Consider the following 56,559-nt stretch of genomic DNA (forward strand, 5'->3'; position numbering starts at 1 on the left):
CTGCGCGGCGAAGAACTTCTCCACCTGCGCGCGGCGCAGCTGGCGCTGCACCACCACCTTCCCGGCAGCATCCACACCGTGCACCTGAAACACATTCTTGGCCAAATCGATAAATCTGATAGCTTGCATGACGGACGGTCTCCTCCGCTGGGGTTCAACAACACGACCAGCTTGGCACATTCGATGCCGCAAGGGGCCGTCCACCCATCATTCTAGAGCGGAGCAAGAAGCGAAGCGACGCGCGCAGACCATAGAATCCATTCCGTTACCTCAACGCGTAGCAATGGTTCAGAATTCCGCGCCGCTGCACCCTACGATCAACGTAACGGCACGGATCCTCGGGTCTGCGCGCCGCGTCGCGTCGCTCCGCCCGTGGATGACGACCTCATGTAGGCCTCGGCCAATCGCCAAGCGCTCAGATCGCCTCGCCTTTCAGCAGCCGCGGCGTGCCGGCGGATAGCCCCGATGCCTGGCGGATGAAAAACTCCTTCAGGCGCGGCATGCGTTCGACGAGGCCGAGGCCGATGTCGCGGACGGTGCGCAGCGGAGTGATGTCGTTGGAAAACAGCCGGTTCAGCACATCCGTCGTGACGCCCATCTGGACCGTGTCGAAGCGGCGCCATTGCTGGTAGCGCTCGAGCACGTCGAGCGCGCCGATGTCCTGGCCGAGCCGGTCGGCCTCGACGATCACTTCGGCAAGTGCGGCTACATCCTTGAAGCCGAGATTGAGGCCCTGGCCGGCGATCGGATGGATGCCGTGCGCGGCGTCGCCGGCAAGCGCCACGCGCGGGGCGACGAAGGCGCGCGCGATGGTGAGGCCGAGCGGCCAGGCGCGGGGCTTGTCGGCAACGCGGATTTCGCCGAGCTTCAGGCCGAAACGCTGTTCGAGTTCATGCTCGAAGACGAGATCGTCGCCTTCCACCAGCGCCTTGGCGTCTTGCGCGCGTTCGACCCAGACGATCGACGAGCGGTTGGTGCCGTCCTCGTCGGGTTTCAGCGGCAGTGTGGCGAAAGGGCCGGCCGGCAAAAAGTGTTCTTCGGCGCGGCCATTGTGCGGGCGTTCATGCGCCACGGTGCAGACGATGCCGGACTGGCCATAGTCCCACTTCACCGTCTTGATGCCGGCCATGTCGCGCAGCTTCGAATTGACGCCGTCGGCGGCGACCAGCAACCGTGCCGTCAGCGCGGCGCCGTCGGCCAGATGCACGGTGATGCCGGCGCCATCGGTCTCGAAACCTTGCACGGCGACGCCTTCGATGATGTCGATGGCGAGCTTTTCGGCTCTGGCGCGCAAGGCGCCGTTGAGCGACTTGTTGGCGACCATATGGGCGAAGGGCTCGCCCGGCGCGACTTCGCCGCCAAAGGTCAGGAACACCGGGCGCACCGGATCGGCGCTGCGCGAATCGGTGATGATCATCTCGGTGATCGCCTGCGCCTGCGGCGCGATCTCGGCCCAGACGCCGAGCTGCTCGAGCATGCGGCAGGCGGCAGCGGCGATGGCCGAGGCGCGGCCGTCGCGTTGCCAGGCGCCGGCGGGCGCGGCATCGACCAGCGCCACGGCCAGATGGGGCCGCGCCTGCTTCAGCGAGACGGCGGTGGCTAGGCCGACATAGCCGGCGCCGGCGACGAGAACATCGAGCCCGGATTTGGTCTTGGCGTCCGCCTTGCGTTCCATTGTCTTGGCTCCTTGCGCGCCGGCCCGGCCTCGCGCCCTTGACGGTTCGTTCTTCCTGTCGGAAACCGCCATAGCAATTTTGCGACGAGGTCACAAAACATGACGGTGGCGATCGACGAACTCCTGAGCATTCTCGACCTCGAGAGGCTGGAACACAATCTGTATCGTGGTCGCAGCCCCCAGGTAGAGTGGCAGCGCGTGTTCGGCGGCCAGACCATCGCCCAGGCGCTGGTGGCGGCGCAGCGGACGGTGGAACCGGACCGCTTCGTGCATTCGCTGCACGGCTATTTCATGCGGCCGGGCGACATCAGGGTGCCGATCGTCTACGAGGTCGACCGCATCCGCGACGGCGGCTCCTTCACCACCCGACGCGTGCTGGCGATCCAGCACGGACAGGCGATCTTTTCGCTGGAAGCCTCGTTCCAGGTCGACGAGAAGGGGCTGGAACACCAGTTCGCGCTGCCCGACGACGTGCCGCCGCCGGAAGGGCTGCCGACGCAGCGCCAGCTGCTCGAAAGAGCCGAACGTGTGCCGGAGGCGGTGCGCCGCTTCTGGGCGCGCGAGCGGCCGCTGGAGCTCAGGCCGGTCAATCTCCAGCACTATGAAAGCCGCGACAAGCTGCCGCCCCGGCAGAATGTCTGGATCCGCCTTGCCGGCCCGGTTCCCGATGACCGCGCGCTGCAATCGGTGCTGCTCGCCTATCTCTCCGACATGACGCTGCTGGACACCTCGACCTTCGCGCATGGGCGCGGCCTGTTCGATCCCGACATCCAGGCGGCGAGCCTCGACCATTCGATGTGGTTCCACCGGCCGCATTCGCTCGACGGCTGGCTGCTCTATGCGCAGGACAGCCCGTCAAGCTCGGGATCGCGCGGCTTCAGCCGCGGCACGCTCTATGCGCGCGACGGCACGCTGATCGCCTCGATGGCCCAGGAAGGGTTGATCCGGCTCAAGCGTTGAGCACTGCGAGTCTTGTTTGAGCAGGATCACTGACAAGCGAAAACCGTTTGTCCGGGAAAACCCGGCTCGGCTTTTCGGGATCGTGCTCAAAGCCGGCAAATTAGGCAAATTCGAAAAATTGCATAATTTTTGAGCACATGGCATGCCGCAGGCATCGGCACGTGCTGCCTCCAATCGCCTCATTCCCTTTATTTACAACAGGTTAATGGGCTGCTTCGGCACTTGGCACGGAGCTTGAATCCTTGTCGGCACTCTCCGGCTCTTTGGGATCGGTGAAGTCGTGCAAACGCGGGGGACCGCAACAGCAAAGGGTGAAACCTTATGAAAATCGTGATGGCAATCATCAAGCCGTTCAAGCTGGACGAGGTGCGCGAAGCGCTTACCGCCGTCGGCATCCAGGGCCTGACCGTCACCGAAGTCAAAGGCTACGGGCGTCAGAAGGGACATACGGAAATCTATCGCGGAGCGGAATACGCGGTCAGTTTCCTGCCGAAGATCAAGATCGAGGTCGCTGTCAGTGCCGATACGGTCGACAAGGCCGTCGAAGCCATCACCGCCGCGGCCAAGACCGGCCAGATCGGCGACGGCAAGATCTTCGTTTTCGGCATCGATCAGGCGGTGCGCATCCGCACCGGCGAAACAGACACCGACGCCCTCTGAGCGGCGAACACGTATTCCAATGGAGAGTTCAATGAATATTTCTTCCACCTTGAAGACGACGGGACGGGCGGCCCTTTTGGGCTCGCTCGCTCTGGCAGCATTGGGCAGCGTCGCCGCCTTTGCGCAGGAAGCCGCTCCGGCCGCTGCCGCGGCCGCCCCGGCTGCCGCTCCCACCCCGGTGCTCGACACCGGCAACACCGCCTGGATGCTGACCTCGACGGCCCTGGTGCTGATGATGACCATTCCGGGCCTGGCGCTGTTCTATGGCGGCATGGTGCGCAAGAAGAACGTGCTCGCCACCATAATGCAGAGCTTCGCCATCACCTGCCTGGTGACGGTGCTGTGGTTCATGTTCGGCTATTCGCTGGCCTTCTCCGACGGCGGCGGCATGAATGCCTATCTCGGCGGCTTCTCGAAATTCTTCCATCACGGCATCACGGTCTCGACGCTCTGGCTGCCGGGGGTCTCGAACATTCCTGAATTCGTCTTCTCGATGTTCCAGATGACCTTCGCCATCATCACGCCCGCACTCATCGCCGGCGCCTTCGCCGAGCGCATGAAGTTCTCGGCGCTGCTGCTGTTCATGGCGCTGTGGTTGATCGTGGTTTATTGCCCGATCGCACATTGGGTCTGGGGTGGCGGCTTCCTCGGCACGGCTGGCGTGCTCGACTTCGCCGGCGGTACGGTCGTCCACATCAACGCCGGTGTCGCGGGCCTGGTCTGCGCGCTGGTTCTGGGCAAGCGCGAAGGCTATGGCACCACCAACATGGCGCCGCACAACCTGGTCTATTCGGTCATCGGCGCCTCGCTGCTGTGGGTCGGCTGGTTCGGCTTCAACGCCGGTTCGGAACTGGCGGCCGACGGTCTTGCCGGCGCTGCGATGATGAACACGCAGGTCGCCACCGCTGCCGCCGCCCTCGCCTGGATGTTCGCTGAATGGATCGTCGCCAAGAAGCCCTCGGTGCTCGGCATCATCTCGGGTGCCGTCGCCGGCCTCGTCGCGGTGACGCCGGCTTCCGGCTTCGTCAACCCGACCGGCGCTTTCATCATCGGCATCGTTGCCGGCGTGCTCTGCTACATCTCGGCGGTCAAGGTGAAGCACATGTTCGGCTATGACGACTCGCTTGATGCCTTCGGCGTGCACGGCGTCGGCGGCATCATCGGTGCGCTGCTCACCGGCGCGCTCGCCGATCCGGCGATCAACGCGCTCGGCAAGGGCGGCTCTGTGGTCACCCAGCTCTACGGCATCGTCTTCACCATCCTGTGGACGGCGATCGCCACCTTCGTGATCCTCTACATCGTCAAGGCGCTGGTCGGCCTGCGTCCGACGACCCAGGAAGAGGTCGAAGGCCTCGACATCTCCCAGCATGGCGAAGTGGTGCCGTAAGGCCAGCTCGCCAATGGGGCCGGCGGATCCTCCTCCCGCCGGCCCCATGAATCCCAGCGCAATTCCAGGGAGAGCCGCAATCCGGCCTTTCTGGAACGGCTCCAGAGATCCCGTCGTGACGCTCTCGCAAGGAGCTCACGCCTTGAGGCCCGGATTGTCTCCGGGCCTCTTTTTTGGTAAAATGTTCTACTATACCCTTGGTTCGCGCAATCACGTTCGCGTGATGGACCTTTGGGAAGAAACATTGACCGCTTTGGTTCCGAACTGTGGGGGGCGATCGTCGTTCTGACGCTCGTGCAAAAAAAACAGGGAAGGAACTTTCTCATGAACCTCAAGAGTATCTGCCTTGGAGCGCTCGCTCTTTCCATGGTCGGTGGCATGGCATTTGCCGGTGCTCTGGATGAACCGGCCGACATGGCGCCGTTCTTCACCGATTCCAGCATGAAAACCATGAAGCCGGAGGCGGACTTCAAGGCAGCCTGGGCCTCGACGGCCAAGGACAAGCAGGACAAGATGATGAAGGAGTGCCAGGACGCGGCGATGAGCAAGCCTCACGCCGAATTCTGCGCCAACCTGATGATGTATGCCGGTCACAAATGATTGCGCGAGATCGGGTCCGGAAGGGCTCGACCCTTTGTAGCCGAACGATGGCGGGTCTACGTGCCCGCCATCCCTTCGCCTGCAAGTGAATTTTGGCGGAGACCGCAGGCGTTCCCGATGCCGTCCGCTGACGGGCTCTATCCGCCGATCCCATCGTCCATCATGGTGTTTGTCAGCGCCTCATAGGCACTGCTGCAGGTCTGGGAATGGGGGCAATTGCGGACAATCAACGTCGGCGCCACCGTCAGTATGGCCGCAACCAGAATTTGCAGGCCAAGATCCGGCACCCCAAATGCCTTGCCGAAGAGAGCCCTGCACAGAAAATACAGGCCCTGTATCAGGCAGGCGGAGGCGAGCAGGTGCAGGAGTGAGCCGGTCGCCCTGGCAAAGGGCGTCACGTAACCATCCGGAAAGCCCACCATCCCGAGTTCGACAAACCAGTGCGCAGCGAGCAGGAGACTAAGCCCTGCCCAGGCCAGAGCCGCCACGCGAAGGAAGATAGACCGCATGCCTCTATCCACGTTGGGGGTTGCGCGGCGACGTTGCACATCCTGCCCGCTTCCGCTTCAACCTGAAGTGACGGGTTTGATGATCTCAACCGCTTATAGTTAATGCCCCCTTAACCTTCCCACCGATAGTCTGGCATTCGAATCTGCCGGAGTGCGTCATGTGCTCCGGCCAGGCAATCACTGACGGGGAAGAGCATGCGTTCAGGGGCTTCAGCACCGCTCGCGATGACCGACACGGGGCACGGCATCCAGGCTTTCGCTCGGCGCCAGGTCGGCCGGCTGGTCGGCGCCGGCATGTTTCTGGCTGTAGCCTTCGGGGTTGCCAGCCTCGCCACCTGGAACGTTGCCGATCCAAGCTTCTCGCACGCCACCAACAACACCGTCACCAACGCCATGGGCTATGCCGGCGCGGTTTTCTCCGATCTCGCCATGCAGTTCTTCGGTCTTGCCGCCGTTGCGGCGCTGGTTCCGGCTGTCATCTGGGGGTATCTCTTGTTTTCGGCGCGCGGTGTCGACAGGCTGCCCAAGCGCGGGCTGTTCTGGTTCGGTTTCGCGCTGCTCGCCGCCGCGATCGCCGGCTGCATCGTTCCGCCCAAGACCTGGCCGCTGCCCACCGGCCTCGGCGGCGTGTTCGGCGACATGGTGCTCAAGATTCCCGGCGTCCTGATCGGCGGCTATCCGACCGGGCTGATCGCCAGCGTGCTCGCCGTGCTGCTGGCCGGGCCGACGCTCTGGCTGTTCGCCTTTGGCTCGGCGCTGATTGGGCGCAAGAACGGCTTCGCCGTGATGGAAGAGCCAGCTGCCGCGGACCCGCGCGAGGACGATCTTCTGTTCGACAATGAAGAGGACGAGGGCGACGAGGGCATATTGGCGCTCGGCGCCATCACCCATTGGTGGCTGTCGCTGCGCGCTTGGATGCATCGCCGCGCGGTGCGCCGCAGGCAGGAACGCGACGAATACGAGCCGGAGGTGGAGCCGCGCGCCAGCGCCTGGCGGCGTGCGGCCGAGCGTGTGGAATCGGCCGAATTCGCCGAGCAACGGATGAGCCCCGGTGGCCGCGCCCGCGTCGAGCCGGAATTCTTCGCCGCCATGGTCAATGACCGCAGCGTATCCGTTGATCCGGACGATGACGATATCTTCGACCGCGACGACGAGGACATGGATTTCGACGACGAGCCTGTTGCCCAGCGCCGTACGGCGCCAACGGCCAGGGTGCAGCAGTTCCGTTCAGATGCCGCCACCCGCGTCGAGGCGCCGGCGCCGCGCCCGGCGCCTGGCGCGCGCGTCCAGCGCGAGGCGCAGACCTCGCTGATCGGCTCGGACAAGTTCGAGATGCCGTCGCTGCATTTCCTGTCCGAACCGAAGAATGTCGCGCGCGACCCCAGCCTTTCGAAGGATGCGCTGGAACAGAATGCGCGTCTGCTTGAGGGCGTGCTGGAGGATTTCGGCGTCAAGGGCGAGATCATCGCCGTGCGCCCGGGTCCCGTCGTCACCCTCTATGAGCTCGAACCCGCGCCCGGCATCAAATCGTCGCGCGTCATCGGCCTTTCCGATGACATCGCCCGCTCGATGAGCGCGATCGCCTGCCGCGTCGCCGTGGTGCCCGGCCGTAACGCCATCGGCATCGAATTGCCGAACGCCAAGCGCGAAACGGTGTATCTGCGCGAGATCATGGCCAGCCGCGATTTCGAGACGACCAAGGCAAAGCTGGCGCTGGCGCTGGGCAAGACGATCAATGGCGAGGCCGTCATCGTCGACATCGCCAAAATGCCGCACGTGCTGGTCGCCGGCACCACCGGCTCCGGCAAGTCGGTCGCCATCAACACGATGATCCTGTCGCTGCTCTACCGGCTGACACCGCAGGAATGCCGGCTGATCATGATCGATCCGAAGATGCTGGAACTCTCGGTCTATGACGGGATCCCGCATCTGCTCACGCCGGTCGTCACCGATCCGAAGAAGGCGGTGGTGGCGCTGAAATGGACCGTGCGCGAGATGGAGGACCGCTACCGCAAGATGTCCAAGGTCGGCGTGCGCAACATCGACGGCTTCAACGCCCGCGTTCAGCTGGCCGAAAAGAAGGGCGAAAAGATCTCGCGCACCGTGCAGACCGGCTTCGACCGCCAGACCGGCGAGGCGATCTACGAGACCGAGGACCTCGATCTCGAGCCGATGCCCTATATCGTCGTCATCATCGACGAAATGGCCGACCTGATGATGGTCGCCGGCAAGGACATCGAGGGCGCGGTGCAGCGCCTGGCGCAGATGGCGCGCGCCGCCGGCATCCATGTCATCATGGCGACGCAGCGTCCGTCGGTCGACGTCATCACCGGCACCATCAAGGCCAACTTCCCGACCCGCATCTCCTTCCAGGTGACGTCGAAGATCGACAGCCGCACCATTCTCGGCGAGCAAGGCGCCGAGCAGCTGCTCGGCATGGGCGACATGCTCTACATGGCCGGCGGCGGCCGCATCCAGCGCGTGCACGGTCCCTTCGTCTCAGACGATGAGGTCGAAAAGATCGTCGGGCACCTGAAGCTGCAGGGCGTGCCCGAATATCTCGACGCCATCACCGAGGATGACGACGAGGACGACGATGAACCGTCCGGCAAGGGCGGTGGCTCCGGCGGCGGTGGCGGCGGCAATTTCGAGGATTCCGACGATCCCTACGACCAGGCGGTGGCGGTAGTGCTGCGCGACGGCAAGGCGTCGACCAGCTACATCCAGCGCAGGCTCGGCATCGGTTACAACCGCGCCGCCTCGATCATCGAGAAGATGGAAAAGGAAGGCATTGTCGGCCCCGCCAACCATGCGGGAAAACGCGAAATCCTGGTGCCGACCGAAGACGACAAATTCTGATGGCGGGGGCACGGCAACTTTGAACCCTCTGGCGCGTTCAAGCAATCAGACAGCGTTCGCCCGCCAAACTTCAGCCCAACTGGGGGTTCAGGACAGCGCTAGGTAGAGGAATCACCACGAGAGTGACCGACATGAAAAACGATCTTTCCAAGCTCAGCGATTTTGCTCCGACCCGCCGCCAGCTCCTCGGCCTCGGCCTTGTCGCAGCGGGTGCGGCCGCCTTCAACGTGGTGCCCGGGTTCGAGCTGCTGGCCTCGGCGCAGGCGGCCGTGCCCGCCGCCGCGCAGAAGATCGCCGACCATTTTTCCTCGGTCAAATCGATGAGCGGCGAATTTGTCCAGTTCGGCCCCAAGGGCGAGCAGACCGGCGGCAAATTCTTCCTCGAGCGCCCGGGCAAGATCCGCTTCAACTATGACGGAGCGTCGAATTTCAAGGTGATTTCCGACGGCAAGTCGGTGGTCATCCTCAACAAGAAAATGAACACATCGGACCTTTATCCGTTGTCGAAGACGCCGCTGAAGCTGCTGCTCGATGACCGGATCGATCTCTCCGGCGATCGCGTCAAGAGCGTCAAGGAAGAAGACGACCTCACCACCATCCAGCTTTCCGACAAGTCGGTGTTCGGCAATGCGCACATCACCATGATGTTCGATCCGAAAACCTATGATCTGCGCCAGTGGACGATCACCGACGCGCAGGGCAAGGACACGACGGTGATGATCTTCAACACCAAGGAAGGCGTCAGCTTCGCGCCCGACACCTTTGCCATCGACTATACGGCGAACCGCGAGCTGAACACCAAGACACGATAGCTTCCGTCGCCACGGCAAGTTTCCGGCGGCGGCGCTGAAAGCATGCCCGGCAGGGCAATGAGGGGCTGCGGCAGATCAATAACTGGCGCCCGGCTTGTCTTTGCGGCGCCCGGCTGGCAGTTTCCGGAGCGACTCCCTCAAAAGGCGTCTTCTGCGTCAGGGTCCATCGGTCCTGGCTGGGAAGACGCTGTCCCGGATTGCCAATGCCGTTTTCCATCGCCACCTGGAACATCAATTCGGTTCGCCTGCGCATGCCGATCGTGGAGCGACTGCTCGACGAGTACGCCCCCGATGTGCTGTGCCTGCAGGAAACCAAGGTTCCCGACGAGCTGTTCCCGGAAAAGGCATTCCGCAGGCTCGGCTACCAGCACATCGCCTTCCATGGCCAGAAAGGCTATCACGGCGTTGCCACGGTGGCGCGGCGGCCGATCGAGGTGGTCGAAAAGCGCCGCTTCTGCGAGATCGAGGACAGCCGGCATCTGTCGGTGACGGTGCGCGCCGGCGGCAAGACGATCCTGCTGCACAATTTCTACGTTCCGGCGGGCGGCGACGAGCCCGACCCCGAAATCAACAAGAAATTCAGGCACAAGCTCGACTTTGTCGCCGAGATGAACGCCATCCGCGCCGAGCATACAGAGGTGTCGGCGTCGGTGCTGGTCGGCGACCTCAACATCGCGCCGCTCGAGCACGACGTCTGGTCACACAAGCAATTGCTCAACGTGGTCAGCCACACTCCGGTCGAGACCGAAAACTTCGAGGCGATGCGGCTCGCCGGCAATTGGGTCGACCTGATGCGGCACAACGTGCCATTGGACCAGAAGCTCTACACCTGGTGGAGTTATCGCGCACAAGATTGGGAGCTGTCCAATCGCGGCCGGCGGCTCGACCATGTCTGGTCGTCGCCCAACCTGGTGCCTGATTTCGCCGGCTACGAAATCCTGCGCGCGGCGCGCGGCTGGGAGCGGCCGTCGGACCATGTGCCGGTCATCGCCCGGTTCAACCTGGATTAAGCGTGCCGAAGCTCCGCCAATTCGTCATCCTGGGGGCTCCGCGACAGAGCTTCGCCCTAGGATGCTATGGGTGGAGGGCGGCTGCAGCCAATGTCGAAGGAAAAGCTCCTGCCTGCAACCGACAATCGCTCTCATTTGCCCGAAAACCGGGGCGCCAGTTCCTCGATGCGGCGGATCATGTCCTGGAATTCCTCGGAGATGCGCTGGTGCAGCTTCACCGCCACTTCCGGATATTCCTCCAGGATACGGCGGAACATCTTGCGGCTGAGCCGGATCACTTCCGAGTCGATCTCGGCCGACGCGCTGGTCAGCCGGTTGGTGTCGGCGATCAATGCCAGTTCGCTCAGCATGGTGCCGGGGCCGGCGGTGCCGATCGGGATACGTTCGCCACTCAGCTCGCGATAGAGCACGATGCTTCCGCTGACCACGACATAGGCTGAATCGGCCTCGTCGTCCTCGCGGTAAAGCTTATGGTTGGCAAGCAGCACGGTGTTCTCGGCGCCGAAGGCGAGCAGGCGCAACTGCTCCTGCGTGAAACCCTGGAAGAGCCTCACGGCGGACAGAATGCGGATGTCGTCATCCAACGCCATCTCTAGCTGCGTCCCCGAACGGTCAGTCCAATCCCTCCTTCACGAGTCGATCCTTAATCCCCTCCACAGGATCGCACCCGAAAGCGGCCCCGCCCAGACCGCTCTATCCATTTAGTTTTACGCAATTCCGGACGGGAAACCGCCCACACTTTTCCTGGAATTGCTCATTGGATAGTGAAATGTTTAAGGAACCAGCTTGTAGCCACCGCTTTCTGTCACAAGAATTTCCGCATTGGAAGGATCGCGCTCGATCTTCTGGCGCAGCCGGTAGACATGGGTTTCCAGCGTGTGCGTGGTGACGCCAGAATTGTAGCCCCAGACTTCCTCCAGCAGCACGTCGCGCGTCACCACCTTCTGGTCGGCGCGGTAGAGATATTTGATGATCGAGGCTTCCTTTTCCGTCAGCCGCACCTTGCCGCCGCGCGGGTCGATGAGCAGCTTCTGGCTGGGTTTGAAGGTGTAGGGGCCGACCGAGAAGGTGGCGTCCTCGCTCTGTTCGTGCTGGCGCAGCTGGGCGCGGATGCGCGCCAGCAGCACCGCGAAGCGGAACGGCTTCGTCACATAGTCGTTGGCACCGGCTTCGAGACCCAAAATCGTGTCCGAATCGGTGTCGTGGCCGGTCAGCATGATGATGGGCGCCTTGTAGCCCCCCTTGCGCAGGATCTTGACGGCCTCGCGGCCGTCCATGTCTGGCAGGCCGACATCCATGATGAGCAGGTCGATGAGGCCGCCGCGTGCCGCGGTGACGCCTTTTGCCGCAGTCGCTTCCTGCAGCACGTCGAATTCCTCATAGAGGGCGAGTTGCTCGACCAGCGTGCCGCGCAGGTCGTCGTCGTCGTCGACGATTAGGATGGTGCGTGAAGTCATGGATCAATCCGTTGTTTTGAAAATGAAATTCAGTTGACCGCTGCGTATTTATGCGGAAGCTGGCCGACACAATAGCCGATCACAGTGATTTGTTCCGTGGCACGATCATACAAGAAAAAATGCGATCGCAATGCAGCCGGCGCAATTTTGCCAAAACGGCTGCGTGTGCTGACCGTGCGGGCAAGGCCCGGCCGCCCCAGCCAGGGCCTGCTGCAGGCCGGAAAAACGGTGTTTGCCTGCGCACTGGGGCGTGGCGGCATCTCGGCCGACAAGCGCGAGGGCGATGGCGCCACGCCGCTCGGCTCGATGCGGATCCGGTCGGGTTATTTTCGGGGAGATCAGTTTGCCGGTGGCCGCCGGACGCGCCTGGCGATGACGCCGATCGGGCCCGATCTCGGCTGGTGCGAGGTATCAGACGACCGCAACTACAACCGGCCGGTCAAGATCCCTTATGGCGCCAGCCATGAGCGCATGCGGCGCGACGACCGGCTCTACGACGCCTGTCTGGTGCTCGACTGGAACATCGCGCCGCGCCGCCGCGGGCGCGGCAGCGCCATCTTCTTCCATCTGGCGCGACCGGATTTCACGCCGACGCAAGGTTGCGTGGCGGTGACCGCGCGCACGATGGCCCGGCTGCTGCCCTTGCTGTCGGACAAGACGGTGGTGAGGGTGGTGCGGTAGGGAATGGGCAGTAGGCAGTAGTAGGCTCTCTTTCCCTACTGCCTACTGCCCATTCCCTACTTTCATCGCTTCTGCCAACCCGTGCCTAGCAGTCCGATTTCGCGGAGTTCCCGGTCCATCACCTGCGCGACATCCCGGCGCTCGGCGCCGATGTCGCGCAACTGGCTGTCGGAAAGGCCCTCAACGGACTCCAGCGGAAGCCGGATGGCGACCCGTGCCTGGCGCAGCCAATCGATCGCGGCGCGCAGCCAGGATGCGATGCCGGCATGGGATTTCAGGGCGGTGTGGGACTTCAGAGCGATGTCGGTCATGGCTTTATCCGGTTTCTCCGGATATCAAATCCGGTTTGAAGGTATCTCGATGTCGGGATTATGCCGGATTGAAAAACAAACGGGAAACGAGTAGTTCTTTTCAGATCATCAAGTTTTATTTGGAGATCAGATGTCTCGCCTCCTGCCCGGAACGCGCGCGCTGAGGACCTTCGAGGCGGCGGCGCGTCATCTCAATTTCACCCGCGCCGCCGACGAGCTTGGGCTGACCCCGGCCGCGGTCAGCCACCAGGTCAAGGAAATCGAGGATCAGCTCGACCTGGTGCTGTTCACCCGCACCAGCCGCGCCATGCGGCTGACGGAAGCGGGAAACGTGCTTCACGAGGCGTCGATCGACGCGCTCGACCTGCTCAACCGGGCGGTGTCCCGCGCCCGCAAGATGACGCGCGGCACGGCGCTCCTGAAAGTGACGCTCGACGCGCAGTTCGCGACGAAATGGCTGATGCGGCGCATCGACGATTTCCGCCGGCAAAGGCCGGGCATCGAGTTGCGCTTCGACATCACTTACGATGTCAGGGACTTCGAGCGGGACGACGTCGATATCGGCATCCGGTTCGGCACCGGCAGATATGCCGGGCTTTGCGCGCATCGGCTGTTCGACAACATCATCATCCCGGTGTGCAGCCCGGCGCTGCTCGCTTCTGGGCCGCCACTAAACGAACCGCGCGACCTCTTCCAGCATACGCTCGCGCATATCGAATGGTCGCGGCAAGGCGTCACCTGGCCGAACTGGAGCATGTGGATGCAGGCGGCCGGCGTCGACGATTTCGACGACAGCCGCACCCTCGTCTTCGGCTCCTCGACCGATGCCACGCAGGCGGCGCTCGACGGCAATGCCGTGGCGCTGGCCGACTTCGCCATGGTCGCCAACGATTTGTCGCAAGGGCGTCTCGTCCGCCCCTTCCAGCTCGGCATCAAGGTCGCGCCGGAGTTCGCCTATTTCCTGGTTTATCCGGAAACCGCCAAGGACGACGCCCGCATCGCAACGTTTCGTGAGTGGCTTCTCGAGGAAGCGGCAAAGACGCACGGCACGGACGCGTGAGCCCGCCGCGCCGTGCCCGGTCGCGTGGAAATCCGGACTCGTCGGCCATCGTCAATGCTGTTGCTCGTTCAGCTTGCCGCCGCGCCGAACCAGCCGATTACCGCGCCGATGATCAACAGGGCACCCAGCCAGTGGCCGCCGTCGATGAGGGTCAGGTCCCAGCCGAAATTCTCGTAGCGATGGTTGACCGACAGCGTGGTGGCGACGAAACCCAGCCAGAGCACGAAACCGAAGACAAGTCCGGCGAGCAATGTCGGTTCACCGCCGGTCATCGCACCGACCACCAGCGCCATGATGTAGGCCATGACCAGTTCGGCGATGAAGCTGATGATGAAAGGCAGCGGCGATTTCTTCATCGTCGCCGGATCGAGCTTGGCGGCCTTCAGCCACGGCTTGCTCAATGCCATGTACCAGGCGGCGCCGAACAGCCAGGCCAAGACTGCCGCGGCAATGACCGCCAGCCAGTTCACTGCTGAAAAATCCATGAGCTTCCCCCTCCAGATGCAGGTCGCGTGACATGCTCTGTCTTTTTTGTCACGACGCAATCCCGGACGGAAAACCGCTACGCACTTTTCCTGGAATTGCTCCAGACTTTGTATCAGGCGCTTCGGCGATGGCGTCAAGCAAAGCGCCAGACGGTGGTGCGCTTGACCAGGGAATCCTCCAATGCCCGCGTGACTTCCACCTCATAGGCCGCAAGCGGCTCCAGCCCCGATTTCGGCAGATACGACCGGCCGGGATCGCCGACGAAAATCTTGGCACCGCGCGCCGTGAGTGTCGCAAACCATGGCATCAGGCGGTCGGCGAAGGATTTGTCGTAGAAAACGTCACCGGCCAGCAGTACGTCCCAGCCCGCATCGGTACCGATGCAATCCGTGCCGAGGAAGTCGATCCCGACGCCGTTGGCCTCGCTGTTGAGGCGGATCGCGGTGGCGCAGAACGGGTCGATGTCGGCGGCGACTATCTCGGCAGCGCCCGCCTTGGCGGCGGCGATGGCGACAAGGCCGGAACCCGAGGCGAAGTCGAGCACGCGCTTGCCCCGCACCGTGTCGGGATTGTCCAGGACATAGCGGGCGAGGCCTTGGCCGCCGGCCCAGGCAAAGGCCCAGAAGGGCGGCGGCAGGCCGATCTCGACCAGTTCGTCCTCGGTCCGCTGCCACAGATCATGCGCTTCATCGGCAAGGCGCAGCAGAATCTCGGGCACATGCGGCGGCGCCATCAGCGCCGTGTTGTCGAGGATGAATTGCTTCGCGCCGTGCGGGGTGAGCGCCGTCATGGAGCAGGCGTCAGGCCGCCCATGCGGCAGACTTCCTTCCATTCGGCCGGGGTCACCGGCTGCACGGAAAGCCGGCCGAGCCGCACCAGCGCCATTTCGGCAAGCTTCGGATTGGCTTTTACCTGTTCCAGCGTCGGCGGGTTCGGCACATCGCGAACCGCGCGGATGTCCACGCATTCCCAGCGCGGGTCATCCGAAGTGGTGTCGGGGTGGGCCAGCGCGCAGACTTCGGCGATGCCGACGATGTTGAGCCCTTCATTGGAATGGTAGAAGAAGCCGAGATCGCCGATCTGCATGGCCTTCATGTTGTTGCGGGCAGCGTAGTTGCGCACGCCGTCCCATTGCGTGCCGGCCTTGCCCTTGGCCTTCAGCGCGTCGAAGGAGAAAACCGAGGGTTCGGATTTGAACAGCCAGTAATTCATGTTTCTCCTCCGTGCGATCCGGGTGCGGCAACCGGAATTAACTAGCCGCCGGCTTGTTGAACGTCCAGTTCCACTGGCGAATTTCGACGCTTTCGAACAGGCCCGCCTTGGCATAGGGGTCGGCGGCCGACAAGGCCTGCGCGGCGGCCAGATCGGGCGCCTCGACGACCACGAGGCTGCCATCGGGCTTGCCATCGGCATCGAGGAACGGACCGGCGAAGGCCAGTTTCTTGTCCGCATTCAGCCCTTCGAGAAAGGCGACATGCTCGGGCCGCGTGTCGAGGCGCACCTGCAGGCTTCCGGGCTTGTCCTTGCAAACAAAAGCAAACAGCATCGTCTTTCTCCTGGTCTTTGGATTGAAGTTGGGGGATTGAATTGAAGTTGGGGATCAGGGTTGGGGATCAATCGTTGGCCTCGGTCTTCAGCGGCCGGGTCATCAAGGCGGTCACGGCCTGGCGGATGGTAATAGTGCCGTCCAGTATGGCCGCCACGGCGGCGATGATCGGCGCGTCGATGCCGCGTTCGGCGGCGATGCGGGCGGCGATTACCGCCGTCGGCACGCCCTCGGCCAGCGGCAGGCCGGCAAGCGCCTTGCCTTGCCCGAGCGCCAGCCCATAGGCGAAGTTGCGCGATTGCGCCGACGAGCAGGTCAGCAGCAGGTCGCCAAGGCCGGAAAGACCCATCAGGGTCTCGGGCCTGGCGCCGAAGGCGGCACCGATGCGGCGCAGTTCGACGAAGCCGCGCGTCACCATGGCGGCCTGGGCGCTGGCGCCAAGCCCGGCGCCGGTGACGGCGCCCGCGGCAATGGCAAAGACATTCTTCAAGGCGCCGCCGATCTCGACGCCGATCAGGTCGTCGCTTGAATAACAGCGCAGGTTTTCGGCGGAAAAGCGGGCCGCAAGGTCAGCCGCGAGCGCCTCGTCGCGGGCGGCGACAACGACCGCCGTCGGCAGGCCGCGAGCGACATCGGTGGCGAAGCTCGGGCCCGACAGTGCGGCAACCGGATTTCGCGGCAGGATTTCCTCGACAATTGCCGACAGCAAGGCGCCGGTGTCGCGCTCGATGCCCTTGGCGCAGAGGACAAGCGGGATGGCGTCCGGCATATGATCCTTCGCCACCGCCAGCGTCGCCCGCAGCGATTGCGCCGGCGTCACCGCCAGCACGCAATCGGCGCCGGAGAGCGCCGCCGCAATGTCCGATGTCGCCTCGATGCCGGGCGCAATGGCGATGCCGGGCAGATAGCGCGGATTCTGGCCTTGGCCAATCGCGGCGACGGTTTGGGGATCGCGCGCGAACAGCCGCACCTCATGGCCGGCGCGCAGCATCGCCAGCGCCAGCGCCGTGCCCCAGGCGCCGCCGCCCAGCACGGCGACGCGCCAGCCGCCTTTACCGGGACGGGCCATGCCTTGGCTGTTCATGCCTGGACCGGTCATGCCTTGGCTCCGCGCCGGCCGGAACCGACCATCGGCGCCGAGATGCTGTCCAGCGGCCAGCGCGAGCGCGGCGCGAAATCAAAACCGTTCTCCCGCGCCATGCCTTCCCGCAGCCGTTCGATGCCGGCCCAGGCGATCATCGCCGCATTGTCGGTGCAAAGCTTCAGCGGCGGCGCGACGAAGGCGAAGCCGGCCTGGGCGCAGAGCCGTTCCAGCGTCGCCTTGATGGTGCGGTTGGCGGCGACGCCGCCGGCAACCACCAGCGCAGGGTTTTTCGTGTCGGGAAATGTCTGGCTGAATCGCGCCAGCGCGCGCGAAACGCGGTCGGCCAGCGCATCGGCGACCGCCGCCTGGAACGAGGCGCAGATGTCGGCGACGTCCTGGTCGCTCAAGGGCTCGATCGCCGTCGCTGCCTGACGCACGGCGGTCTTCAGGCCGGAGAAGGAGAAGTCGGGCTGCGCCGAACCCTTCATCGGACGGGGGAAGGCAAAGCGCGAGGCATTGCCTGTCTGTGCCGCCTTCTCGACATTCGGTCCGCCGGGATAGGGCAGGCCGAGCATCTTTGCGGTCTTGTCGAAGGCTTCGCCGAGCGCGTCGTCGATGGTGGTTGCCCAGCGCTGATAGTCGCCGACACCGCGGACTGCCAGGATCTGCGTGTGGCCGCCGGAGACCAGCAGCAGCAAATAGGGAAATTCGAGCCCGTCGGTCAGCCGCGCCGTCAAGGCATGGCCTTCGAGGTGGTTGACCGCGATCAGCGGCTTGCCTGCCGCGGCGGCGATCGCCTTGGCCGTCATCAGCCCGACGATCAGGCCGCCGACCAGGCCGGGGCCGGCGGTGGCGGCGATCGCATCGATATCGGCAAGGGTTGTGCCCGAGTCGGCAAGCGCGGCCTCGACGATGCCGTCCAGCGCCTCGACATGGGCGCGCGCAGCGATCTCGGGCACGACACCGCCGAAGGCGGCATGTTCCTCGATCTGCGAAAGCACGATGTTGGACAGGATTTTCGGCGCGGCATCGCCCTCCAACGCCACGACGCTGGCGGCGGTCTCGTCGCAACTCGTCTCAATGCCCAGAACGCGGATCAATTCGTCGCTATCCCAAGAGATTGTGCAGCCGGGCGTTCCCCTTTAGGAGAGTGCCCGGAAAAGGCCTCGGTTTATCTTAGCCGCATTTCTGCTACGCCACTTGGCTGCAAAATGCTCCGGCCGGGGGTTATCACGGACCGCGCGCCATGCAAACAACCTTGAAAATCGGAACACGCGGCAGCCCGCTGGCCTTGGCCCAGGCGCATGAAACGCAGGCGCGGCTGATGGCCGCGCATGGCTTGCCGGCGGAAGCCTTCGAGGTCGTCGTCATCTCGACCAGCGGCGACCGTATCCAGGACAGGCCGCTGTCGGAAGCCGGCGGCAAGGGCCTGTTCACCAAGGAGATCGAGGAAGCGCTGCTCGCCGGCGCGATCGACATCGCCGTGCATTCATCGAAGGACATGCCGACGCAATTGCCCGATGGCTTGGAGCTTTCCGCCTTCCTGCCGCGCGAGGACGCGCGCGACGCCTTTGTCGGCAAGGCGGTGAAGACGATCGCCGAGCTGCCGCGCGGGGCCAAGGTGGGCTCGTCGTCGCTCAGGCGGCAGGCGCTGATCCGCCGCATGCGGCCGGATCTCGACGTGGTGATGTTCCGCGGCAATGTGCAGACGCGGCTGTGCAAGCTCGACGAAGGGGTCGCCGCCGGCACCATCCTCGCCTATGCCGGGCTGAAGCGGCTCGGTCTTGAGCATGTCGCCACCGATTTGATGCCGCTCGACATTTTTCCGCCCGCACCCGGCCAAGGGGCGATCGGCATCGAGACGCGCATCGGTGACCGCGCTGTCGAAAAGATGCTGGTCGCCATCCACGATGTGCCGACGGGGCAGGCGCTGGCCTGCGAGCGCGCCTTCCTTGCGGCGCTCGACGGCTCCTGCCGCACGCCGATCGCCGGCCATGCGACGATCGAGACCGGAAATCTTGCTTTCGCCGGCCTGATCATCTCACACGACGGCACGCAGTCGCACGCGGTCGAATTGCGGGGACCGGCACAGGATGCCGCCCGTATCGGCGATGAGGCCGCACGGACGGCGCGGGCCAGGGCCGGGGAAAAATTCTTCGAAGGCTGGATCTGAAGATGCTTCGCGTCCTGGTGACCAGACCGGAGCCGGGCGCGTCGCGCACGGCGCGGCGGCTTCAGGAGACGGGCTTTCAACCGATCGTCATGCCCTTGACCGAAACGGTGGCTTTGCCTGCCGATGCGGGGTTCGTCACCGGCGATGCCGTCGCGGTTGCGGTTACCAGCGCCAATGCCGTGCGCCATGCCTCAAACGAGGTTATCGCGGCGCTTGCTGCCCTGCCTTGCCATGCCGTGGGCGCCAGGACCGCCGAAGCGGCGCGCAAGATGAGGTTTTCTTCCGTCATTGAAGGCCAAGGCGACGCCGAGGCGCTGGCCGACGCAATCGCGGTGGCTTTTCCCGGCAAGACAATCACCTATCTATGCGGACGCGTGCGGTTTGCGATGTTCGAACAACGGCTGGAAGCGGCTGGCGTCCGGGTCCACGCCGTGGAGACGTATGACACGCTCCCGGTGCCGTATTCCGACGGGACCATCCTTGCGCTGCTGTCCGGCCAGCCGGTCGATGCGGTGCTGCTCTACTCGGCCAAGGCAGCCGCCGCGATGCAGGCCTTGACCAAACGGCCTGCCCTACAAGAGGCCTTTGAAAAGACACGGGTTTTCGCTCTTTCCGCACGCATAGCCGCCGCCTTCGGCGACGGCGCCGGCAAAGCAATCCGCATCGCCGCGCGACCCGACGAGGAGGCGCTGCTGGCGCTTTTGCGGGTGCTGCCCTGAGCCGCGTCATCACACCGCCCCTTTTCACCGCTTGGTGATGTGCTAGACCCTTTCTGAACCATCACGCGCCGGCAGGCGTTGAGACGAAGCGAATTTTGCGGAGCCCAGGCATGGTCAAGACGCCGAAGATGCGACACTCGAAAAGCCGCCGTGAGCCGGTGACCATCGATCTCGAGCCCGGTGCCGTTTCCCGCATCGTCGACGAGGATGCCGCCAAGGCCGCAGCCAAGACCGACGAGGCCAAGGCTGAGGAAGCCGCTGATGCCTCGCAGCCGGAGGCTCCCGAAGAGCCGGTGCATGCCGACCAGACCGATCTCGAACCCTGGGAGCATGCCGATGGCGTGGGGCAGGCCGGGGCCGAGCCGTCCGCTGAGGCCAAGGCCGTTGAGCCGGAGATGCCTTATCCCGGCTCGGATGCGCCGGCCGATCGCACTGCCGCCTCGGACTATAATTTCGAGGATGCCTCGGCCAAGCGCGGCGACGACAGCAAGGCAAAAACCCAGACGCGGGACGAAAAGATGGCGCCGGCCGCGGCAAAGCGTGGCGGCCTTAACGGCCTCGCCGCCGCCGTTGTCGGCGGTGTCATCGCGCTCGCCGGCGCCGGCGGCCTGCAATTTGCCGGCCTGCTCGGCGCGCCGGGTTCCGGCGCCGGTGTTTCGCTTGACGGCGTCAATGGCGAGATCGCCTCGCTGAAGAGCGAGATCGCCGGCCTGAAGGAGGGCGGCAACAACGACGCGGCGGCCAAGATGGTCGGGCTTTCCTCGGGGCTGGAGCAGGTCAAGAGCGATGTTGCGGCGCTGAAATCGGCGGCCGAACAGGGCGGCGCTGGCGACAATGCCGGGCTTGCAGCGCTCGGCGACAAGGTCAAGCAGATCGAAACCGCGGTCGCCGCCCTCGGCAAGGCCGGTAGCGCCGCGCCGGTCGATCTCGGCCCGCTCTACGAAAAACTGGCCAGCCTCGACGCGCTGGTGAAATCGACGGGCGAAGCTGCGAAGGCCCAAGACAGCCGCCTCGCCGCGCTGGAACAGTCGGTGTCGCAGCTTTCCGGCAAGGTCGAGGCGGCGGCGGGGCAGCCGAAGATCGCGCTCGCCATTGCCGCTTCGGCGTTGAAGTCGGCGCTCGAACGCGGTGCGCCGTTCTCGGCGGAACTCGATACGCTGGCGGCGATTTCGCCCAACGCGCCTGAGCTCGCGACCTTGCGGCCCTATGCCGAAAGGGGCGTGCCGACCCGCACCGAGATCGCCGCGCAAATGGATGCCGCCGCCAATGCCATGGTCGCCGCCGCCACGCCGGTCGACCAGAACGCCGGCTTCCTGCAGAACCTGATGTCGAGCGCCCAATCGCTGGTCAAGGTCCGGCCGATCGGTGCCGTCGAGGGGCCCGGCGCGCCGGAAACCGTGGCGCGCATGGAAGTGGCGGTCAGCCAGGGCGACTATGCCAAGGCGCTCAGCGAATACAATTCGCTGCCTGAGGCCGTGAAGGCCGCCGGTGCCGACTTTGCCGGCAAACTGAAGGCGCGCATCGAGGTCGAAACCCAGGTCGACGCGCTGATCTCCGGCGCGATGAAGGCGTGAGGACAAAACGATGATCCGCCTGCTCGCCTTCCTCATCGTCGTCTTCGCGCTGGGCCTGGGCTTTGCCTGGCTGGCCGACCGGCCCGGCGACATGGTCGTCACCTTCAGCGGCTATCAGTATCAGGTCAGCCTGATGGTGGCGGCGGTGGCCGTCGTCGCCGTCGTCGCCGCGGTGATGATCGCGTGGTGGCTGATCAGGTCGCTGTGGAACAGCCCCTACACCATCTCGCGCTATTTCCGCGTGCGCCGCCGCGACCGCGGCTACCAGGCACTGTCGACCGGCATGATCGCCGCCGGCGCCGGCGACGGCGCGCTGGCCCGCAAGAAGACCAAGGAAGCGGCCAAGCTGATCCGCTCCGATCAGGAACCGCTGATCCATCTGCTCGAGGCGCAGGCCTCGCTGCTCGAAGGCGACCATGAAGGCGCGCGCCAAAAGTTCGAGAGCATGCTCGACGATCCCGAAATGCGGCTGCTCGGCCTGCGCGGGCTCTATCTCGAAGCCGAACGGCTGGGCGACCGCAATGCCGCCCGCCACTATGCCGGCCGAGCCGCCGCCGTTGCGCCGCAGCTGGCCTGGGCGGCCGAATCGACGCTGGAGGAGCTGACCGCGCGCGGCGACTGGGACGGCGCCTTGAAGCTGGTCGATGCGCAGAAATCGACCCGGCAGATCGAGCGCGACGCCGCCAACCGCCGCCGCGCCGTGCTGTTGACCGCCAAGGCGCAGTCGCTTGCCGACAGCGATCCCAATGCGGCAAGAACCGCGGCGCTGGAGGCCAACAAGCTGCAGCCGGATTTCGCCCCAGCCGCCGTTGCCGCCGCCGCGGCCCTGTTCAAGCAGAACGATGTCCGCAAGGGCTCCAAGATCCTGGAGACAGCCTGGAGGGCCGAGCCGCATCCGGAGATTGCCGAGCTCTACACCCATGCCCGTCCGGGTGACGCCGTGCTCGACCGGCTCAACCGGGCGAAGAAGCTGCAGGAGATGAAGAAGAACCACGCCGAATCGTCGATGACGGTGGCGCGGGCCGCGCTCGACGCGCAGGATTTTCCGACTGCCCGCCGCGAGGCCGAGGCCGCCATCCGGATGGACCGCCGCGAGGGCGCCTATCTGCTGCTGGCCGACATCGAGGAGGCCGAGACGGGCGACCAGGGCAAGGTGCGGCAGTTGCTCTCCAAGGCGGTGCGGGCGCCGCGCGATCCGGCCTGGGTCGCCGATGGCGTCGTGTCGGAACGCTGGGCGCCCGTATCGCCGGTCACCGGGCGGCTCGACGCCTTCGAATGGCGCGCGCCAATGGAGCGGCTTGGCCAGTTGATCGACAGCCGTGACGATGCGCCTGAGACCACGGTGCCGGTCATAGAGGCGCTGGCGAAGCCGGCCAGCGAGAAGCCGATCGACGCGATCGAGCCTGCCGCGGCGGGCAGCGAGACAATGGGCAAGGGAACCGATAGAAGCGAAGACCAAGTCACGCCGGTCACGGCGGCCGCTTTCGCGGCGGTGCCGGCCGATGCCGAGGCCGTCGAGCCGGCGGAAGAATTGGCGCGCTTGCCGGACGATCCGGGCGTCGATCCGGACGAGGAAGCGGAAAAATCGCCGCGCCGGTTCCGGCTGTTTTGATTTTGGCCTTCGGATGATTGACGTGGCCCTTGGGCCGTTTGGGAATGGATTGATGTTCGAACGCGTTCTGTCGTTTCTCAGGGATTTGCCGGCTGGCGCCGGCGCGCAAACCAGCACGGACGATCCGCGCGTCGCGGCTTCCGCGCTGCTCTACCATGTGATGAACGCCGACGGCGTGCGCCAGGACGTCGAATGGGAGCGGTTCAAGGCTGTGCTCTCCGAGAGCTATTCGATCAGCGGCGCCGAACTCGAAGCGCTCGCCGCCGCCGGCGAGCGGGCCGACAATGAGGCGATCGATCTCTATGCCTTCACCAGCGTGCTCAAGCGCCATCTCGACGCGGACGGGCGCAAGGCCTTCATCGGCCTGATGTGGGAGATCGTCTATGCCGATGGCGAGCTGCACGAGCTCGAGGACAATACGGTGTGGCGCGTCGCCGAACTGATCGGCGTCGAGCGTCACGACCGGGTCGAGGCGCGCCGCAAGGCGGCGGCGCACGCACCGGGTGCGCGCGGAACATCCAGCGACGAATAGACGGGGATTTCGCCTGACGATGCCGCGCGGATCGAAGCCAAAAATCCTGATCGTGCTGCATCAGGAGAATTCGAGCCCCGGACGCGTCAGCCACATGCTCATCGAAGAAGGTTTCGAGCTCGACATCCGCCGCCCGCCGCTGGGCGACGCCTTGCCGGAAACGCTGGATGGCCATGCCGGCACGGTGGTGTTCGGCGGGCCGATGAGCGCCAATGACGAGGACGAGTTCGTCCGCCGCGAGACCAACTGGCTGGAAATTCCGCTCAGGGAAAACCGGCCATGCCTCGGCATCTGCCTTGGCGCGCAGATGCTGGTCAACCATCTCGGCGGCAAGGTCGAGGGGCATGGCGAAGGGCTGGTCGAGATCGGGTGGTATCCGCTCAAGGCGACCGAAGCCGGCAAGAAATTGATGCACTGGCCCGAAATGGTCTACCAGTTCCACCGCGAGGGCTTTTCCCTGCCGAGGGACGCAACGCTGCTGGCGACGGCCGAGGCCTATCCCAACCAGGCTTTTCGCTACGGCGACAATGCCTGGGGCATACAGTTCCATGGCGAACTGACCCGGGTGATGATGCAGCGCTGGGTGGTGCGCGGCGCCCATCGCTTCGAATTGCCCGGCGCGCAGCCCGGCCGCGATCACCTCGGCGGCCGACTGATCTGGGACATGCATCTGAAGCGCTGGCTGGACGAATTTTTGCGCATGGTGTTCGGGAGGGTGGGCGGTGGCCAATTGCTCTGAACGGGAGCTTGATCCAAAGCGATCACGCCTGCCTGCCTGGACGACCGCTTTGCGCCTCATGGCGGCCGTAGAGGCCAGCTTCGACGGTGCCTGAAAGCTGACATCGCTGGGGACCATAATAGAGGTCGCAGTAGATGCGAACCTGCGTTCGCGCGGTTCGTGAGACGGTTCTTCGCGGGAAACAGACTTTCGCGAGCCGCCGCTCGATTGGCACGGCTTGGACCACGCGTTCGCCTCGCACACAATGACGAAGCTATTTCAATCTAGGGACGGCTATTTGCAGCCGTGCTCGGCGATGGTCGCCTTCCAGTCCGCCGCTATTCCGTCGAGGGTCTCCTTTGCCGAGCCGCCATCCTTGAGCATGTAGGGTCCGAGACGTGCGTTCATCTGGTCGACGAGCTTGGCGTAATAGGGCTCCGCCCAGAAATCTTTGACGACAAAGAGACTCTGGTAGAAAGCGTCATTATAGGGAGTAGCGTTGCGGAATCTCGGCGATGCCAAAATACGCGCGTCGGCAGTATAGCCGCCGACATCGGCCCATTTCTGCTGAGTGTCATCCCGAGATAGCCACTCCAGGAACTTCCTGGCTTCCTTCTGCTTGTGCGAATAGGACACGATCGAGATGCCCTGGCCGCCGAGCGCCGTGAAGCGGTCGCCACCCGGGCCGGCGGGGCTGGCGAAGAAGCCGGTGACGGAAGCGTTCGGGTTGATCGACGGATTTACCAGCGCTGGGAAGAAGGCAAAGAAGTTCATGCTCATTGCCGCGAGATTTCCAGTGATGGCCAGGTCTTCCTCTCGATTGGTGGTATTGGCCCAGTCCGGCGGCGTGAAGGAATAGAGTTCCTTGTAAGCCTTCAATGCCCGAACAGCCTGCGGCGAGTTTACGATGCCGTCAACCGCGCAGGTGGCATAGTCGCCGAGTTCACCCCCGTAACTGAACAACTCGGACATGAAGCCCATGATCAGCCCGTCACCGTGCTGCTCCGTATAGATTGCGACGCCGTAACGCGGCGGATTGGCGTGTGGTCGGTAGAAGAACTCGGCGATGTCGCGCAGTTGCATCCAGGTCTTCGGCGGAGCGAGGTTATAACCATATTTCTGTCTGAAGGCCTTCCTCTCGGAGGGATCCTCGAACCAGTCTTTGCGATAGGCCCAGCCGACCGCGTCGGCTTCGAGCGGGACGGCCCAGTAACGGCCGCTGCCCTTCGGGTATTCCGAGTAGTAGGTCATTGAGGCGGGCGTCATGACCTTGGTGAGGTCCAGTTGCTGCACGAGATCGGTCAGCTCTGAATAGTGGCCCTCCGTCGCGCCGGCTCCCAGCCACTGCGAATCGCCGACGACCATGTCGTAGGAGTCGCCATGGGCGTTGAATTCCATGAATGCCTTGTCTTGGAAGCTCGGCCAGTTCACGGTCTCGACCGTGACTTTGACTCCGGTCTCCTTCTCGTACTCGTTGGCGAGTTCTTGCAGATAGTTTGCCGGATCCCATTCGGCCCACAGGATGGTGAGCTCGGTCGCTGCTGCCGGCCGACTCGCCGCCAGCAGCGCTAGGGGCGCGAGCAGGCCGATCAACATTTGCTTGAACATGGCGCTCCTCCCGAAAGCACCTTGGCTACGGCGCTGCCGCTACATGCGACAGCCATTGCAGCAGGCCTCTTGCCTCCGCCAGGTCAGGCGTGTCTAAACCCTCGTTAAATGCCGCGTAGGCGGGTGCGAGCAGGTCTCGCGCCTCGCTCCCGCGCCCGCGAACGGACCAAAGTCGGGCGAGGCGAAGCGCGGACCTCAGTTCGGCCAGTTTCGCACCTTGTTCGCGGGCGGCGGCCAGAGATTGGCGAAATGAGCCTTCAACGGCATCGTCCCGCGAGTCCACCCGCGATAGCAGCTCTCCTTTGGCGCTCAACAATTCCGGCAGCTGATATTTGGAGTCGGACTTGGCGAGCGCGTCGAACGCCTGCTCCAGAAGTGCAAGCCCCTCGCTTGCCTCGCCGCGTTCGCCGCAGGCGCGAGCGAGCGCGCAAAGATAGTAGGCCATCCCCATGTCGGCGCCAGTCACGGCGATCGCCGCGATCCCCTCGCGCATCTGGCGAATGCCATCGTCCAGCTGACCCAGAGCGGCAAGCGCCCAGCCGAAGAAGACGCGAGCCTGCCCGAGCAGCAGCGGAATGGCAAACTCAGTGCACACTGCCATGGCCTTCTCCGCCCACCGTCGCCCCTCGTCGGGCTCGCGCCGCATCAAATGGACGACGCTGAGGGCCATCTGCGCCTGGGCTAGGCTCATCGGGTGCGAGACGCGCTCGGCCAAGGAGACGGCTTCCTGTGACTGTCGGATCGCCATGTCCTGCTTGCCGCGTATGCAGAGCATCTGTGCGCAGAACGACCTGCAACAGACCCCGGGATCGTGCCCGGTATAGCCCCACGCGAGGTGGCGATGCTGCTCGTAGTCGTAAGTGGCGAGGCCATAGCTGGCGAAGGTTTCCGCGAGCTCGTAGTCGCCGAGATAGAAGTTGACCCCCCAGAGCTGATGGTGCGCTTCCAGTAGGTAGGCAGAGTCACCGGATGCCTGTGCGAGCTCCATGCCGAGCGTCTTGCATTGGACGGCGAGCGATTCGGCGACGCGCAAGTGGCCAGAAATAGTACGGAAGGCGCTCTCACCGCGGACGGCGGCGAACAGCTGGGCTTTGTCGCCGAGCCGCTCGGCGAGTTCGCGCGCGGTCGCAAATGCCTGTAGAACCTCCGGATCGGCCCAGCCTTTCACGGAGATCAGGGCCGACCCCATTGCCATCCACAGGGAGAGCTCCTGCCTAAGACGGGTCTCGGAAGCGGGCAAGGTCACAACAAGCTCCAGCCCTTTGCCGAAGTGCGTCGCGGCTTCGCGGTTGGCAGACTTTGTCATCGCCCGCTTTCCTGCTGTCAGCCACCACGACGCGGCCTCAGCCGTCAGACCGGCAAGCGTGTAGTGCTGCGCGACGGTCTCGGGCTCGGCCTCGGCGATCTCGCCGAACAAGGCTTCCAGCGCCGCGGCGACATTCGCATGGATCTGTTGGCGCCGGCTCTTCAGCAGGCTCTGGTAGGCCGTGTCGCGCACCAGCGCGTGCTTGAACGTATAGGTCGCCTCCGGAGCGGTGCCTCGGCGGAAAACCAGCTCGGCGTGTTCCAGCTGGTTGAGCGCATCGTCGAGCCGGTCCTGGCCGACACCGCTCACTGCGGCGAGCAGCCGGTATCCGAAAACGCGGCCGATGCAGGCGCCGATCTGCGCCGTCTCTTTCGCGGGCGACAACCGGTCGAGTCTCGCCATCAGCGAATCCTGCAGCGTCGAAGGGATCGCGATCGCCGGCAGCGGCCCGATCGCCAGATATCGATCGCCCGCCTCGACCAGTAGGCCGGAATCGAGCACGGTCCGCGTCAGCTCCTCGACGAACAGCGGCACCCCTTCGGTGTTGGCGAGGATGCGGTCCGCGATGTCGCGCGGCAGCTTCTTGCCGCCCGCCACCCGCTCCATGATCGCCGTGCCATCGCTCGGTTCGAGCCGCCCCAGCCGCAGTACGCCGACATGCGACCGCGCCTTCCAGCGGGGCTCGAATTCGGACCGCGCGGTGACCACCAGCAAGGCAGGCAGACTGGCGAACCGTTCCACCAGTGTCTCCAGCCATTCGGCCGAAGTGGGGTCGATCCAATGGGCGTCCTCGACGAGCGCGAGCACTGGCGCTTTCGTCGCGGACGCTTCGACCAGCCATGTCAAAGCAGCCAGCGTGCGCGCCCTGAGCGTCGGTGCTGGCAACTTCGGAAGCTGGTACCGCTCGCCTACATCGATCGAAAGCAGCGTCGCCAGCAGCGGCAGCACCTCTCCCGTCTCTACGCCGGTCGTGCCAAGCAGTGCGACAACTTTACCGAGTCGCGTGTCGGCGTTGTCGTCGCCCATGAACCCCGCCGCTCGCTCCAAATGCGCGATGAGCGGATGGAGTGCGCTGTTGGTGTGGTAGGCCGAGCAAAAATAGCGCAGTTCGCAATGCGGCCCGGCCGCGATCTGGGCCGCCAGCGCCGCGAGCAGGCGCGACTTGCCGATGCCGGCCTCGCCGCTGAGCAGCACAACCTGGCCCTGGCCCGATGTCGCGCAATGCCACCGTTCGAGCAAGAAGGCTAACTCCTCCTGCCGGCCGACCAGCGGGGGCAGCACAGTGTGCCGCGCTTCGAACCGGCTCTCTGCGCCCGTCTCGCCAACGATGCGCCAGCACCGCACTGGGACGTTGAAGCCTTTGAGCTTGTGCTCGCCAAGATCGGTCGCCGTGAACAGACCCGCGACGAGCCTTTGCGTAACCTCGGCGATAACCACAGAGTCCGGCTCGGCCAGCGCCTGTAGCCGAGCTGCAAGGTTGGGCGTGCCGCCAACGACCGCCTCCTCTTGCGCCGCACCTTCTCCGATCATGTCTCCGACGACGACCAGTCCCGTGGCGATGCCGACACGCGCGGCCAGCGGCGTTCCGCCGGGGCTGGCCAGCCTGGCGGTCGCGGACGCAGCGGCGAGACCCGCGCGCACAGCACGCTCGGGATCATCCTCGTGCGCTTGCGGCCAGCCGAAATAAGCGAGCACCCCATCGCCCATCAGCTTGGCCACCCGCCCGTCGTAGCGGGCGATCTCGCGCGATACCGCCTGCTGGTAGGCGAGGATGACTTCGCGCGTGTCCTCCGGGTCGAGCCGCTGCGACAGCTCGGTCGAGCCGGCGAGGTCCACGAACATGACCGTAAGTTGCCGACGCTCTGCGCGGGAATCGGAGGCGGCTGGCAGTGGCGCAGCCGTCGTGAGCAGGGTTGTACTCTCAACGAGGGCCGCAATGCCGCTGAGCAACTTGCGCCGATGGCCGATCGACGTGACCCCGAGCGCGGTCAGATCCTCGGCCGTCAGCTTGGAAAGAACCTCGATGTCGACGTCGTTGTCGCGGAAGACCGGTGCATACTTACCCAGGCCGAGGTCTTCCAGCCATGCCTCGATATCCACGTTGCCTTCTCCCAGGCGGCAGAGGCTTTGCCGTAAACTATATCGCAAATGGGAAGCAGGGTCGTCCCCTTTTTGTAGCCGCGTCGACTAGAACCGTCCGAACGCCAGACTAGGATGCAGCTCGCGCAGAACGGCAGCTTTGTAGATCTCGCTGCCAGGAGCTGGCGGTCCGCTTCCGGCCCCATATCAGACATTCACACTAGACGTTGGTATTTGGCCGGACCAGTCCTATCTCAGCTATCTTCGGCGCAGCCTGATAGCCCCGAGCGTCGGCCCCGGCCAGACCCCCACTCAATTCCGTCCGTTCAGATGCCGCACCTTGCGCAATTGCGGGAACAGCACCATCCACAGCCCCGCGACTGCGATCGCGCCGACGCCGCCGATCACCACGGCCGGAACCGTGCCGATCAGCGCCGCCATCGTGCCGGCGCGGAATTCGCCGACCTCGTTGGAGGCGCCGACGAAAACCTGGTTCACGGCATTGACGCGGCCACGCACCTCGTCCGGCGTCCATAGCTGGATCAGCGTTTCCCTGATGTAGACGCTGAACATGTCGGTGGCGCCGAGGAAGACAAGTGCGGCGATCGACAGCCAGGTGATGGTCGACAGGCCGAACAGCACGGTAAACGCGCCGAACGACGCGGCGGCGGCCAGCATGATCATGCCGGCATGGTTGCGCAGCGGATGGCCGGCAAGCCAGATGGCGACGCAAATGGCGCCGATGCTTGGAGCCGAGCGCAGCAGGCCGAGGCCCCAGGGACCGAGTTGCAGGATGTCGCGCGCATAGACCGGCAGCAGCGCCGAGGCGCCGGACAGAAGCACGGCGAACAGATCGAGCGAGATGGCGCCGAGCACGATCTTCTCGCTCCAGATGTAGCTGAATCCACCAAACAGGTTCTGCAGCGTCGGCTTCTCGGTCTCGGTGCGTTGCGCAGGCTTCGGGATGGTGAAGATCAGCAGCCCGGAGGCAAGCATCAGCACGGCGGCGGTGCCATAGGCCACCTCAGCCGAGACGCCGTAGAGCAGGCCGCCGGCGACCGGTCCGACAATGGTCGCCGTCTGCCAGGCCGACGAGTTCCAGGCGATGGCGTTGGCGAAATCCTCAGGCGGTACCAGATTGGCGAACAGCGAGGCCGATGCCGGGCCGAAGAAGGCGCGCGCCACGCCGAACATGGCCAGCACGCAGAAGATCGGCAGGGGTCCGCCGATGCCACGTAGTGTCAGGGAGAGCAAGGTCAAGGCGCAGATCGCCTCCACCACCACGGCCAGCGCCATTATCAGGCGGCGGCCGAAGCGGTCGGCTACCGCGCCGGTGACCAGCACCAAAAGCAGCGACGGCAGGAACTGGACGATGCCGACAATGCCAAGGTCGAACGGATCGCGGGTCAGGTCGTACATCTGCCAGCCGACCGCGACCGACACGATCATGGTGGCGAATGTGGTGAGGAAGCGCGCCGCCCAATAGCTCAGAAAGGATCGGTGGCGGAACGCGGCATAGCGCTGGTCCGGCGAAATTTGTGCTGATGTCACTGATCAAGGCCCCATTGTGATGACATTGGCCGGCGGGGCACCTCCCAAGGATGGGCGCTGGTCCGACCAATGGAACGTCTAGCAAAGTTCGATGCGGGATGTGTGTTAAAATCAGCGCTGGATCAAGGGATTTTCAGCCTGCTGTATCCATCGCACAAGGAAGTTACTGCCGAAGTGCTGCCGAAATGGCGTCGAGCCCGCCTCGCAACTCGGCCTCCGTCGGCCAGCCGAAGCCGACGCGGAAGAAGCGTTTTCCCATCTCGAACCAATGGCCGGGCCCGACATAGGTGCCATGGTTCTCCAGCAGGTTGATATAGAACCGGTCGAGGTCGAAGCCAGGTTCGACATTGAGGCGCGGGAAGCCGACCACACCGCCTTCGGGCCGCACCCAGTCGACCAGCGGCTCGCGGTCGATCCAGGCCTGGACGATGTCGCGACGTCTGGCCATTTCGGGCAGCAGGGCTCCGAGGAAAGCGCCCCGGCGCTCCAGCATGCCGCGCGCAATGCCTTCGTCGATGACGCTGCCGCAAATGCCGATCTGTTCCTTGGCGGCAAGGAACGTCTCCTGAAGCGCTGGATCCCTGGTGATCAGCCAGCCGATGCGGATGCCGGGAATACCGAAGGCCTTCGACAGCGACGCGACGCTGATCGCCTTTTTGCTCAGCGAGGCGGCCGATGGCAGGCGCCTGCCATAGGAAAGGTCGCGATAGGTCTCGTCGACCAGCAAATGGCAGCCGCTGGTCTCGGCGAGCGCCACCAGAGCGTCGAGATCGGTCTGGCCCATCATCGTGCCGGTCGGGTTGTGCGGGCAAGTAACGCTGATCAGTTTCGTGTTCGGCCGCATCGCTGCCTTGACGGCCTCGACATCGATGGCGAAGCCGTCCTCGAAGGCGAGGTCGACGAAGCTGATGGCGCAGCCGATCGCCCTTGGGGTTTCGATGTTGGTGGCGTAGTTGGGCCTGATAACGACGAGATGGTCGCTCGCCGACAAAAGCGATGTCGAGATGATGAACAGCGCGCCGGCGGCACCGGCGGTGACCAGGACATCGTCAGGCGAGATGCCGGGATCCTGCGCCGCGATCAGCGCGCGCAAGTCCTTGTCGCCACGATGCTCGCCATAGAAGAGCGTGAGGTCAGGTAGCGACAGGCCGATGTCGGAAAGCTTCTGGTCGGCGATCGAACTTTCGGAAAGATTGAAGCGGATGCGGTCGTAGCCGTACTCCTCCGGCGCTTCCTTCTCGATCACCATCCTGGTGTAGTTCATGGCTTCCCCCAGATCACCTTTATCGGATCAGGATGACGCTTGGTTGGATCGTCATCCTGATCCATCTGTTAGCTGAGCATGATCTTTTCCGAAAACCGGCCTCCACTTTTCGGGACCATGCTCTGGCTATCCAAGCCACAAAAACAGGAAGCCTGCCAAGGCGGTTTCGCCGGCAGGCTTCCGTTCCAGTCGTCCTAAATATTGGCTCAGGACTGAATGGCTCAGGCCGAAACCTTGGCCTTGCGGCCCTTGGCCTTGACAGGCGCCACTTCGACGGCCTTGCGGCCGAGGCCGATGGACTTCGCCAGTTGCGAGCGCGAGGCCGCATAGTTGGGGGCGACCATCGGATAATCCGACGGCAGGCCCCATTTGGCGCGATAGGCGTCCGGCGTCAGGCCGAAATGCACGCCGAGATGGCGCTTCAGCGATTTGAACTTCTTGCCGTCTTCGAGGCAGATGATGAAATCCGGCGTCACCGATTTCTTCGGATTGACGGCGGGAACCAGGGGGGCCGCTACCGGCACGGCCGGCTTGCCGAGCCCGCCGATGGAGGTGGCGACGCTGGCGATGAGGTCGGCCAGGCCGGAGGCGGGCAGGCGGTTCTTCTCAACGTAGGCGGATACGATGTGGGCGGTCAGCTCGAGAAGGTCGATGCGAGCGTCGTTGCTGTCGTCGGTCAATGTTTCCTCCGTTTATGGTGCACGCCTCGAAAATGGGGTTCGTTTTCGAAAGGACGAGACACAAAATCAAAAAAGATGCTGAAGCGTCTCTGGCGTATCCAGTGGACCGCGCGGGGGCAGCGCGCGAAATTCCTAGTCGGCAAATCTGCGTAACGCAATGATTAAGCGCGGCGTCACACGTTATTTTGAACAACTATACTAAACTGTAATAATATCAGACAATCAGCGCCTTGTCTCGCCACAGACGAAATCCGCCTTCAAAGGCGCGTGTGTTGTCACCGCGCCTGGCATCGGCCGGTAACTCGTCGAGCTTGTCGACATTGCCGCCGCCAATGATGACATAGTCTGGTTGCAGGGCGGCGCGCAGCCGCGTGACGACGTCGAAGACGTATTTGCGCCACTTCTTCTTACCGTGCTTTTCCAGGCCGCGCTCGCCGACATAGTCCTCGAAGCTTGCGTCCTTCCTGTAGGGAAGATGGGCGAGCTCCATCGGCTGGCCGACATTATCGAGGATCATCGCCGCACCGAGGCCGGTTCCCAGCCCGAGGAACAGCATGCGCCCGCCATCATAGCTGCCGATGGCTTGCATCAGCGCATCATTGACCACCTTGACCGGCTTGCCGAACTGCGCCGCGAAATCGAAGCCGGCCCAGCCTTTGCCGAGATTCTTGGGATCGAGCACCGGCTTGTTGTGACGCACCGGGCCGGGATAGCCCATCGAGATGACGTCGTAGGACAGGCCCTCGGCGAGCTTCTTCACTTTCTCGATCATCTGCAGCGGCGTCAGGTCCGGGCCGGAATCGTCCCGGCGCTCGGCGCCGCCGTTGCTGGTCAGGATCTTGACGTGCGAGCCGCCAATGTCGATTGAAAGCACTATCTGCTCGGCGCCGGATGCCACCGCCTTGGCCATCGTGTCCCCTCCGCTCACGCCACTGGATCGATCCAGCCATTGGGCGGCCCGAAGCCTGCCATGGCGTGGGCCGGTCCCCATGTCTTCGGTTCGTAGAGATGCGGCGGCGTTGTGTCGCCAAGCACCGGCCCGACGATGCGCCAGGCAAGCTCGGCCGCGTCCTGGCGGGTGAAGAGTTGGCCATTGCCGTTCATGGCGTCGCCGATCAGCCTTTCATAGGGCGGCATGTCGGCCTTGCTGTCGTCAAGCGCGGTCAGTTCCACCTGCTCGCCGACCATGTCGTCGCCTGGCGCCTTGCGCTGCGCGCCGATGGCGATCACCACTTGCGGGTCGATGCGGAAGCGCACGTAATTCTGGTCGGCGGGCTTGATCGGGTCGAAGACGTCGAGCGGCGGCCGCTTCAGCCGCACCACCACTTCCGTGACATGCACCGGCATGTTCTTGCCGGCGCGGATGAAGAACGGCACGTCCTGCCAGCGCCAGGTGTCGACGAAGAAGCGCACCGCCGCGAAGGTCTCGACCGGCGAATTCGGCGCCACGCCGGGCTCGGCGAGATAGCCGGTGAACTGGCCGCGCACGACATCGTCTTTTGTCAGCGTCCGAATCGCCCTGAGCACCTGGACCTTCTCGTCGATCAGGTCGTCGGCCGAGCGGCCGACCGGCGGCTCCATGGCCAGCAGCAAGAGGATGTTGAGCAGATGGTTCTCGATGACGTCCCTTATGCAGCCGACATCGTCGTAGAAGCGGCCACGGCCCTCGATGCCGAAATCCTCGGCCATGGTGATCTGCACGCTCTCGACGAAGTTGCGGTTCCAGATCGGCTCGAGAAAGGAATTGGCGAAGCGGAAATAAAGCAGGTTCTGGATCGCTTCCTTGCCGAGATAGTGGTCGATGCGGAAGATCGACTGCTCGTCGAACACCAGATGCAGCACCCGGTTCAGCCAGCGCGCCGACTGCAGATCATGGCCGAACGGCTTTTCCACCATCAGCCGCGCGCCGCGCGCGGTGCCCGACTGCTCCAACCCTTGCACGACAGTCTCGAACATGGTCGGCGGCACCGCCATGTAGTGCAGCGGCCGCCGGGCGCTGCCGAGTGCTGTCTTCAGCTTCTCGAAGGTGGCGGGATCGCGGTAGTCGCCGCTGACATAGCGCAGCAGCGAGGCGAATTTGGCGAACACCTTCTCGTCGATCTTGCCGACGGCGTTGACGATGCCGTCGCGGGCGCGGGCCTGCAACTGCTTGATGTCCCAGGCGTCGAAGGCGACGCCGATCACCGGTTCGGTAAGCGTGCCCTTGGCCACCATCTGGTAAAGCGCCGGAAATATCTTCTTGTGGGCGAGGTCGCCGGTGGCGCCGAAGAGCACCAGCGTATCGGACCGTTCCTGGCTCATGCGTGCGTCTCCCCAGGCCGCGTCACTTGCCGGCCTTCGGCTTTTCGACATGGCCGCCGAAGGCATAGCGCATGGCGGACAACAGCTTGTCGGAGAACTCGGATTCGCCTTGCGAGGAGAAGCGGTCGAACAGCGCCGAGGACAGCACCGGCGCCGGCACGCCAGTGTCGATCGCCGCTTTCAGCGTCCAGCGGCCTTCGCCGGAATCCGAAACCCGGCCGCCGAACTGCGCCAGGCCCGGATCGCTCTTCAGCGCCCCGGCGGTGAGATCGAGCAGCCAGGAGCCGATGACGCTGCCATGCCGCCAGACCTCGGCCACCTGCGGAAGGTCGATGTCGAACTGGTAATATTGCGGGTTTTCCAGCGGGCTGGTCTCGGCGTCCGCCGTGCGTTGCCGCTTGCCGGCATTGGCCGACTTCAGGATGTTCATGCCTTCGGCATAGGCGGCCATGACGCCATATTCGATGCCATTGTGCACCATCTTGACGAAGTGGCCGGCGCCGCTCGGCCCGCAATGTAAATAGCCGAAGGGCGCGGTGCCGGCGGCCTTGTCGGGAACCGGCGCGCCGGCATCGGCGCCGGGCGCCAGCGTGGCGAAGATCGAATCGAGATGCTGCACCGCCACGTCGGGACCGCCGATCATCAGGCAGTAGCCGCGCTCCAAGCCCCAGACACCGCCACTGGTGCCGACATCGACAAGATGGATGCCCTTGGTGGCGAGTTTTGCGGCCTGGTCGACCGCGTCGTGATAGTAGGAGTTGCCGCCGTCGATGACGATATCGCCGGGCTCCATCAGGGCCGAGACCTGATCGATGATCTTGCCGGTGATCGCCGCCGGCAGCATCAGCCAGACACAGCGCGGCTTGGCGAGCTTGCCGACGAATTCCGTCAGGGAGGCCGCGCCGAGCGCGCCGTCGCTGACCAGGGCCGCGACGCTTGCCGGGTTGATGTCGTAGACGACGCATTCATGGCCGTCGCGCATCAGGCGCCGCACCATGTTGGCGCCCATCCGGCCCAGTCCCATCATTCCGATCTGCATGGTTTCGTCCTGTTTCCTGGAGATTTTCCTGATATATCGAGCAAGGATGTTAGCCGCTATCCCGCTCGCCTGATGTGACGGAGAAGTCGACATTCTCCCAATCGCCGGTTCCGGGCCAGAAAAAAGTGAAGATCAGCGTGCTTCCCTTGGGGAGGCTGGCGGTGGGCAGATCGGCAAGATGGATGCCGAAGGCATTTTCCGCCGTCTGGCTGTCATGGGCGGTTGCCCAATCGTCGGTGCTCCAATGCACCGTTGCCGCGGCCAGCAATTCGATGCGCAGCGTCTTGCCTTCGGGCAGCGCGCGGATCTTGTTGTTGAATCGCCAGGTCCTGAATGGCGATATGGTCTTGCCCTCGATGTAGCGCTTCACGCCTTGCGGCGGCATGTCGAAGACAACGCCGTCGCGCAGCGAGCGCAGCAGCTTGATGTGCTCGGAATGCGCCCAGACCAGCGGCATGGCGCTGCCCGAGGGGCGGCCATGCAGCAACTCGCGCTCAGGCAGGTCGGCACTGTCCCAGACCTGCTCCGGCAGCAGTCCGCCCGGCTCGGCCGAGCCTTCCAGCGCCTTGAGCAGGTTGGCCGCCTCATCCTTGCGCCCTGCCGCCAGTTCATAGTGGGCGCGCTCGCCGGCGAGCAATGGCCATGGCCGGCCCTGGCCGGTGCCGTCGAAAGGCGCGCCGTCCTGGTGTTCGCCATAGCCGTCGCCATTGTATCGATACCAGAGTGGACCTTGCGGCAGGGCGCGGCGCAATTGTGCGTCGATGACCTTGACCGTATCGACGATGCGCGGGTCATCGGCCGACCTCAGGCCGAAGCGCACCAGCGCCAACGCGTCGGGGCTGACGATTTCTTGCGCCGGCCGGTCGGTATCGCCGGGCGGCCGGTTCTTGATCGGCACATAGCCGTCCTTGGGCGACCCGGCCTCGGCGCTGTCGGGCGGCGCGATGCGGACATAATAGCCTTCGACGCCGGCCGCCTTGCCGATGGCCGTGTCGGTGGCATAGGTCCAGCGCTCGACCTGGTCGTTCCAGCCGTCCGATGTCTCGCGCAGATAGGTTGCTTCGTCCTTCTTGCCGCAGACGTCGAGCAGGTCGGCCGCGGCAAGCAGGGCGGCGATCTCCACGGCCAGGGTGAACGGGCTGTAGCCGGCATCCTCTTCCCAGCGGTCCTCGCCGGTGACGGGTCCATTGCGCACGACATAGGTCGCGGCGCGTTCGATCATTGGCAGGAAGGCGGCAAGCCTGGCGCGCGGCAGATGGCCGGCACGATGCAGGGCGTCGGCCAGAAGCAGCGGAAAGGCGCACTCGTCCATCTGGATCCCGGGCCAGTAGGCAGATCCGTCGAGCCAGGCATTTTGCGGCCAATGGCCGTCCGGCTGCTGGATGGAGCGCAGATACTCAAGGATCTGCAGCGCCGACGCGGCATCGCCGGCGGCGAGAAAGCCGCCCGCTGTCTCGACCAGATCGCGCGGCCAGACCAGATGGTAGCCGCCGAGGTCGTCGTCGCCCTTGTTGAAGCCCCAGGGGACGGACAGGCTGGCGACCGCCGCGCCCGGCATGGCGGTGGAGCGGTGCGTCGCCAGAACCGCGGTCGAGGTGCGATAGGTGTTGATCCCCGACGCTAGGTGCCGGTCCAGGGGCAGCAGTCCGGCCTGCCATTCGCGCCAATTCTGGACGTAGGCCTTGGCCGTGGGCTCAAAGCCCCGCTTCAGGCTGGCGAAGGCGTTTTCGGCGGCCTCGTCGGGTGTCGCGCCGAAACCCAGCGCCAGAAGCGTCTTCGTCTCGGCTGATGTGAAGCCGATCTCGCCGGTCAGCGCGACATTGCCGTCTTCTGCGCGTTGGCAAGCCGGATCAAGGATACCGGTATGGTTGAGTTGCTGCCAGCCGTCGGAGAAGCCGACATAGCCGGCTGAACAGTCCCGCCAGGGCAGCGACGAGGCCAGCGCCAGGCAAGAGCCGCGGCCCGAGGCGAACAGCACTGGCTTTCCCTTGTGCTCGCCGACCCAAGCGGTGTTGCCCATGCCGGCATTGACCAGATGCGGCGCCAGGAGCCCGTAGACGCGGTAATCGTCGGGCGCACCTTTGAGCGCCGTGAAGGTGATTTCCTGCAGCAGCGCGGGCCGCGTGGTGTCGCAGAGGATGCGCTTCTCGATACGGTAGGCGCCGTCGCCGGCCGTGTTGACCAGCCTATAGGCGGGAACGCCGGCCTCGAAGGGCTCGATTTCATGCGCGGCATCGCGCTTCTCTTCCGAGAAATAGCCGTCGGGGCCGGTGACGATCAGGCCGAGATCGCGGGTGCAGGCGCTGTCGAGCCGCGGATAATAGACTTCGTTGAGGATGCCGTGGCTGACGGTGAACCAGATGTGGCCGGTCGGCGAAAGCGACGTCCCGACGCCGCTCTTGGCGCTCGACGTCCAGCGTGCCGGAATGCCCGGTGCGCCCGGGGGTACGATCGGCGTCACTGCCATCTCTGTTGGCCTCCTGTGCGCATGGCTTACCCATCCACCGACGCCATTTCAATTGGCCCACCGCAAGTTGATCGGCGGGCTTTGCGGATTGCAGTTGACAGGCCGCTGTGCCAGTTGCATTTGTCTGACAATCGATAAAAAACAGGAACGCAGGCTCGATTTTCCAACTAGAGCGTTTCACCGTTTCCCGGAAACGGCGAACCCCTCTAACTCTTTGTTTTGACGCAATTCCTGACGGAAAACCGCTCACACTTTTCCTGGAATTGCTCTAAAATCCGCACGACCAGCAACTCTTGGGAGGAGTATGACATGAAGAAACTGTTAGCCTTGGGCGCTCTTGCGGCGATGCTCGCATCGGGCACGGCGCTTGCCGATACCAGCGGCAAGAAGATCGCATTCTCCAACAATTACGCCGGCAATTCCTGGCGGCAGGCGATGCTCGACAGCTATGGCATCGTCACCAAGAAGGCGGTCGCCGACAAGATCGTCGGCGCGGCCGACATCTTCACCACCGCCGACAAGGAAGTGCCGACCCAGGCGGCCCAGGTGCAGAACCTGATCCTGCAGGGCTATGACGCCATCGTCATCAACGCCGCCTCGCCGGACGCGCTCAACGGCGCCATCAAGCAGGCCTGCGATGCCGGTATCACCGTCGTCTCCTTCGATGGCACCGTGACCGAGCCCTGCGCCTACCGCGTCGTCGTCGACTTCAAGGACATGGGCAAGCAGGAAGTCGAGCAGATGGCCAAGTTCCAGCCCAAGGGCGGGAACCTTCTGGAAATCCGTGGCCTGGCCGGCACCTCGATCGACGATGCCATTCATGCCGGCATCCTCGAAGGCGTCGCCGCCCATCCCGAGTTCAAGATCGTCGGCTCGGTAACCGGCGACTGGGATCAGACGACGGCGCAAAAGGCCGTTGCGACCATCCTGCCGTCGCTGCCTGACGTCGTCGGCATCGTCGACCAGGGCGGCGACGGCTATGGCGCCGCACAGGCCTTCGCCGCCGCCGGCAAGCCGCGCCCGACCATCATCATGGGCAACCGGCAGGACGAGCTGAAGTGGTGGAAGGAACAGAAGGACAAGGACGGCTACAAGACCTGGTCGGCTTCGATCGCGCCCGGCGTATCGTCGCTCGCCTTCTGGGTGGCGCAGCAGGTGCTCGATGGCCGCAAGGACATTCCGCACGATCTGCTGGTGCCGTATCTGGCCTTCACGCAGGACGATTTCGAGGCAGCCCTGCCGAAGATCAAGGAAGGCGGCGTCGCCACCCACGAATACACGCAGGAAGACGCGCTCGCGGCGATCAAGGCCAACATCAAGTGAATGTCGCGCCAGCGTTGCCCTTCGTACCATCGTGCGGATATCTCTAGGCATGCCTGAAGGGAACGCTGACATCATCAGACTGAACGGCGCCGAAAAACATTTCGGCGCCGTTCGCGCGCTGGGCGGCGTGGACTTCCATGTCCGGCCCGGCGAATGCGTCGGCCTGGTCGGCCACAATGGCGCCGGCAAATCGACGCTGATGCACATGGTGGCGGGCACGCTCACGCCCGACAGCGGCAAGATCGGCGTGCATGGCGGTAGCGAGGAGAACTACTCGGTGTCGCGGGCGCAAAAGCTCGGCATACGCTGCGTGTTCCAGGAACTGTCGCTGTGCCCCAATCTCAGTGTCGCCGAAAACACGCGCATCAACCACGCGTCGCTCTCGGGCCTCGGCTGGCGGCGCAAGGCGGCCGCGCTGATCACCGCCAAGCTTGACGAGATCTTTCCGGATCATGGCATTTCGGCCTGGGACATTGTCGGCGACCTGTCGATCGGCCGGCGTCAGATGGTCGAGGTGGCCCGCGCCTTCACGGTGACGGAGGATAGGCTCGATCTCGTGATCCTCGACGAGCCGACATCATCGCTGGACGCGCACACGGCTGGGCAACTGCTGTCCTTCGTGCGCCGCTTCATCGCCGGCGGCAAGAGCTGCATCCTGATCTCGCATGTGCTGGGCGAGGTGCTCAGGAATGCCGATCGCATCGTGGTGATGCGCGACGGCAAGGTGGTCGTCGCCGATGCGGCGAATGCCTTCGATCGCGACCGGCTGGTGACGGCGATGGGCGGGGCGGAAGCGCGGCAGAAGATCGCCGCTGAAATTGCCGCCGCCAGGCCGGCCGCCGGCCCTTTGCGGGTGCGGGCGCGCCCCGCCGCGCAGAAGGACGGCGCCGATCTTGTCGCCCGCGCCGGCGAGATCATCGGCCTTGCCGGGCTGGCGGGACACGGCCAGACCGACCTGTTGCTGGCGATTTTCGCTGCTGCCTCCCGTGCCAGGACCGGCATCGAAGTGACCGCGCCGGTGGCGCTGGTCGCCGGCGACCGCCAGTCGGACGGGATTTTCCCGCAATGGTCGATCGCCGCGAACATCGGCATCCGCTCGCTGGCGCGGCTGCGCAACGGGCTGCTGATCTCGCCGCGGCGCGAGGCCGAACTTGCCGAGTTCTGGCAGAAGAAGATCGGCATCCGCACGCCCGACATGAACAACAACATCTTCTCGCTGTCGGGCGGCAACCAGCAGAAGGCGCTGTTTGCCCGCGCGCTCGGCTCCGATGCCCAGATCGTGCTGATGGACGATCCGATGCGCGGCGTCGATATCGGCACCAAGCTGGAAGTCTACGACCTCGTCCGCGAGGAGGCTGGCCGCGGCCGCACCTTCCTCTGGTACACCACGGAAACCGAGGAACTCGACAATTGCGACCATGTCTATGTCTTCAAGAACGGCCGCATCGTCGCCAATCTGGGTCGCGACGAATTGACCGAAGAGAAGATCATCCAGTCCTCCTTCGGCGACGCGGCCTAAGATGACCGCCGCCAGCCTCGACACTATCGCCAGGAGTTCCGCCGAGCGTGGCGCGCTGGCCCGTGCCCGCCTGCTGCGCGGGCTGCTGCCGGCGCTGTCTCTGGCATTGGTGCTCGCCGCCATTGCCTGGCTCAACCCCCGCGCCATCAGCTATTTCGGCTTCAGCCTGATGCTGAACCTGGCGATCCCGATCGCGCTGGCGACGATCGCGCAGATGTTCGTCATTTCAGGCAATGAGCTCGACCTGTCGATCGGCACCTTCGTCGGGTTCGTCGGCTGCGTCACCGCGACCTGGCTGAAGGACGCGCCGCTCATTGGCGTCGCCATCCTGCTCGGCTCTATCGGCGTCTATGCGCTGCTCGGCGCGCTGATCCATCTGCGCAATCTGCCGTCGATCGTTGTGACGCTCGGCATGAGTTTCGTCTGGCAGGGGCTGGCCATCCTCGTCCTGCCCAAGCCCGGCGGCAAGGCGCCGGACTGGCTGCTGGCGATCATGGCGTTCAAGCCGCCGTTCGTGCCGTTCCCGATCATCGCGGCGCTGCTGATCGGCCTCGTCGTCCATTTCGGCCTGATGCGCACCTCCTATGGCGTGATCCTGCGCGGCTCCGGCGGCAATGCGGCCGCGCTCAAGCGCGCCGGCTGGTCGCTGCTCAAAACCAAGGTCGTGCTGTTTGCGCTGGCCGGCCTGTTCGGCGTGCTGTCCGGCATGGCGCTGATCGGCATCACCACCTCGGCCGATGCCAATATCGGCAATGGCTACACGCTGCTTTCGATCGCCGGCGTCATCCTCGGCGGCGGCGAATTCGTCGGCGGCCGGGTGTCGCCGATCGGCGCGGTGATCGGCGCGCTGACACTGGCGCTGGCCGCCTCGCCGCTGCTCACCTTCATGCACATTCCGCCCGACTGGCAGGTGGCCGCCAATGGCGCCATCCTGATCATCGTGCTGGCGGCGCGGGTCCTGATCAGCCGCAGGGAGAGGTGAGCGATGATTTTGGTGAGATCGCTGGCCGGCAAACCCTGGGTATGGTCGTTCCTCGGCGCGCTCGTCGTGTGGCTGGCGACGATCGCCTTCACCGGCGGCTATGGCGCCGGCGGCATGGTCACGGCGGCGTTGTCGCTCGCGGTGTTCACCGTCATCGTCGGCGTCGGCCAGATGTTCGTCATTACGCTTGGGCCTGGCAATGTCGACCTGTCGCTGCCAGCCAATATCGGCCTCGCCAGCGCGGTTGCCATGAAGGTGATGGCCGGCAGCGATTCCATGATCGTGGTCGGCCTTCTCGCGGCGCTTGCCTGCGGCGCGGCGATCGGCGCCGTCAACTATCTGCTGATCTGGGCGCTGCGCATTCCGCCGATCATCGCCACCCTGTCTGCGAGCTTCATCATCCAGTCGATCGACATCAGCTACGGGCGCGGGCTGCAGATCAAGCCGCCGCCCGGCTTTGCCGATTTCACCAACTGGCAGATCCTGGGCATTCCGGTGCTGGCGGTGCTGACCGTGCTGTTCACCATCGGCGCGGCCATCGCCCTGCAGCGCATGATCTATGGCCGCTCGGTGCTGGCGATCGGTCAGAATATCCGCGCCGCCTGGCTCGCCGGCGTCAATGTCGGGCGCATCCGCTTCCTCACCTATGCGCTGTCGGGCGCGCTCGGCGGCATCGATGGCGCGCTGCTCGCCGGCTATTTCAGGGGCGCCAATGTCGATATCGGCAATGAATATCTGCTCGCCTCGATCGCCGTCGTCGTCATCGGCGGCACGTCGGTCGCCGGCGGCAAGGCCAATGTGCCCGGGGTGTGGGGCGCCGCGCTGTTTCTGGTGCTGCTCTTGACCATGCTCAACACGTTCGGCGTCAGCGCCGGCGTGCGGCTGCTGCTGACGGGGCTGATCATTGTCGGGGTGATTACGGCGGCGGGCGGGGAGAAGGCGGTGCGGTGATCTCCGTCCCCAAGCGTTTGGCGAGCATCGACCGCAACCTCCCGGGGCAGCCCGTCGCGCCGCCAAATATTGGGCCAGCCCAACAGCGGGTTCCCATTCGCGGCGCAGCCTAGTAAACCCTTCCGCGATCTCAGTCGGTCCCGGAGGGCTCTGCTTGTGCAATTCTGTCAGCGTCGTGAACGACAATGGCGTCGCCATCGTCACCATCGACAACCCGCCGGTCAATGCGCTGAGTTTCCATGTCCGCGAGCCGCTGATGCAGGCGCTGGTTTCCCTGCGCGATGACGCTTCGGTCGCGGCCATAGTCATCGCTTGCGCTGGTCGAACCTTTGTCGCCGGCGCCGACATCACCGAATTCGGCAAGCCGGTCCAGCAGCCCGACCTGCGCGCCATCGTCGCGATGCTGGAAACCATCGCCAAACCGACGGTCGCCGCCATCCACGGCACCGCGCTCGGCGGCGGGCTGGAACTGGCGCTCGGCTGTCATTTTCGCGTTGCCGATGCCGGCGCCAAACTCGGCCTGCCGGAGGTGAAACTTGGCCTGCTGCCGGGTGGTGGCGGCACGGTGAGGCTGCCGCGTCTTGTCGGCGCGGTGAAGGCACTGAGGATGATTGCTTCCGGGACGCCGATCAGCGCGGTCGAAGCGCATGAAGCCGGTCTGGTCGATGCCATTTTCGAGGGCGACCTGACCAGGCATGCCGTGAACTTCGCAGGAGAAATCGCCCGCAAGGGTGGTCCTTTCACGCCGGTGCGCGATCGCAATGAACGGCTTGTGGAAACCGACCTCGCGGCTTTCGATGACGAGGCGGCGGAACTCGCCAAAAAGGCGCGCGGGCTCGAAGCGCCGGTCGCCTGCGCGCAAGCGGTGCGCAACGCCCTCTTGCTGCCCTTCGACGAAGCGCTGGCCGCGGAGCGGGCGCTATTCGTGAAACTGGTCGCCAGCGACCAGTCGCGGGCGCAACGCCATCTGTTCTTCGCCGAACGTGAGGCGGCAAAGCTTCCCGGCAAGGACACGCCCAAGCGCAGGATCGCGCGCGTCGGTGTCATCGGCGTCGGCACAATGGGCGGCGGCATCGCCATGGCCTTCGCCAATGGCGGCTTTCCGGTCACCTTGCTGGAAACAAGCACGGAAGCGCTGCAGCGCGGGCTTGGCATGATCGAGAAGAACTATGCCGTTTCCGTTTCGCGCGGTTCCCTGACCGAAGACGCCATGCGTCAGCGGCTAGCGCAGTTCGAGGGCTCGACCAACTATGCCGATCTCGCCGAGTGCGACCTGATCATCGAGGCGGTGTTCGAGGACATGGCGGTGAAGAAGCAGGTCTTCGGCAAGCTGGATGTTGCCGCCAGGCCGGGCGCCATCCTTGCCACCAACACCTCCTATCTCGACATCAATGAAATCGCCGGCTCGATCTCGCGGCCGCAGGATGTGCTCGGCCTGCATTTCTTCTCGCCGGCCAATGTCATGAAGCTGCTGGAGATCGTGCAGGCCGACAAGACCGCGCCGGATGCGCTGGCGACGGCGGCCGATCTTGCGCGGCGGATCGGCAAGGTGGCGGTCGTCGTCGGCGTCTGCCACGGGTTCGTCGGCAACCGCATGCTGGCGGCGCGCGGCTCGGAATCGGAAGCGCTGCTGCTGGAGGGTGCGACGCCCAGCCAGATCGACAAGGCCTTCACCGATTTCGACTGGCCGATGGGGCCGTTCCAGATGGGCGATCTCGCCGGCCTCGACATTGGCTGGCGCAACCGCAAGGCGCGCGGCCTGACGGCTGTCATCGCCGACACACTGTGCGAACAGGGCCGTTTCGGCCAGAAGACTGGCCGTGGCTTCTACCTCTACGAGGCCGGCGCACGAGCAGGCGTCCCCGATCCGGAGGTCGAGACGCTGATCCGCGACAGGGCCGCTGAGATGGGCGTTGCGCCCCGTGCGATCAGCGCGGACGAAATCATCGAGCGCACGCTCTATCCTCTGGTCAATGAGGGGGCGAAGATACTCGAGGAGAAGATCGCGGCCCGTGCCTCCGACATAGATGTCGTCTGGGTCAATGGCTACGGCTTTCCCATCGGCAAGGGTGGCCCGATGTTCTGGGCCGGTCTCGAAGGGGCGGCAAAGATCGTCGAACGGCTCGACCACTGGCACCAGCGGACCGGCAAGGATGTGTTCAAGCCGGCCCCGTTGCTGGAGCGGATGGCCGAGACCGGCTCTTGGGAAGGCGTCGAGGTGTAACCTTGTCGAGGCGCGCGGTGTTGCCGCGCGCTATTCCTTCACACGTGCTTGCGGCCGCCGGTCTCGCGGAACCAGCTGTCGGGATAGGGATACCACCAGTCCTGGATCGCCGGTCTATGGTCGATGATGACCATCTTCGAGCGGCGGAAGGCATCAAGCCCCTGGCGGCCGAGTTCACGGCCGAGGCCTGATGCCTTCCAGCCGCCGAAGGGCAGGGCATCATTGTCGATCAGCGGATTGTTGACCCAGACCATGCCGGCTTCGAGCCGTTCGGCCGCCTCATGCGCTTCGGCGAGATCGGTGGTGAAGACGGAGGCGCCGAGCCCGAACGGGCTGTCATTGGCAAGCCGGATCGCCTCATCGAAATCCTTGACGCGGCAGATGGCGGCGACCGGGCCAAAACACTCTTCGCGCACGATCGCCATATCGGGGGTGACGCCGGTCAGGATCGTGGGTTCGTAGAACCAGCCGGTGTTGTGCGCCGGCGGGATCCGCCCGCCGGTAATTGCCTTGGCGCCGTGGGCAATGGCGTCGTCGACAAGACGCATGACCTTTGTCCGCGCGCTTTCGCTGACCAGCGGACCGATCTCGGTCTTGTCCATGCCGTTGCCGATGCGCAGCGCGCGCGTCCTCTCGGCAAACAACTCGACGAAGCGGTCATGCACGGCATCGACGACGAAAAAGCGCTCGGCCGAGGTGCAGACCTGGCCGGTGAGGTGGAAGGCGGCGGTGACGCTGCCGGCCGCGGCGACCTCCAGTGGCGCGTATTCGCTGATGATCAGCGGATCGCTGCCGCCGGCCTCGATGACGCAAGACTTCATGCGTTCGGCGCATGCGACCGCCACCGCCTTGCCAGCGGCGACCGAGCCAGTGAAGGCAACCGCATGGGTGCGGTCGGACGTGATCAGTGCCTGCGCCGTGGCCGCGCCGCCCGGCAGGCAAGAGACCATGCCTTCCGGCAGCGATCGGAACACGGCCATATAGTCCAGTGTCGACAGGGTTGTCGCCTCGGCAGGCTTGACGATGCAGGCATTGCCCGCGGCAAGCGATGCCGCGACGGTCCAGCACATCAGCAGGATCGGGAAGTTGTAGGGCATGATGTGGACCGAGACGCCGTACGGCTCGTAGCGCGCGTACTGGAACGAACCGGCCTGCGTCGTGCCGGCGATCTTGCCAGCGTCATCGCGCGCCATCTCCGCATAATAGCGGAAGATCGGCGCGCAATTGGCGATCTCGCCGATGGCTTCCGGATAGGGCTTGCCCATCTCGCGTACCATCAGCTCGGCGCAGCGGGTGAAGTCGGCGGCCTCGATGGCGTTGGCGACGGCGTGCAGATGCTTTGCCCGGCTCTTGGCATCGAGCCTTTTCCAGGCAATCTGCGCCCTGGTCGCGGCGGCGAGCACGGCATCGATCTCGCCATCGCTGGCCGCCGCGATCGCGCCGACCGTTTCCAGCGTGGCAGGGTCGATCACTGCTTTGTTTGCACCGGCCATCGGCCGGTAGTCCGGATTGACGAAGAAGGTCGGCCGGTCAGGGAAGAAGGGCATGGACATCCTCTCAAATCCGCTCAGCGGATCATGTAGACTTTCTTGATGGTCTCATGGACGGTGCAGACGCCTTTCCAGTCCTGCGGGAAGAAAGCCGCCGTGTCCGGCTCGATCTCGATGACCTCGCCCGATTCGTGGACATAGGTGCAGCGGCCTTCGAGGAAGTGGCAGAACTCGTCGCGGGTGACGTGGCAGTGCCATTTGCCCGGCGTGCAGACCCACAGGCCGCATTCGGAGCGGCCTTCCGGTCCCTTGTGGAGCAGCTTCCCCGAGGTGTGGGACTGGCCCTCGATCATGGTCGGGATGATCCCCCAGTCGACGAGGTCGGTGACGGCGAGCGGCGATTGCATGATTGGCGTGGTCATATCGAATTCCTTGAAATGGGGCTCACCGGCACATGAAGGCCTTGGTCAGCGTTTGCGTGATGATGGAGATGCCGGTCCAGCCGGCGGGAAAGAACACCAGCGTTCCGGACGTCACCGGAATCTGTTCGCCATTCTCGTGGACATAGCTGCCGTGCCCCGACAGGAAATGGCAGAACTCGTCGGCGGCGAAGGTGACCTTGCGGGTGCCCGGCGTGCACGACCACAGGCCGCATTCGCTCGAACCGTCCGGGTTCTGCGACAGGATTTTTCCGGAGGCGCGCGGCGCGCCGGCAAGCGTGTTGCTGCCCGCGCCCCAATCCTCCAGTTCCACGGCCGAGGCCTGCGGCCAATGCGGTGTCGACATGTCTTGCTCCTATGTGTCAGGCCAGCATGTAGACGTTGCGCATGGTCTCGTGCACCGTGCATTCGCCCGTCCAGCCGGCGGGGAACATGACCACGGTCCCGGCCGAGACTTCTATCACTTCGCCGACATCCGAGCGGTAGGTCGCGCGGCCGGCGACGAAATGGCACAATTCGTCGCGCGGGATCAAGAGCCGCCAACGGCCAGGCGTGCACACCCAGATGCCGGATTCCGGCTGGTTGTTCGGTCCCTTGTGCAGCAGCTTGCCGGCGGAGTGCGACGCGCCTTCCAATGCGTCGGGCTGGGCGCCCCAGTCCACGAGATCGGTGCGGGTGGAGGCCTGGTGGAGATGCGGGGCGGAGGAGGTCACAGGGAGGCTCCTCTGCACTTGTCGACGCTGCACTCTACGGCGCCCGGCATCTCAAACATCGTGCTCACAGCAACGCCTCCAGCAAGCCGGCAGCCTTTTCCGGACCATTCTGTGCGTGCATCTGCGCGGATGTCTTCGCCAGCTTGGCCTTCATCTTCGGATCGGTCAGGCAGGCCTCGATCTTCGCGACCAGCTCAGCATCGCTCCAGTCGTAGCGCGGCATGCCGAAGCCGTGGCCGGTTTCCTCGACCCGGGTGGCGTTGTCGTGACCGTCCCAGACATAGGGCATGATGATGGCAGGCTTGCCGAAATAGAGGCACTCGGTGAAAGAGTTGTTGCCGCCATGGTGGATGACGGCATCGACCTGCGGAATCACCGAAGGCTGCGGGAACCAGCTCTCGACGATGACGTTGCCGGGCACGTCCGTGTACTGGTCCTTGTAGCCGCCGACATTGACCAGCGCGCGGTAGCGCGTCTTGCCCAGCGTGGCGATGATGCGCTTCAGCAGCTCGACATCGCCGGCGCCGAGGCTGCCGAAGGAAACATAGAGCAGCGGCCCATCGTTGTTCTTGGCGAAGGTCGGCACGGTGTAAGGTTTCTCCTGCCGCACGCAGCCTTCGAGATACTGGAATTTCGCCGGGTCGAGCGGATGACAGCGCTTGAACTTTGCGGCTTCGGGATAGAGCAGCAGATTGAGATAGGGCGACGCCTCGAAGAACTGGCCGATCGGGTAAGGCGCCTCGTCGTTGGCCTTCAGGAAGGCGTTGAAGTCGTCATGGATCGGCTTGATGACCGCGTTGAAGTGGTAGCGGTAGCGCTGATGGCCGGCGTGGTCGTTCTCGCCGCAACCCGAGAGATGCGGCGGGATGTCCTCGTCCTCGATCTCGTTTTCCGAGCAGGAGATGACGCGCACCCAAGGCTTGCCGAACTGTTTGATCGCCGGGAACAGGATGACGTTGTCGACGCAGATGACGTCGGGCTTGATGGCCGCCAGCACGCCCGGCAGATCCTTTTGCGCCCATTTGGCGCTGTCGACGATCGCGGTCCAGCAATCCTTCACATAGTTGTCGACCTGGTCATAGGGCGACTTGCGGAAATTCGGGATGTGGCCGTTGATGAAATCCTCCCAGAACTTGGCCATCTGCTCGGGCGGCATGGGTTCGGAGAGGTTCACCGGATGCGCCTCGAAGCCGTAGCCCCGATAAACCTCGACGAAACCGGGATCGGACAGGAACACGGCTTTGTGCCCCCGCGCCTCGACGGCTTGCGCGATGCCGACGGAATTGAGCGCCGGGCCGTAAGCGGCTTCCGGGAAAAAGGCGATCGTCTTCTGCGCCATCAAGCTTCTCCTATTCTGCGAAAATTCTGACATCGGCGGCATCCCAGCCGAGTTCGACCTGGTCGCCGGACGACACCGGCCGGCGGTCGGCTGCGTCTGCGGTGACGCGCACCAGGAACGGTTTGGGCGACAGCGGCGTGCGGATATGCAGCTGCAGGTCGAGGCCGTGATAGGCCAGCGCCTCGACCGTGCCGGTCGTGCGGTTGGCGGTCCGAGCCTCGGGAAACACCCGGATGCGTTCCGGCCGCACCGAAGCCACGGCGGAAGCACCGGGCGTGAGCGTGGCGGGAACCTTGCCGACAATCCGAGTGCAGTTCACGGCGACCACGCCATCGGCTGACGCCTTGCCCGGAATGAAATTCATGACGCCGATGAAGTCGGCGACGAAGCGGTCGGCGGGGTGCTCGTAGACCGCGTGCGGCGTGTCGCATTGCAATAGCTTGCCATCCTTGAGCACCGCCATGCGGTCGGCCATGACCAGCGATTCTTCCTGGTCATGGGTGACAATGACGAAGGTGATGCCGACCTCGTGCTGCAGGCGTTTCAATTCCAGTTGCATGGCGCCGCGCAGTTTCTTGTCGAGCGCGCCGAGCGGTTCGTCGAGCAGCAGCAACCTTGGCCGCTTGACCAGCGCACGGGCGAGCGCGACGCGCTGCTTCTGGCCGCCCGACAATTGCTCCGGTTTGCGGTCGGCGAAGGGGACGAGCTCGGTAGTCGCCAGGATGGCGTCGACGCGGGAGCGGATTTCCTTAGCCGGCAAGCGCTCCATCTCCAGCCCGTAGGAGACGTTGGCGCGCACGCTCATATGCGGGAATAGCGCATAGGACTGGAACATCAAATTGACCGGCCGCTTGTTGGGTGGGGTCCTGGCGATGTCCTTGCCGTCGAGCAGGATGCGGCCGTCGCTCGGCGTCTCGAAGCCGGCGAGCATGCGCAAGAGCGTGGTCTTGCCGCAGCCGGACGGGCCGAGCAGCGCGAAGAATTCGTTCTCGCGGATATCGAGCGAGATGCCGTCGACGGCGGTGACCCGGCCGAAATTCTTCGACACATGGTCGATGGCGAGCAGCGTGCGCGGTTCGCTCATTGGCCGATCATTCCCCGGTTAAGCCGTTGCGACAGGGTCAGCGCGGTGATGGAAACCGCCATGACGATGGTCGCCAGCGCGTTGATCTCCGGCGTGATGCCGAAGCGGATCATGGCGTAGATCTGCATCGGCAGCGTGGTCGAGGCGCGGCCGGCGCCTGCGGTGAAGAAGGCAATGATGAACTCGTCGACCGACAGCGTGAAGGCAAGCAGCGCGCCGGCGTTCACCGCCGGCGCGATGACAGGCAAGGTCACGCGCCGGAAGGTGGTGATAGCGGAGGCGCCAAGGTCGGCGGAGGCCTCGACGATCGACCAGTCGAAGCTCTTCAGCCGGGCGCGGACCACCGAGCAGACGAAGGCCAGGTTGAACACGACATGGGCGAGGATGATGGTGTGCAGGCCCATGGTCAGGTTCAGCATGGAAAAGAACGACAGCAGCGCGATCGCCAGCACGATGTCGGGAATGATCATCGGCGCGAAGATCAGGGCTTCCAGCCCCTTGCCGTAATGCCGGCGCATCTCGACGCCGATCGCCAGCAGCGTGCCGAGCGAGGTTGCGATGACCGTCGAGACCAGTGCCACGATCAGCGTGTTGAGCGCGGCGGAGAGGATCGCGGAATTGTTTGCCAGCGAGGCGTACCATTTCAGCGAGAAGCCAGACCATGCCGTCGGCAGCCCGCCTTCGTTGAAGGACAGCGCCACCAGCACGGCGATCGGGATGTAGAGGAAGGCGAAGACGAGGCTCAGCACAAGCCACAGTGTGCGCCGCACGGTAGGGGAGCGGTCAGCCATCAGTGCCTCCCGCGGCCTGCTCGGCGCGCCCCGCGGCGCGGTCGGCGGCGAGCGCCTGCGCCATAAGCACCAGAAGCATGATGGCGATCAGCGCCATCGCCAGGGCGGCGCCGAAGGGCCAGTCATTGGCGGTGAGGAACTGGTGGTAGACGAGATTGCCGATCATCTGGAAACGGCCGCCGCCGAGCAGAGCCGGAGTGACGAAATTGCCGATCGACAGCACGAAGACGAAGACCGCGCCGACGGCAATGCCGGGCACGGTCAGAGGCAGGATGACACGGCGGAAGGTGGTGGCGGCCGAAGCGCCGAGATCACGTGAGGCCTCGGCGAGTTCCGGGTTGAGCCGCGACAGCGGCGCGTAACAGGCGAGGATGACGAAGGGCAAATAGTTGTAGACGAGGCCGGCTATGACCGCGCCTTCGGTGTAGAGCATCGATGGCGGTTCGCCGGTGTAGCCAAACCAACGCAGGAGTTGCGTGATCAAGCCTTCGCGGTTGAGCAGCACGATCCAGGCATAGGTGCGGATCAGATAGTTGGACCAGAACGGCAGCACGGCAAAGAACAGGAACACAGGCTGCCAGCGGCGCGGGGCGGCCGAGATGGCGTAGGCTGCGGCATAGCCGATCACCACCGCGATCAGCGCGGCGGTGCCGGCGATGCGCGCTGACTTGAGGAAAATACCGGCATAGAGCGGGTCGAAGACCAGCCCGAAATTCTCCAGCGTGAAGGTGTAGTCGATGCCGCCATAGATGCCGCGTCGAAAGAAGGCGAGCGCCAGCACCAGCGCGCACGGCACCACCATCAGCGCGGTCAGCCAGACCAGCGCCGGGGCCATCAGCAGGGAGGAGCGAAGTCGGGTCTGTGACAATTTAAGGTACCGCTCAGGGCCGGCAGCAGGCGCGCCGCCGGCCGTGATGCCTGGTTTGACGCCGCCTACTGCGCGGCCTTGATCTCGCTGACGATCTTGGAATAGTCGCGCTGGGCCTCGCCGACATCGCGCAACTGTTCGAACTTGACGAGGTCGGCCACCGGCATCGCCATGTTGGGGAATTTCGCGAGGAAGTCGGCCGGCAGGCTTTCCATCGCCGGCTTGTTCGGCACCTTGTAGTCGATGTTCTGCGCCGCCCAGGCATGGTTCTTGGCGTCGAGCATGAAATTGATGAACTTGAAGGCGTCGTCCTTGTGCTCGGAGGCCTTCATCACCACCATCGTGTCGACCCAGAGGTCCGAACCTTCCCGAGGGATGACGTATTTGATCTCCGGTTTTTCGGCGATGCCGTAATTGCACCAGCCGTCCCAGGCCTGCACCATCAGCGCCTCGCCGGAAACCAGCTTGGAGTAGAAGGTGGTGTCGTCATAGGCGAGCAGGGTCTTCTTGGCCGAGATGAGCAAGTCCTTGACCTCGGCCATCTTGGCCCGATCGGTCTCGTTAACGGAAAAGCCCTTGTCGAGCTGGCCGGCGGCGAGCAGCCAGCGGTCGGTCGCCAGCATGGTGGTCTTGCCCTTCAGCGCATCGGAAGGCGCGAGCAGGTCGCTCCAGCTCGTGGGCGCCGTCTTGACCAAGTCCGAGCGGTAGCAGAGGCCCGTCGTGCCCCAGGTGTAAGGCACGGAGAAAGCGTTACCGACATCGTGCGGCAGCTTGGTCGCTTCCGGATAGAGGTTGGCGAGATTGGGAATCTTGGCGTGGTCCATCGGCTCGGTCAGACCGAGCTTGTTCAGCACCTCGGCGAAGGGCGAGGAGACGAAGACAACGTCATAGCCCTTGCCGCCGGCGGCAATCAGCTTGCCCATGATCTCTTCATTGGTGGCGTGCACCACCACTTCGCCGGAGACGCCGGTGGCGGTCTTGAAGGCGGCCATGGCGTCGGGCGCCATGTAGCCGTCCCAGTTGGAGATGACGAGGTCGGCGGCCATTGCCGGCGCCGACAGCGCCAGGGCAAGGCTGAGAGCGATTGAAGAGACCTTGAGCGCACGGCGCCGCGGGCTGGTAGCGGTCATGGCAGACTCCCATTCCGGTTGATCGTCGAATTCTGTGCTGGACCGGGCGCGACCTGTGCCGCTGCTTTCGATCCTGTTCCCTCGGTCTTTTTATCGCCGATTGTCATGACAGTACTATTGCAGAAAAAAGTACGTCAATCCATAATTTGCCAAGCGACCGGAGAATCTGGCCGATTGCCCTTGTGCCGGCGATCGGCCAAACCAATGCGGTCATATCCGCCCATCGAGACAAAGTCATGCAAGCCGCAGCCCGACGACCTCGCACCAACCATCTCGACCTGGCGCAGCGCATCCTCGATGTGGCGCGCCAGCGCGGCTTCGAGCCCGGCGCGCGCCTGCCCGAACAGCAGATCGCCTCGCTGTGCAATGTCTCGCGCACGCCGGTGCGGGCGGCACTCAGCCTGCTCGCGGAACGGGGCGTGGTACGCTGGGAGGCCGATACCGGCTACCATCTGGCCGTCGACCTCGCCGCGCAGCCGGCCATATCAGCCGAGCTTCCCAGCGCGGAGGAGGACGAGCTGGCCGAAGCGATCCTGCGCGACCGGTCGGCGCGGCGGCTCGATCAGACGGTGACCGCCGCAGCGCTGATGCGGCGCTACAGCGCCGAGCGCAAGACGGTACTAAAAGCGCTGAATAAACTGACGGAAGAGAATCTGCTGGACCGCGCGCCCGGCCAGTCCTGGCTTTTCCGGCGCACACCCGACGATCCTGAGGCGCAGGGCGAAAGCTACGAGTTCCGGCTGCTGCTGGAGCCGGCGGCGATCCTGACGCCGGGCTTCCGGCTGGACGGCGCGCGGGCGGCGGCCTTGCGGCAGGGCATGGACGCTCTGTCGGCGCTGCCGGACGCGGCCTTCGATACGCGCGAGTTCCAGCGGCTGGACATGGATTTCCACGGCATGATCGCCGAGGGCTCCGCCAACCGTTTCATCGCCGACGCGCTGGCCGATCATTTGAGGCTGCGCCGGCTGCCGGGCATGTATGCCGGCGTCAACGTCTTCCGGCTGCGGCAATCCTTGCTGGAACACCTGAACATACTCGACCATCTCGAAAGCCGGCAGTATGAGGTGGCTGCCGATCTGCTTCGCATCCATTTGCGGCTCTCCCGCAACCAGCGACCGCAAGCGGCCAGCCGCGGGGCGCCCGCCCTGTTCGGAATGATCAGCCGGCCGGAATGAAGAGGATTAATTGACGCGTAAAGCCAGCCCGACCATCGCGCTGTTTCCCGAAGCCAGCTTCGGCGCCGCGTTGAATTGCGTCGGCATCGCGCAGGCTTTGCGGGCGCGGGGTGCCCGGCCCGTCTTCATCTGCCATGCCGGTTTCTCCGGTGTCTTTGCCGACTATGGTTTCCAGGAATACCAATTGCCCACCGACGAGCCGCTGTCCGACAGCGAACTCCAGAGCTACTGGCAGGCCTTCGTGCGCCGGCACCTGCCGCATTTTAGACTCAGCCCGATCGACCAGCTCGAAACCTATGTCGCGCCGACCTGGCAAGCGATCGTCGATACCGCGGTCAATGCCGAGGCGCCGCTGCGGCAATTGCTGGCGCGGCTGAAGCCGGATGCGGTGGTGCTCGACAATGTCATCATGTTCCCGGCGATCGCCGCCGCCGGCTGCCCCTGGGTGCGGGTCGTCTCCTGCGCCGAGACCGAGCTCCCTGACGCCGAAGTGCCGCCCTACCTTTCCGGGATGGGTGCCGACGATCCGCGACGCGCGGCGTTCGAGGCGCGCTATCTCTCGGCCTCGGCGCCTGCGCATGATCGCTTCAACCGCTTTCGCGTCGATGCCGGCCTGGCGCCATTGCCGAAAGGCCTGTTCCTCGAAAGCTCGCCCGACCTCAATCTGCTGTTGACGCCGGCGATCGTGCGGCGCGAGCGGGCCGAACCGCTTGATCCCGCCCGCTTCGTCTATCTCGAAGGCTGCGTGCGCTCCGAAGGGCCGTTCGAGGTGCCGGTGTTTCCGCGCAATGGCGGGCCGCTGGTCTATGTCAGCTTCGGCAGTCTCGGCGCCATGGATGTTGGCCTGATCGAGCGCATGCTTGCCGTCTTCGACAGGCTGCCGGCGCGCTTCATCGTCAATGTCGGCGGCCTGCGCGACGCCTATCGCGCGGTGCCGGACAATGTCTATCTCGATGCCTGGTTTCCGCAGCCTTCGGTGGTGGCGAAGTCGGATCTGTTCATCCATCACGGCGGCAACAACAGTTTTTGCGAGGCGCTGCGTTTCGGCGTGCCGTCGCTGATCATGCCCTATTGCTGGGACGGACACGACAATGCGCGCCGCGCCGAAGAGACCGGCACGGGCGACCATATCGGCCGTGACGGCTGGACCGAAGGAGTATTGGAGAGAGCCATTCTCGGCCTGCTGGTCAACGACGCCATGCGCGCCCGCCTGAAGGACAACGCAGCCCGGATGGCGCTGCAACCCGGAACGGACGTGGCCGCGCAAGCCATACTCTCTCTGATACGGACTTGAACGAAATGCTCGACAAGAACACGAATATCGCGACCAACGATCCAAGGGCCTGGCTGGCACAGCACGGCATCAACGAGGTCGAATGCCTGGTGCCCGACATGAACGGCGTGCTGCGCGGCAAGGCGCTGCCGACGGCGAAATTCCTCAATGCGCTGGAAGACCGCGCGCTCTATCTGCCGAGCAGCGCCTTCCTGGTCAGCATCGACGGCCGCTATTCCGGCTCGATCGACGAGGGCTTTGCCTATTCGGACCCGGACATGCGCATGGTGCCTGATGTTTCGACGCTGTGCCTGGCGCCGGGTGGCGGGGCGGGAAAGGCCTATGTCTTCGCCGACGCCTTCCACATGGACGGCAGGCCATGGATGGCCTCGCCGCGCCATGTGCTGCGCGCCGTGCTCGATCTCTACCGCCAGCGCGGCTGGCGGGCGGTGGTGGCGCCGGAGGTCGAATTCTATCTCACCGCGCCCAACCCAGACCCGGACAGGCCGCTGACCGCGCCAGTCGGCAGCAATGGCC

At 64.6% G+C, this 56,559-nt stretch carries 52 protein-coding genes (1 of these 52 only partly in view); 23 read left to right on the forward strand and 29 right to left on the reverse strand.

Features of this window, described 5'->3' with window-relative positions:
* Window positions 1-415: 415 nt before the first annotated feature.
* Window positions 416-1,675: a ubiquinone biosynthesis hydroxylase gene (locus tag ACWGS8_RS00005; protein ID WP_454579031.1), complete on the reverse strand. Its 1,260-nt coding sequence runs from the start codon at window positions 1,673-1,675 to the stop codon at window positions 416-418.
* Between the two features lie 99 nt (window positions 1,676-1,774).
* On the opposite strand from ACWGS8_RS00005, the gene tesB reads away from it, so the two are divergent.
* The 4 genes from tesB (at window position 1,775) to ACWGS8_RS00025 (ending at window position 5,282) form a co-directional block, all read left to right on the forward strand.
* Window positions 1,775-2,635, forward strand: a complete 861-nt coding sequence (gene tesB / locus ACWGS8_RS00010) for an acyl-CoA thioesterase II (RefSeq protein WP_454579032.1) — start codon at window positions 1,775-1,777, stop codon at window positions 2,633-2,635.
* Between the two features lie 321 nt (window positions 2,636-2,956).
* Complete coding sequence (locus tag ACWGS8_RS00015) at window positions 2,957-3,295, forward strand: P-II family nitrogen regulator (RefSeq protein WP_010912291.1); 339 nt, start codon at window positions 2,957-2,959, stop codon at window positions 3,293-3,295.
* A gap of 31 nt (window positions 3,296-3,326) precedes the next feature.
* The gene (locus ACWGS8_RS00020; RefSeq protein ID WP_010912290.1) at window positions 3,327-4,682 is read left to right on the forward strand and encodes an ammonium transporter; all 1,356 of its coding nucleotides are present in this window, start codon (window positions 3,327-3,329) and stop codon (window positions 4,680-4,682) included.
* A gap of 324 nt (window positions 4,683-5,006) precedes the next feature.
* Window positions 5,007-5,282, forward strand: a complete 276-nt coding sequence (locus ACWGS8_RS00025; RefSeq protein WP_454579033.1) for a hypothetical protein — start codon at window positions 5,007-5,009, stop codon at window positions 5,280-5,282.
* 137 nt (window positions 5,283-5,419) lie between these two features.
* Here the strand turns inward: ACWGS8_RS00025 and ACWGS8_RS00030 are convergent, their stop codons facing one another.
* A complete protein-coding gene (locus ACWGS8_RS00030; RefSeq protein WP_454579034.1) occupies window positions 5,420-5,791 on the reverse strand; it encodes a hypothetical protein in 372 nt (123 codons plus the stop codon).
* A 195-nt stretch (window positions 5,792-5,986) separates the two neighbouring features.
* Between ACWGS8_RS00030 and ACWGS8_RS00035 the strand changes: the two genes are divergently transcribed.
* The 3 genes from ACWGS8_RS00035 to ACWGS8_RS00045 all read left to right on the forward strand — a co-directional run bounded on the left by ACWGS8_RS00035 (window position 5,987) and on the right by ACWGS8_RS00045 (window position 10,472).
* Entirely contained in the window at window positions 5,987-8,650 is a 2,664-nt protein-coding gene (locus tag ACWGS8_RS00035; protein WP_454579035.1) for a DNA translocase FtsK, read from the forward strand.
* A gap of 131 nt (window positions 8,651-8,781) precedes the next feature.
* On the forward strand, window positions 8,782-9,462 hold the full coding sequence (locus ACWGS8_RS00040) for an outer-membrane lipoprotein carrier protein LolA (protein ID WP_454579036.1): 681 nt from the start codon (window positions 8,782-8,784) through the stop codon (window positions 9,460-9,462).
* Between the two features lie 203 nt (window positions 9,463-9,665).
* Window positions 9,666-10,472: an exodeoxyribonuclease III gene (locus tag ACWGS8_RS00045; protein WP_454579037.1), complete on the forward strand. Its 807-nt coding sequence runs from the start codon at window positions 9,666-9,668 to the stop codon at window positions 10,470-10,472.
* 131 nt (window positions 10,473-10,603) lie between these two features.
* Here ACWGS8_RS00045 and ACWGS8_RS00050 read toward each other — a convergent pair whose 3' ends face one another.
* Window positions 10,604-11,062, reverse strand: a complete 459-nt coding sequence (locus tag ACWGS8_RS00050) for a Crp/Fnr family transcriptional regulator (protein WP_454579038.1) — start codon at window positions 11,060-11,062, stop codon at window positions 10,604-10,606.
* Window positions 11,063-11,245: 183 nt separating this feature from the next.
* The gene (locus ACWGS8_RS00055; RefSeq protein ID WP_010912284.1) at window positions 11,246-11,929 is read right to left on the reverse strand and encodes a response regulator transcription factor; all 684 of its coding nucleotides are present in this window, start codon (window positions 11,927-11,929) and stop codon (window positions 11,246-11,248) included.
* A gap of 144 nt (window positions 11,930-12,073) precedes the next feature.
* On the opposite strand from ACWGS8_RS00055, the gene ACWGS8_RS00060 reads away from it, so the two are divergent.
* Window positions 12,074-12,610, forward strand: coding sequence for a L,D-transpeptidase family protein (locus ACWGS8_RS00060; RefSeq protein WP_454580094.1), 537 nt, complete (start codon window positions 12,074-12,076; stop codon window positions 12,608-12,610).
* A gap of 62 nt (window positions 12,611-12,672) precedes the next feature.
* Here the strand turns inward: ACWGS8_RS00060 and ACWGS8_RS00065 are convergent, their stop codons facing one another.
* Window positions 12,673-12,921 carry a hypothetical protein gene (locus tag ACWGS8_RS00065; RefSeq protein WP_454579039.1) on the reverse strand — a complete coding sequence of 83 codons (249 nt, stop codon included), beginning with the start codon at window positions 12,919-12,921 and terminating at the stop codon, window positions 12,673-12,675.
* 130 nt (window positions 12,922-13,051) lie between these two features.
* Here ACWGS8_RS00065 and gcvA point away from each other — a divergent pair, with 130 nt between their 5' ends.
* Window positions 13,052-13,981: a transcriptional regulator GcvA gene (gene gcvA / locus ACWGS8_RS00070; protein WP_454579040.1), complete on the forward strand. Its 930-nt coding sequence runs from the start codon at window positions 13,052-13,054 to the stop codon at window positions 13,979-13,981.
* A 68-nt stretch (window positions 13,982-14,049) separates the two neighbouring features.
* Here gcvA and ACWGS8_RS00075 read toward each other — a convergent pair whose 3' ends face one another.
* The 6 genes from ACWGS8_RS00075 to tsaD form a co-directional block, all read right to left on the reverse strand.
* Window positions 14,050-14,466: a DUF1761 domain-containing protein gene (locus ACWGS8_RS00075; RefSeq protein WP_454579041.1), complete on the reverse strand. Its 417-nt coding sequence runs from the start codon at window positions 14,464-14,466 to the stop codon at window positions 14,050-14,052.
* A 134-nt stretch (window positions 14,467-14,600) separates the two neighbouring features.
* Entirely contained in the window at window positions 14,601-15,257 is a 657-nt protein-coding gene (locus ACWGS8_RS00080; RefSeq protein WP_454579042.1) for a class I SAM-dependent methyltransferase, read from the reverse strand.
* A complete protein-coding gene (locus ACWGS8_RS00085; protein WP_454579043.1) occupies window positions 15,254-15,679 on the reverse strand; it encodes an EVE domain-containing protein in 426 nt (141 codons plus the stop codon). Before ACWGS8_RS00085 ends, ACWGS8_RS00080 begins: the two co-directional genes overlap by 4 nt.
* 37 nt (window positions 15,680-15,716) lie before the next feature.
* Window positions 15,717-16,013 (reverse strand): YciI-like protein, encoded by a 297-nt coding sequence (locus tag ACWGS8_RS00090; protein WP_454579044.1) that lies wholly within the window; start codon window positions 16,011-16,013, stop codon window positions 15,717-15,719.
* Window positions 16,014-16,080: 67 nt separating this feature from the next.
* Entirely contained in the window at window positions 16,081-17,112 is a 1,032-nt protein-coding gene (locus ACWGS8_RS00095) for an NAD(P)H-dependent glycerol-3-phosphate dehydrogenase (RefSeq protein ID WP_454579045.1), read from the reverse strand.
* The gene (gene tsaD / locus ACWGS8_RS00100; RefSeq protein ID WP_454580095.1) at window positions 17,109-18,194 is read right to left on the reverse strand and encodes a tRNA (adenosine(37)-N6)-threonylcarbamoyltransferase complex transferase subunit TsaD; all 1,086 of its coding nucleotides are present in this window, start codon (window positions 18,192-18,194) and stop codon (window positions 17,109-17,111) included. The genes ACWGS8_RS00095 and tsaD overlap by 4 nt, the downstream gene beginning before the upstream one ends.
* A 149-nt stretch (window positions 18,195-18,343) precedes the next feature.
* Here tsaD and hemC point away from each other — a divergent pair, with 149 nt between their 5' ends.
* The 6 genes from hemC (at window position 18,344) to ACWGS8_RS00130 (ending at window position 24,446) form a co-directional block, all read left to right on the forward strand.
* Window positions 18,344-19,270 carry a hydroxymethylbilane synthase gene (gene hemC, locus ACWGS8_RS00105; RefSeq protein WP_454579046.1) on the forward strand — a complete coding sequence of 309 codons (927 nt, stop codon included), beginning with the start codon at window positions 18,344-18,346 and terminating at the stop codon, window positions 19,268-19,270.
* Between the two features lie 2 nt (window positions 19,271-19,272).
* Complete coding sequence (locus ACWGS8_RS00110; RefSeq protein WP_454579047.1) at window positions 19,273-19,989, forward strand: uroporphyrinogen-III synthase; 717 nt, start codon at window positions 19,273-19,275, stop codon at window positions 19,987-19,989.
* 110 nt (window positions 19,990-20,099) lie between these two features.
* Window positions 20,100-21,563, forward strand: a complete 1,464-nt coding sequence (locus ACWGS8_RS00115) for a COG4223 family protein (protein ID WP_454579048.1) — start codon at window positions 20,100-20,102, stop codon at window positions 21,561-21,563.
* Window positions 21,564-21,573: 10 nt separating this feature from the next.
* The gene (locus tag ACWGS8_RS00120) at window positions 21,574-23,175 is read left to right on the forward strand and encodes a heme biosynthesis HemY N-terminal domain-containing protein (RefSeq protein ID WP_454579049.1); all 1,602 of its coding nucleotides are present in this window, start codon (window positions 21,574-21,576) and stop codon (window positions 23,173-23,175) included.
* A gap of 52 nt (window positions 23,176-23,227) precedes the next feature.
* Window positions 23,228-23,707, forward strand: coding sequence for a tellurite resistance TerB family protein (locus tag ACWGS8_RS00125; RefSeq protein WP_454579050.1), 480 nt, complete (start codon window positions 23,228-23,230; stop codon window positions 23,705-23,707).
* 19 nt (window positions 23,708-23,726) lie between these two features.
* Window positions 23,727-24,446: a glutamine amidotransferase gene (locus ACWGS8_RS00130; RefSeq protein ID WP_454579051.1), complete on the forward strand. Its 720-nt coding sequence runs from the start codon at window positions 23,727-23,729 to the stop codon at window positions 24,444-24,446.
* A 273-nt stretch (window positions 24,447-24,719) separates the two neighbouring features.
* Here ACWGS8_RS00130 and ACWGS8_RS00135 read toward each other — a convergent pair whose 3' ends face one another.
* From ACWGS8_RS00135 to ACWGS8_RS00175, 9 genes are all read right to left on the reverse strand, one after another.
* Window positions 24,720-26,021: an ABC transporter substrate-binding protein gene (locus tag ACWGS8_RS00135; RefSeq protein ID WP_454579052.1), complete on the reverse strand. Its 1,302-nt coding sequence runs from the start codon at window positions 26,019-26,021 to the stop codon at window positions 24,720-24,722.
* 37 nt (window positions 26,022-26,058) lie between these two features.
* Window positions 26,059-29,439 carry an ATP-binding protein gene (locus tag ACWGS8_RS00140; protein WP_454579053.1) on the reverse strand — a complete coding sequence of 1,127 codons (3,381 nt, stop codon included), beginning with the start codon at window positions 29,437-29,439 and terminating at the stop codon, window positions 26,059-26,061.
* A gap of 291 nt (window positions 29,440-29,730) precedes the next feature.
* Entirely contained in the window at window positions 29,731-30,969 is a 1,239-nt protein-coding gene (locus tag ACWGS8_RS00145) for an MFS transporter (RefSeq protein ID WP_454579054.1), read from the reverse strand.
* Window positions 30,970-31,132: 163 nt separating this feature from the next.
* The gene (locus tag ACWGS8_RS00150; RefSeq protein WP_454579055.1) at window positions 31,133-32,233 is read right to left on the reverse strand and encodes an aminotransferase class I/II-fold pyridoxal phosphate-dependent enzyme; all 1,101 of its coding nucleotides are present in this window, start codon (window positions 32,231-32,233) and stop codon (window positions 31,133-31,135) included.
* 221 nt (window positions 32,234-32,454) lie between these two features.
* Window positions 32,455-32,913, reverse strand: a complete 459-nt coding sequence (locus tag ACWGS8_RS00155) for a MucR family transcriptional regulator (protein ID WP_010912262.1) — start codon at window positions 32,911-32,913, stop codon at window positions 32,455-32,457.
* A 214-nt stretch (window positions 32,914-33,127) separates the two neighbouring features.
* Entirely contained in the window at window positions 33,128-33,823 is a 696-nt protein-coding gene (locus ACWGS8_RS00160) for an ROK family protein (protein ID WP_454579056.1), read from the reverse strand.
* A 14-nt stretch (window positions 33,824-33,837) separates the two neighbouring features.
* Window positions 33,838-35,214, reverse strand: coding sequence for a glucose-6-phosphate dehydrogenase (gene zwf, locus ACWGS8_RS00165; RefSeq protein WP_454579057.1), 1,377 nt, complete (start codon window positions 35,212-35,214; stop codon window positions 33,838-33,840).
* Window positions 35,215-35,236: 22 nt separating this feature from the next.
* Window positions 35,237-36,253 (reverse strand): phosphogluconate dehydrogenase (NAD(+)-dependent, decarboxylating), encoded by a 1,017-nt coding sequence (gene gnd, locus ACWGS8_RS00170; RefSeq protein ID WP_454579058.1) that lies wholly within the window; start codon window positions 36,251-36,253, stop codon window positions 35,237-35,239.
* A gap of 49 nt (window positions 36,254-36,302) precedes the next feature.
* Window positions 36,303-38,720, reverse strand: coding sequence for a glucan 1,4-alpha-glucosidase (locus ACWGS8_RS00175; protein ID WP_454579059.1), 2,418 nt, complete (start codon window positions 38,718-38,720; stop codon window positions 36,303-36,305).
* 309 nt (window positions 38,721-39,029) lie between these two features.
* Between ACWGS8_RS00175 and ACWGS8_RS00180 the strand changes: the two genes are divergently transcribed.
* The 5 genes from ACWGS8_RS00180 to ACWGS8_RS00200 all read left to right on the forward strand — a co-directional run bounded on the left by ACWGS8_RS00180 (window position 39,030) and on the right by ACWGS8_RS00200 (window position 45,719).
* On the forward strand, window positions 39,030-40,043 hold the full coding sequence (locus ACWGS8_RS00180) for a substrate-binding domain-containing protein (RefSeq protein ID WP_454579060.1): 1,014 nt from the start codon (window positions 39,030-39,032) through the stop codon (window positions 40,041-40,043).
* 49 nt (window positions 40,044-40,092) lie between these two features.
* Window positions 40,093-41,562, forward strand: coding sequence for a sugar ABC transporter ATP-binding protein (locus ACWGS8_RS00185; protein ID WP_454579061.1), 1,470 nt, complete (start codon window positions 40,093-40,095; stop codon window positions 41,560-41,562).
* 1 nt (window position 41,563) lies between these two features.
* On the forward strand, window positions 41,564-42,544 hold the full coding sequence (locus ACWGS8_RS00190) for an ABC transporter permease (protein ID WP_454579062.1): 981 nt from the start codon (window positions 41,564-41,566) through the stop codon (window positions 42,542-42,544).
* Window positions 42,545-42,547: 3 nt separating this feature from the next.
* A complete protein-coding gene (locus ACWGS8_RS00195) occupies window positions 42,548-43,495 on the forward strand; it encodes an ABC transporter permease (protein ID WP_454579063.1) in 948 nt (315 codons plus the stop codon).
* Window positions 43,496-43,649: 154 nt separating this feature from the next.
* Window positions 43,650-45,719, forward strand: coding sequence for a 3-hydroxyacyl-CoA dehydrogenase NAD-binding domain-containing protein (locus tag ACWGS8_RS00200; RefSeq protein WP_454579064.1), 2,070 nt, complete (start codon window positions 43,650-43,652; stop codon window positions 45,717-45,719).
* A gap of 38 nt (window positions 45,720-45,757) precedes the next feature.
* Here the strand turns inward: ACWGS8_RS00200 and ACWGS8_RS00205 are convergent, their stop codons facing one another.
* The 9 genes from ACWGS8_RS00205 to ACWGS8_RS00245 form a co-directional block, all read right to left on the reverse strand.
* Complete coding sequence (locus tag ACWGS8_RS00205) at window positions 45,758-47,266, reverse strand: aldehyde dehydrogenase family protein (RefSeq protein ID WP_454579065.1); 1,509 nt, start codon at window positions 47,264-47,266, stop codon at window positions 45,758-45,760.
* A gap of 20 nt (window positions 47,267-47,286) precedes the next feature.
* Entirely contained in the window at window positions 47,287-47,631 is a 345-nt protein-coding gene (locus ACWGS8_RS00210; protein WP_095774732.1) for a cupin domain-containing protein, read from the reverse strand.
* Window positions 47,632-47,653: 22 nt separating this feature from the next.
* Window positions 47,654-47,995: a cupin domain-containing protein gene (locus ACWGS8_RS00215; RefSeq protein ID WP_454579066.1), complete on the reverse strand. Its 342-nt coding sequence runs from the start codon at window positions 47,993-47,995 to the stop codon at window positions 47,654-47,656.
* A gap of 16 nt (window positions 47,996-48,011) precedes the next feature.
* Window positions 48,012-48,362: a cupin domain-containing protein gene (locus tag ACWGS8_RS00220; RefSeq protein ID WP_454579067.1), complete on the reverse strand. Its 351-nt coding sequence runs from the start codon at window positions 48,360-48,362 to the stop codon at window positions 48,012-48,014.
* A 64-nt stretch (window positions 48,363-48,426) separates the two neighbouring features.
* Entirely contained in the window at window positions 48,427-49,701 is a 1,275-nt protein-coding gene (locus ACWGS8_RS00225; protein ID WP_454579068.1) for a glycosyltransferase, read from the reverse strand.
* 10 nt (window positions 49,702-49,711) lie between these two features.
* On the reverse strand, window positions 49,712-50,785 hold the full coding sequence (locus tag ACWGS8_RS00230; protein ID WP_454579069.1) for an ABC transporter ATP-binding protein: 1,074 nt from the start codon (window positions 50,783-50,785) through the stop codon (window positions 49,712-49,714).
* The gene (locus ACWGS8_RS00235) at window positions 50,782-51,576 is read right to left on the reverse strand and encodes an ABC transporter permease (RefSeq protein WP_454579070.1); all 795 of its coding nucleotides are present in this window, start codon (window positions 51,574-51,576) and stop codon (window positions 50,782-50,784) included. The genes ACWGS8_RS00230 and ACWGS8_RS00235 overlap by 4 nt, the downstream gene beginning before the upstream one ends.
* Window positions 51,569-52,411 (reverse strand): ABC transporter permease, encoded by an 843-nt coding sequence (locus tag ACWGS8_RS00240; protein ID WP_454580096.1) that lies wholly within the window; start codon window positions 52,409-52,411, stop codon window positions 51,569-51,571. The genes ACWGS8_RS00235 and ACWGS8_RS00240 overlap by 8 nt, the downstream gene beginning before the upstream one ends.
* A gap of 98 nt (window positions 52,412-52,509) precedes the next feature.
* Window positions 52,510-53,574, reverse strand: a complete 1,065-nt coding sequence (locus ACWGS8_RS00245) for a polyamine ABC transporter substrate-binding protein (RefSeq protein ID WP_454579071.1) — start codon at window positions 53,572-53,574, stop codon at window positions 52,510-52,512.
* A 236-nt stretch (window positions 53,575-53,810) separates the two neighbouring features.
* Here ACWGS8_RS00245 and ACWGS8_RS00250 point away from each other — a divergent pair, with 236 nt between their 5' ends.
* The 3 genes in view from ACWGS8_RS00250 to ACWGS8_RS00260 are tightly spaced (at most 10 nt apart) and all read left to right on the forward strand, a layout consistent with a single transcriptional unit that may run on beyond the window.
* Window positions 53,811-54,749, forward strand: coding sequence for a GntR family transcriptional regulator (locus ACWGS8_RS00250; RefSeq protein WP_454579072.1), 939 nt, complete (start codon window positions 53,811-53,813; stop codon window positions 54,747-54,749).
* A 10-nt stretch (window positions 54,750-54,759) separates the two neighbouring features.
* Complete coding sequence (locus tag ACWGS8_RS00255) at window positions 54,760-56,043, forward strand: glycosyltransferase (protein ID WP_454579073.1); 1,284 nt, start codon at window positions 54,760-54,762, stop codon at window positions 56,041-56,043.
* Window positions 56,044-56,048: 5 nt separating this feature from the next.
* Window positions 56,049-56,559 carry the 5' portion of a glutamine synthetase family protein gene (locus ACWGS8_RS00260; RefSeq protein WP_454580097.1) on the forward strand. Its footprint extends 863 nt past the window's final position, so 511 of the gene's 1,374 nt are visible here — the first part of the coding sequence; the start codon lies at window positions 56,049-56,051; the stop codon falls past the right edge of the window.

It is taken from the genome of Mesorhizobium sp. 43Arga (genome assembly GCF_053714255.1).

Coding starts and splice junctions, on each gene's coding strand:
- ACWGS8_RS00055 (WP_010912284.1), bottom strand. CDS start 11,929: ATGACTTCACGCACCATCCTAATCGTCGACGACGACGACGACCTGCGC.
- ACWGS8_RS00025 (WP_454579033.1), top strand. CDS start 5,007: ATGAACCTCAAGAGTATCTGCCTTGGAGCGCTCGCTCTTTCCATGGTC.
- tesB (WP_454579032.1), top strand. CDS start 1,775: ATGACGGTGGCGATCGACGAACTCCTGAGCATTCTCGACCTCGAGAGG.
- ACWGS8_RS00040 (WP_454579036.1), top strand. CDS start 8,782: ATGAAAAACGATCTTTCCAAGCTCAGCGATTTTGCTCCGACCCGCCGC.
- ACWGS8_RS00115 (WP_454579048.1), top strand. CDS start 20,100: ATGGTCAAGACGCCGAAGATGCGACACTCGAAAAGCCGCCGTGAGCCG.
- ACWGS8_RS00160 (WP_454579056.1), bottom strand. CDS start 33,823: ATGGCCAAGGCGGTGGCATCCGGCGCCGAGCAGATAGTGCTTTCAATC.
- ACWGS8_RS00210 (WP_095774732.1), bottom strand. CDS start 47,631: ATGACCACGCCAATCATGCAATCGCCGCTCGCCGTCACCGACCTCGTC.
- ACWGS8_RS00180 (WP_454579060.1), top strand. CDS start 39,030: ATGAAGAAACTGTTAGCCTTGGGCGCTCTTGCGGCGATGCTCGCATCG.
- ACWGS8_RS00120 (WP_454579049.1), top strand. CDS start 21,574: ATGATCCGCCTGCTCGCCTTCCTCATCGTCGTCTTCGCGCTGGGCCTG.
- ACWGS8_RS00190 (WP_454579062.1), top strand. CDS start 41,564: ATGACCGCCGCCAGCCTCGACACTATCGCCAGGAGTTCCGCCGAGCGT.
- ACWGS8_RS00250 (WP_454579072.1), top strand. CDS start 53,811: ATGCAAGCCGCAGCCCGACGACCTCGCACCAACCATCTCGACCTGGCG.
- ACWGS8_RS00175 (WP_454579059.1), bottom strand. CDS start 38,720: ATGGCAGTGACGCCGATCGTACCCCCGGGCGCACCGGGCATTCCGGCA.
- ACWGS8_RS00235 (WP_454579070.1), bottom strand. CDS start 51,576: ATGGCTGACCGCTCCCCTACCGTGCGGCGCACACTGTGGCTTGTGCTG.
- ACWGS8_RS00205 (WP_454579065.1), bottom strand. CDS start 47,266: ATGCCCTTCTTCCCTGACCGGCCGACCTTCTTCGTCAATCCGGACTAC.
- gnd (WP_454579058.1), bottom strand. CDS start 36,253: ATGCAGATCGGAATGATGGGACTGGGCCGGATGGGCGCCAACATGGTG.
- ACWGS8_RS00150 (WP_454579055.1), bottom strand. CDS start 32,233: ATGAACTACACCAGGATGGTGATCGAGAAGGAAGCGCCGGAGGAGTAC.
- ACWGS8_RS00245 (WP_454579071.1), bottom strand. CDS start 53,574: ATGACCGCTACCAGCCCGCGGCGCCGTGCGCTCAAGGTCTCTTCAATC.
- ACWGS8_RS00080 (WP_454579042.1), bottom strand. CDS start 15,257: ATGACGGCGCTCACCCCGCACGGCGCGAAGCAATTCATCCTCGACAAC.
- ACWGS8_RS00045 (WP_454579037.1), top strand. CDS start 9,666: ATGCCGTTTTCCATCGCCACCTGGAACATCAATTCGGTTCGCCTGCGC.
- ACWGS8_RS00135 (WP_454579052.1), bottom strand. CDS start 26,021: ATGTTGATCGGCCTGCTCGCGCCCCTAGCGCTGCTGGCGGCGAGTCGG.
- ACWGS8_RS00030 (WP_454579034.1), bottom strand. CDS start 5,791: ATGCGGTCTATCTTCCTTCGCGTGGCGGCTCTGGCCTGGGCAGGGCTT.
- ACWGS8_RS00225 (WP_454579068.1), bottom strand. CDS start 49,701: ATGGCGCAGAAGACGATCGCCTTTTTCCCGGAAGCCGCTTACGGCCCG.
- ACWGS8_RS00185 (WP_454579061.1), top strand. CDS start 40,093: ATGCCTGAAGGGAACGCTGACATCATCAGACTGAACGGCGCCGAAAAA.
- ACWGS8_RS00195 (WP_454579063.1), top strand. CDS start 42,548: ATGATTTTGGTGAGATCGCTGGCCGGCAAACCCTGGGTATGGTCGTTC.
- ACWGS8_RS00050 (WP_454579038.1), bottom strand. CDS start 11,062: ATGGCGTTGGATGACGACATCCGCATTCTGTCCGCCGTGAGGCTCTTC.
- ACWGS8_RS00090 (WP_454579044.1), bottom strand. CDS start 16,013: ATGCTGTTTGCTTTTGTTTGCAAGGACAAGCCCGGAAGCCTGCAGGTG.
- ACWGS8_RS00015 (WP_010912291.1), top strand. CDS start 2,957: ATGAAAATCGTGATGGCAATCATCAAGCCGTTCAAGCTGGACGAGGTG.
- ACWGS8_RS00065 (WP_454579039.1), bottom strand. CDS start 12,921: ATGACCGACATCGCTCTGAAGTCCCACACCGCCCTGAAATCCCATGCC.
- ACWGS8_RS00110 (WP_454579047.1), top strand. CDS start 19,273: ATGCTTCGCGTCCTGGTGACCAGACCGGAGCCGGGCGCGTCGCGCACG.
- ACWGS8_RS00005 (WP_454579031.1), bottom strand. CDS start 1,675: ATGGAACGCAAGGCGGACGCCAAGACCAAATCCGGGCTCGATGTTCTC.
- ACWGS8_RS00075 (WP_454579041.1), bottom strand. CDS start 14,466: ATGGATTTTTCAGCAGTGAACTGGCTGGCGGTCATTGCCGCGGCAGTC.
- ACWGS8_RS00130 (WP_454579051.1), top strand. CDS start 23,727: ATGCCGCGCGGATCGAAGCCAAAAATCCTGATCGTGCTGCATCAGGAG.
- ACWGS8_RS00230 (WP_454579069.1), bottom strand. CDS start 50,785: ATGAGCGAACCGCGCACGCTGCTCGCCATCGACCATGTGTCGAAGAAT.
- hemC (WP_454579046.1), top strand. CDS start 18,344: ATGCAAACAACCTTGAAAATCGGAACACGCGGCAGCCCGCTGGCCTTG.
- zwf (WP_454579057.1), bottom strand. CDS start 35,214: ATGAGCCAGGAACGGTCCGATACGCTGGTGCTCTTCGGCGCCACCGGC.
- ACWGS8_RS00095 (WP_454579045.1), bottom strand. CDS start 17,112: ATGACCGGTCCAGGCATGAACAGCCAAGGCATGGCCCGTCCCGGTAAA.
- ACWGS8_RS00240 (WP_454580096.1), bottom strand. CDS start 52,411: ATGGCCCCGGCGCTGGTCTGGCTGACCGCGCTGATGGTGGTGCCGTGC.
- ACWGS8_RS00125 (WP_454579050.1), top strand. CDS start 23,228: ATGTTCGAACGCGTTCTGTCGTTTCTCAGGGATTTGCCGGCTGGCGCC.
- ACWGS8_RS00085 (WP_454579043.1), bottom strand. CDS start 15,679: ATGAATTACTGGCTGTTCAAATCCGAACCCTCGGTTTTCTCCTTCGAC.
- ACWGS8_RS00020 (WP_010912290.1), top strand. CDS start 3,327: ATGAATATTTCTTCCACCTTGAAGACGACGGGACGGGCGGCCCTTTTG.
- ACWGS8_RS00035 (WP_454579035.1), top strand. CDS start 5,987: ATGCGTTCAGGGGCTTCAGCACCGCTCGCGATGACCGACACGGGGCAC.
- ACWGS8_RS00215 (WP_454579066.1), bottom strand. CDS start 47,995: ATGTCGACACCGCATTGGCCGCAGGCCTCGGCCGTGGAACTGGAGGAT.
- gcvA (WP_454579040.1), top strand. CDS start 13,052: ATGTCTCGCCTCCTGCCCGGAACGCGCGCGCTGAGGACCTTCGAGGCG.